Raw genomic sequence first — 48,975 nt, forward strand, 5'->3', positions numbered from 1 at the left:
TATTCACCTGCCCGTGTCTTGTGTGGTTAGCTAATGATAATGCCTTTGATTTAGAATCTGACATTAAGGAAGTTGAGCATGTTCTCAATGGTGTATTTAACAAGGAGTTGGTCAGTGCCTAAGCTAATCATTAAAGATACAGATGAAACAATAGAAGCAGCAGCAGGAACACCCGTTTCAGAGTTATTTGAATTTGATGGGCTTAGAAGCGTTCCATTTAATTGCATGCGTGGGATTTGTGGTTCTTGTGCCGTAAAGCCGGTCACAGATATAGATTACCTCGGCGATGTGCATGAGAATGAGAAAGGCACACTGGAGGTTCTGGCTTTATGTCCAACTGAATACAGATTGCTGTGTCAGTGTACTTTAGTCTGTGATTCCGAGGTTGAGTTAGCTTAGGGTGATTATGAATATTTCAACATTATATAATATCAATGTGAATCTGTTTGAAACGTTAAATCTGGATTATAGATCGTATAAACATGAACCTATACTTGATTATGAAACCGATCTGAAAGTCTCTAAAGAGTTAGGTTGGACGGCTGCGCCCAGTAAAAGCTTATTTCTGAAACGTAAAAGCGGCGGCTACTGCGTGTTTGTTACCCATAAAGAAAATCGCTTTGATCAAAAGAAGATTCGGGATGTTATTGGTGAACGAGTGTCTATCTGCAACAATGAAGAGATGGAAACGATTACGGGCTGTATTGCCGGTGCGTTATGCCCTTTTGTTTTAGACACATCGATCCCGATTATTTTAGATGTGTCTTTATTGGATCATAAAGAAGTGATGTTTACTCCGGCAGATCCCAGTTATACATTCATTGTTGAATCAGGTTCACTGGTCAGTGTCTTTGAAAGCTTGAACAATGAAATGTACTTTTACGCTAACTAAAATATGGGGGCTGTTAAGCCCCTTATTCATGTTTAATGTCTAACACTGGAAGAATATGGATGGATTCAATACCGCCTATATCTATGATGAACTTTTTAATTTCATACAGTAACGGAAGACGGGTGCTGTTGACCCTTATCAGGCAGTCGAACTCACCGTATATAGATTCGAATTGAAAATCATAACCGGCACTTTTGAGGTGTTTGAAAATCTGTTTACAGTCTACGCTTCCGGATTTGATCAACAGGTAAGAATGGATATCATCAGAAGGGGATAAGCGCTGATCAAAGCAAGTACTGATTGTGAAGCCTGTTATGACGTTCTCCTGTATGAGTGTTTGTATTCTTTTGTCTACGGCACTGCGTGAGAGATTGACCTGTTCTGCAACTTTTTGGATGCTCTCTCTTGAGTTATTTCTCAATAACTCGATGATTTTCATGTCCACTTTATCTAAATTCATCATGGTTACTAACTAGCCTGGCCTGGTGACTTTTTGATTCTAAAGTAACAGAAAGTGTTTTTAATTATATTCTGTTTTGATATTGGTATTTTTCTGCTTTGTTTGACAAGCAACCGCATACTTACCATACAACTCAGGTATTTTGTCAATATGAACATTAATGATTATGTGAATAACGTGATAAGAAATGAACTCAGCGGAGAAATAACTGAATCAGTAGGGTACTGTCGTGAGAGCGGTTATACCGGTTTATGGCAGTATCATATGCTAAGTATTGCCCTGTAAACAGCACAGTGATGCACCAGCATAGAGAAATCTTCTCTTGTGGGTCTGCCGGGCAGCACAGGTGAAACGCTGTGGGTTTCAGTCAGCAAGATCGGCAAGGAGTTCAAATTCGCGATAAAGCAGCTCGTCGTCACCGACGTTGAGTTCAATCAGGCGGCGCAGGTGAGAAATGCTGTCGATATCAATATTCACTATCTTCATCCGCAGACAGTCGCTGTCATGGGCGACCAGTTCAGTGACCATTCTCATGTGAATATCTGTGTCATGCAGGCTGACATCGACTTCAAACGGGGCGTTGTCATCCGGCTGCCAGTGTTCAGGCCGGCCGAGCAGAATACCATGCAGCGAGATATCGCGAACATCAGCAGGCCAGTGTGACTGAGCCTGACGCACCAGCGCCGGGGCCTGATAAACAATACGGATAAACTGGCGTCTTTCGTTCATAGTCTGTGATTACCTGTATGAGCCTATATTGTCGAGTTTAGGGTCTGCTGGCCTTTTTGGTTCTGTTTTTTCTATGTTGACGTGATCTCTGTTTGCAGTGCCGCGGCTCCGCTGAGGAGTCGAGTGGTGATTCATCCTGTGCTGAAACAGGCGACTTTAATGATTTGCTTATTAAGTAATCATGCAATAAAAAAGGCTGCCCAAATGGCAGCCTGCGTTCAGTGATTGCAAATCTGTCCGGAGACGGTTATTTGGCAATACGCTTGTATTTAATACGGTGCGGCTCTGCAGCCTGCGCACCCAGTGTTTTCTTCAGCCAGTCGGTATATTCGCTATAGTTACCTTCGAAGAAATTCACCTGGCCTTCATCGCGGTAGTCCAGAATGTGGGTCGCGATGCGGTCCAGGAACCAGCGGTCGTGCGAGATCACCATGGCACAGCCAGGAAATTCCAGCAGGGCTTCTTCCAGTGCACGCAGTGTTTCTACGTCCAGGTCGTTGGTGGGCTCATCGAGCAGCAGTACGTTGCCGCCGGCTTTCAGCAGTTTCGCCAGGTGGACACGGTTACGTTCACCACCAGACAGCTCGCCAATGCGTTTTTGCTGGTCGCTGCCCCTGAAGTTAAAGCGGGACACGTAAGCACGCGACTGAATCTCGAAGTTGTTGATGCGAATCACATCGTTGCCTTCAGAGATTTCCTGATACACAGTATTGTTATCATCCATGCTGTCGCGGAACTGCTCAACAGAGGCCAACTTAACTGTGTCGCCCAGCTCGATAGTCCCTGCGTCCTGCTGCTCAGAGCCGCTCAGCATCTTGAACAGGGTCGACTTACCGGCACCGTTCGCACCTATGATGCCCACGATGGCACCTTTAGGCATGCTGAAAGACAGGTTGTCGATCAGAACACGGTCACCAAAAGATTTGGTCAGGCCGTTGACTTCGATTACCTTGTCGCCCAAACGATCACCCGGCGGGATGAAGAGTTCGTTGGTTTCGTTACGCTTCTGATGATCTGAGGTATTCAGCTCTTCAAAACGGGCCATACGTGCTTTGGATTTGGCCTGACGACCTTTAGGGTTCTGGCGTACCCACTCCAGCTCTTTCTCAATGGTTTTCTGGCGCGCTTTCTCCTGAGAGGCTTCCTGCTTCAGACGGGCGTCTTTCTGCTCCAGCCAGGACGTATAGTTGCCCTGCCATGGAATACCTTCACCACGGTCCAGTTCCAGAATCCAGCCGGCGGCGTTATCCAGGAAGTAACGGTCGTGCGTGATCGCCACCACTGTGCCTGTGTAATCAACTAAGAAACGCTCCAGCCAGCCAACAGACTCGGCATCCAGGTGGTTCGTGGGTTCGTCGAGCAGCAGCATGTCCGGCTGTTCCAGCAGCAGGCGGCAGATAGCCACACGACGGCGTTCACCACCCGACAGCAGTTTGATCTGAGCATCCCACTCCGGCAAGCGCAGCGCATCGGCAGCACGCTCCAGCGTATTGTCCAGATTGTGGCCGTCTTTGGCCTGAATCAGCGCTTCCAGCTCACCCTGCTCTTTGGCAAGGGCATCGAAATCCGCATCCGGTTCGGCGTAAGCGGCATATACCGCATCCAGGCGGGTCAGGGCGTTTTTCACGTCGGAAACGGCCTCTTCGACCACTTCACGCACTGTCTTGCTTTCGTCCAGTACCGGCTCCTGCGGCAGATAGCCGACATTCAGGCCGGGTTGCGGGCGGGCTTCCCCTTCGATATCGGTATCGATACCTGCCATGATACGCAGCAGAGTGGATTTACCGGAACCGTTCAGGCCCAGTACACCGATTTTGGCGCCAGGGAAGAAACTTAATGAAATATCTTTCAGAATCTGTCGCTTAGGTGGCACAACTTTGCTCACTCGCGACATGGTATAGACGTATTCAGCCATTTCCGTAGGTCATCTCTAATGATTGGAGAGAGGGGTATTTTAACCATTCTGGCCCTAAGTTTAACAGCAATGTCTCACAATGACGGTTAAGATGAATACATGCCCCTGTAAGCAGGTTTCGTTATTGACCTGAGCCTGACCCGGGGCTGACGTTGACGAGGGTATGGAACGCTAGGATAACAGTGTTAATTAAACGTGCTGAATTTTAATCTGAGTGAAGCTGGAGCTGGAAAGAGTATATATGCAGTCTGAAGCCGTTATGCACCGTTGTAGCCGTTGGATGCTGGGCCTGGGGGTATGGGTGCTGTTGGGAGGAAGCGTGGCACAGGCCGCCTCGCTTGAAGAGCAGAGAAAATGGTATGAAGCCGCTAAGGATGCGCTGGAACGCAAGGATCAGTCGGCTTATCAGAGTTATCGCACCAGGCTTGATGACTATCCGCTGACCCCTTATCTCGACTACCGCCAGTTTCAGGACAATCTGGATAAGCGCTCCCCTGCCGAAGTGAGTGCATTCATCAAAAAGTTTCAGGATCTGCCTTTCACCATCAAGCTGGGTTATGCCTATCAGGATGTGCTGGCAGAGGCCAACCGCTGGCAGGATCTGGTGACCTTTCAGACTGAGCCGCCATACAGAGAAAGTTATCAGTGTCAGTATTATCTGGCGCTCAGCAAAGTGGGCCGCAAGGACGAAGCCTGGCAGGGCGCGCAGTCACTCTGGCTGACCGGCCAGTCTCTTGACGATGATTGCGATCCCATGCTGGATGCCTGGGAAAAAGCCGGAAAACGTACCAATCAGCTGATTCTGGATCGCATGCTGCTGGTGTTTGAAGCCGGCAATCAGGGGTTGCTTAAATATCTCGACAAACAACTGACGGGTAACGCCAGAAAAGACGGCGATACGCTGCTCGCGCTGTTTGCCAAACCGCAAGGTGTGGCGGACTTCGCGAAAAAAAGCAAAGTGACCGACTATAACCGGCAATTGACAGTAGCAGCCTATAAGCGCCTGGCGCGCGTGGATACCAAAGAAGCCCTGAGCCAGCTAGAGCGGGTTGCGAACGGGCAAAAGCTCAATACAGGGCAGAAACAATCGCTGGCGGATTATACGGCGTCACGGCTGATGGATGCCGAAGAGGCCGATCTTGTCCGCTGGCGTGATGCCATGCTGCGCAAAAGCAGTGATGATGATTTGATTGGACGGCGCATCCGACTTGCCCTTCGTGAAGGCAACTGGACCGAAGCGCAGGCGTGGATCCCGCAATTGTCGACCGAAGAACAGAATACGCTGCGGTGGAAATTCTGGCAGGCGCATCTGCTGGCCAAAACCGATCCTGTGGTTGCCAAGCCGAAATATCAGGCATTGCTCGGCGAGCGGAACTTTTACAGTGCCGCAGCTGCTACGGTTCTGGGGGAAGGTATTGATTTCCCTGTGGAATCCCTGAGTCAGGCAGAGCAGGATGTGACCCCTTATCTGCCAGCGTTAAAGCGGATTGAAGAAATGATCGCGCAGGATAAGGTGTTTGATGCCAACCTGGAGTGGTGGTATCTGATGAAAGATCTCGATCCGAAAGCAATCTGGCCGCTGGCGGGCTACGCAGGTAAGCAAAACTGGCACCATCTGACGGTGCAGGCCACCATATATGGCCGGATGTGGGAACACCTGTCGTTACGTTTCCCGCTGGCTTTTGCCGAGACGTTTAAGTCATTCGGTCAGCAGCGTGATCTATCTGTGACCACTATGATGGCGCTGGCACGACAGGAAAGTGCGCTGAATCCGCAGGCAATGTCGCCGGTAGGCGCTCGCGGGCTGATGCAACTGATGCCCGCCACAGCCAGAGAAACTGCGGGTAAGCTGAACTACAAATATGCGGGCAGCAGTAGTCTCTTTGAGCCAGAGGTCAATATCCGGCTGGGCAGTGGTTACCTGAAAATGATGCTGGAGCGTTACGACAACAACCGTATCTTTGCTTTCTCGGCGTATAACGCCGGCCCGGGCAGAGTCACCAGCTGGAGAAAAATCAGTGATGGTAAACTGGATGCCTTTGCCTTTATGGAAACCATTCCTTTCGGTGAGACGCGCGGTTATGTCCAGAATGTGCTGATGTTTGAAGTCTACTACGACAAGCTGACCAATCAGCAGGTCCAGTTACTGACCACTGAGGAACTGAACACTAAGTATTGAGACAAACTGCTGCTATAGGTTTGGTGGAAGGCTGTGGTTCAGGGTAGAATCCAGACAGAATTAAAACGCCTGTGTGGGTTACTAATTGTCAATGCAGGCAATTTTTGAGGAAAACCATGTCAACCAAAGCCGATACGCCGGACTTTTCTGACTGGCAGCAAATAGTCTCTCTGTTTCGTCAGGCCTCTGCTGAAGGCAAAGATGAGTTACTCCTTCGTCTGCTGTTAACCCCGGATGAGCGTGAATCACTGATCGCCAGGGTGAATATCTTCCATGAACTGCTGAATGGTGAGCGTAGCCAGCGTAAAATCAGTGAGTTGTTGGGCGTTGGCGTCGCGACTATCACACGCGGCTCCAATGAACTGAAACACCACGATGCGGAGATCCGCGACTGGTTGTCAGAATTTCTGTTGAAACAGCAGCCGAAAGGCTGAAGTGCCTTGTCACCTCCCTCCTGATCTCCCCCTGAAAAGGGGGAGGGATCGTACTGAGCTTACTGAAGCACTGAATATTCTCTTCCCTTGGCAAGGGGAGGGTTAGGGTGGGGTTCGTGAAATGAGCACATATTTGGCGTTTGTGCCCAGTCCCCGGCTAGCCTCCCGCTTGAAAAGCAGAAGGATCGTACAGACCCGGGTTCATGAAAGGGATCAGGGCCAGTATCAGAGCCTGCTGATAAACACTGCTGCGGCTGAGCTTGTGCTCTGTGAGCATAGCAATGGCGCCACCTTGTTGCTTCACATTCTGCTGCTGAAACATATCATCCATTACATCCCCCAACTCTTCTCCGTCATGCAGACGGGCCAGCGCTTTTGGCGGCAGAGGCAGAGAGGCTGAACGGGATTCACCCCGCTGACTACCGTTATCTATCACCATCCAGGCAAACGTGGCACAGCCATCAAGCCCGGCTTCCAGACTGACGTAATAATCCGCGCCAGGCTGCAGTTCCCGGGCATACACTACCCGGTTTCGGGCGCCGGTCAGGGTTTCTTCGGCACACATAGGTTGTGCTCTTACACCGCTGTCCACGGCAACACCGCTAATCTGCAGGGCTTGCGCCGGAAAGGCTTGGTGGAAGGCGTTTTCTACCGCTCTAATTTTGGCCGGGTTTGTCGAGGCGACAATAATACGAATCTGGCGCTCTGGTGCTGGATTGGTGGTGTGCATGATGGGCTCCTTCATTTCACGTCGTTATTGTACGCATTGGAAGGGCGCTGTCACCCCTGACGGGCATCTGCAAGAGCATGAGCAAATCAGGGGGAGGGGGCAGGATAACCAGCGGTGCAATCAGATGCGGTCGAATGACCAGTCGGATTGGATAATGTAGCCGTGAATCTTGAACTCGTCGTGGTTGACAAACAGGTTCGGAAAATCCGGCTGGGATGTGGAAAACACCACGCCATCTGCCAGTTGTGTCATGTGGTAGAAATCGGGCTCGCTGCCCCGCACCGACGCAAATACCGGCTGTTTAGGACGATAAGGTGCTTTGCGTGTGGCCAGTGCATAGCTGCCCAGCGGCGCACACTGAGCGATGTTTTCATTATCTACCAGCAGGCCAAGGCAATCGTCGCGATCCAAATGATGCGGTATCGCCCGCTTGCTCAGTACGTCGACTTTGCCGCCATCGCGATAAGACAGATAGTCTTTGCGATGAATAATAGGAATGTAAGTCGATGTCGTGCTGTGCCCCGTTTCGTGACTGATGGCCGTTGTTGCCTGAGTACCTGAATCAATCTGTCCGGTCAGCAAATAGCTGATGGAGGTGTTCAGGGTTTCAGCAATTCTTTCCAGCTCACGTACTTCAATGCCGTATTTGCCTGACAGCTTACGGCTCATGGTGCCTTGTTGTAAGCCAAGAGTTTCACCCAGCTGTTTCTGGCTAATCCCCTGAATCTTGGCCAGGCGCTTAATCCGCTCTAAATATTCCATAAGAATGGCTTCCCGCTCGCAGTAAAAAAAGAATGCGAAAGGCATTCGCAAAAGTCATAAATTATTTTACTGATATCCTTGTCTAAAGGTTTTACTCAAGCTGAAAAGTGCGATGGATTTCGTTAAAGGAATATACATTTGCACTCGGTTGGGTAAAAAAAGGGACAATTTTTTTTCCAGTAAAATAAGCCAGTAAGAAAAAACCACGCCAACTGCTGACAAAAGTAACATATCAGTTCCGACCAAGAAATAAGGAAACAGCAGGGTAATGGCGGTTTTATGCATATTTTATGATATGCAACCCAAGGTTAAACAGGATTTCTTAAAAACCTGCCGAATGACAGAAAGGCGTACAGATTCAGTTTATAAGTGAAATCGATTTCATTCTCAGTGTGAATATGTGTCAATCATCAATAAATACACTGCATATTATGCTAATTTGGAATATTAAATGAGTCCCATCCGCCCAGCGACAAACAATCAGCAAGCTGTCTGTAAAGAGTAAGGGCTGCCGGAAAGGTTTTTCCTTAACCGCTGAGCCGCATTGTTGTTAATCTTTATGTGCCGTTTCACCAGTATCGGGCAGGAAACGGTGCACAAATTGCACCATTATGGATCGAATGGCACTGTATTGGTGCGCAGAATCCTGGCACACAGGAAGTGCAGCAAAGCACACAATTTTTTGTTATTGATTTTCAGTTACTTAGTTTTATTGACGAATTTAGCAATTAACGAATTGAATTGGAACAGTTATTGCTTGCCCCTTATTCATGATTGATTCGCCCTAACTTGGGGCTTGTGGTTGATTTTTGCACATTTTTTGTGCGTGACTTAGGGAAGAGTTCAATGACTGAATCTATGACACAGGTGACGGGAGCCGTGCAGGCTCTCACACAAAGTGCGGACACTTTGTTCCTGCTGCTGGGCGCCATCATGGTGTTTCTGATGCATGCCGGTTTTGCATTTCTGGAAGTGGGCACAGTACGGCAGAAAAACCAGGTGAATGCGCTGGTGAAGATATTGGCTGATTTTGCTGTATCGACCATCGCTTACTTCTTTATCGGCTACTGGCTGGCCTATGGCGCCACCTTTTTTGCTGATGCTGAAACGTTGTCGGCCGGTAATGGCTTCGCCTTAGTCAAATTCTTCTTCCTGCTGACCTTTGCGGCGGCGATCCCGGCGATAGTCTCCGGCGGTATTGCGGAGCGGGCCCGTTTCAACCCTGTGCTGATTTCTACCTTCTTTATCGTGGGCCTGGTGTACCCCTTGTTTGAAGGTATGATCTGGAACGGTAACTTTGGCCTGCAGGCGTGGTTTGAAGGCCGGTTTGGCGCCGCTTTCCATGATTTTGCCGGCTCTGTTGTGGTTCATGCGGTCGGTGGCTGGATTGCGCTGGTGGCGGTGATGCTGCTGGGGATGCGTAAAGGGCGTATCCGGGCAGGCAAACACACTAACTTCGCGCCTTCTAACATTCCGTTTCTGGCGCTGGGGGCGTGGATCTTAAGTGTCGGCTGGTTTGGTTTTAACGTGATGTCGGCACAGTCGATTAACGGTGTCAGTGGGTTGGTTGCCGTTAACTCTCTGATGGCGATGGTGGGCGGAATTCTGGCCGCCGTCGTGCTGGGTAAAAATGACCCAGGTTTCATTCATAACGGCCCGTTGGCCGGTCTGGTGGCTGTGTGCGCCGGTTCGGATCTGATGCATCCTTTGGGGGCGCTGATTACCGGTATCGTCGCTGCTGCGATCTTTGTCTGGCTTTTTACTTACATGCAAAATCACACCAAAATTGATGATGTGCTCGGTGTCTGGCCACTGCATGGCGTGTGCGGAGCCTGGGGTGGCATTGCGGCCGGCATCTTTGGCCTGCAGTCGTTAGGCGGATTAGGTGGCGTTAGTTTCGTGGTGCAATTGCTGGGCACTGTGATAGGCATCGCGATAGCACTGGCAGGTTCGTTTATCGTTTACGGACTGGTGGATAAGCTGTCGGGCCTGCGCCTGAGCGAAGAAGATGAGTTCAACGGCGCCGATCTGGCTATCCACAAGATCAGTGCCACCAATTTAGAATAGACCCCACCCAGCCTATAAATGCTTGAATGCCGCCTGGTGCGGCATTTTTTATGCGAGGTATTCAATACCTGAGTGAACGGAAAACCTGTCACTGTCACTCTGGTGTTGATCACAGATAACGATTCGGATTTCTTACTCTTATGACGACGTAACCAACTGTTATTGCATAAGCTCAGTCTGTGTTCCTGTGCTGGATTTAAAGCATGCAGCAACGAATATGGCCAGGCCAGTGGCATCGACTCATCGCAACCGCCTTGAGCGGCCTCTTTGTCATCCTGCTTCAGGGGCTGCTTAGTGCCAGTGCGACAAGCGCAGAAGCACCAGCATTGAAAGCGCTGCACCAAAAAGAGCCTTATGTCAGCTGGGATCGCACTGCGTCAGAAGCACGGGTGCTGCTGCAGGCAACTACTGCAGATACCACTAAACTAGAGCGCATTCGCGCCACTCTGGCTGAACAGCGGGGTGAAGCTTATCAGTTATCACAAGATAAATCGGTGGATGTACGATGGCTGGAAGCGCAAATAAAATCCCTTGGTCCGGAACCGGAGGAAGGGGAAAGTGAACCTGAGGTCATTGCCAGCCGTCGTGCCGAGCTGGAAAATGAACTGGCCACAGTCAGTGCTCCGATTTTTCTTGCCGATGCAGCGTATGAACGGGCCAACCTCCTGGTAGGCGAAGTCGACAAGGTGATCCGCCAGAACCTGTCCGAAAAATTGCTGAATAAAAGCCCGACCCCGTTATGGCCAGGGCGGTGGGGAGACGCGCTGAGCGAACTGAAACAGTATGCCGGAGTGTTAGCACAGCAGTTCCACGCCGTCAGGCAAGATCCGCAACAAGCCCGTAATATGAGTGCATCCATAACCCCGTTTCTGGTGTTCATGGCGTTGGCTCTGCTGACCATGCTGGTGATACAGCCTTGGGTGATCAACCGGCTGGACAGGTTTAGCCATAACCTGACCAAGAAAAGCCAGATTCTGATCTGCAATGTGTTCTCAACATTACTGAGGCTGTTCTTTCCTTTGCTCACCGCGCTCTTATTAGTTGTGGCAATCGGCCAGCTGAAGTTGCCTTTGCCGGCTGTGAAAGCGACGATCAGCGCACTGGCGGGTGCGGCTGTGTATATTGTTGTCAGCCATTGGCTGGGGTTTCTGATATTCCGGCCCAAGGCAGCAGAACAGCGAATTATCCATCTTGATGACGCTTCAGCCCGGCGTGGCATGCGGATCTGCCAACTGCTCGGGGTGTTTCTCGGTCTGATTATCCTCTTGACGGCAGTCAAAACGGATCATGCCTTTTCAGCGGCCAGTTCGGCATTTTTGACCTTGCCTGTTATCGTGTTCGGCAGCTGGTTAATGTGGCAACTGGCGAAAGTTTTAAGCAAGGCCGCCAGGAAAGCCGATGAGACCGATGAGCAAAGCGAGCAGGTCAATCATGTCAGTCGTGGTGTGCTTAACGCGCTGGTGTGGTTGATGAAGGCCTCCAGTATTCTCAGTGTCGTTTTTGTCTGCGTGGGCTACGACAGTCTGGCGCGGCAGGCCATTATACCTATGGTGATGTCCATTGCGCTGATTGCCTTTGCCATGGTTATTTACTACGGCCTGCTGAATGTCATTAACCGGATCATGGGAGGTGACAATGAGCAAGACACAGAAGCGAGTGTCAGCGAGGGGTTGTTACCCATAGTGCTGATTGTCATTATGTTCATGCTGTTTGCTCCAATGCTGGCACTAACATGGGGCGCCCGGCTTACCGATATCGCAGAAATCTGGCGGCTGTTGTCCGATGGCGTTGAGCTGGGGGATGTCCGTATTTCTCTGGACGTTATTATTACGTTTCTGGTGGTGGTGTTTGTCGGTGTGCTGCTCACGCGATGGATTCAGCACGTCATGCGTCATTCTGTGCTGCCGAAAACCAAGACCGACCCCGGTGCACAAACCGCAATTGTGACAGGACTGGGTTATGTGGGTTATACCCTGGCTATCATTATTGCCGTGTCAGCGGCGGGTCTGAATTTATCCAGCCTGGCAGTGGTGGCTGGCGCATTGTCGGTCGGTATTGGTTTTGGCCTACAGACCATAGTGTCGAATTTTGTCTCCGGTATTATTCTGCTGATCGAGCGGCCGATCAAAGAGGGAGACTGGATTGAGGTTTCCGGTCATTCGGGTTTTGTTCGTAAGATAGCCGTTCGATCAACGCGAATCGAAACCTTTGATCTGCAGGATGTGGTGGTGCCCAACTCGGATCTGATCGCCGGTATCGTAAAAAATATGACCCTGCGATCCGACCATGGCCGATTGATAGTCCCGATTGGTGTAGCCTATGGCAGCGATCTCAATATCGTCAAACAAGTGTTGATGGAGGCGGCCAAAAAGCATGGCATGATCCTCAGCTATCCCGAACCTACCGTTGTCTTCACCGAGATGGCCGATAGCGCTTTGCTGTTCGAGCTTCGTTGCTTTGTCCGCGATATCAAACAGTACATGATTATCAAATCCGAACTTCTGTTCGATATTTATCAAACGCTTAACGAGCAGGGAGTCAGTATCCCATTCCCACAACGTGATGTGAGTATTAAAGGGCTGGAAAAGTTACTGAAAGCGTGGGAGGAGAGAAAAGCGGAATCGGGTGACTGAGCGATGAGTCTCGCGCGTTGCACCGAAAATCTGAATGCATTTGCCTAACAAAGGATTGTATGACGATACTGCAATCATAATAATGACAGCCATTGTTCTCTGCTATGGCTTTGCTTTTTATGATGACTCCGTCCGCTTTCTTTCAGCCGCTGCGCTCAGTCACTTTGCCCGGATGTGGCACTGAAGTGTTACTGGCCGGGTTTGATCTGCACCATTACTCGCCGTCCCTGTTCAACCAGTTTGGCGTCAAGATGCCTGACGCAATAAGCCGGGCAGTGCCTAAGCGACAGGCGGAATTTCTGGCCGGCCGTTATCTGGCGCAGCAACTGCTGAAAGAGCGGGGAATGGCACCGGTCGAGATAGCGGTTGGCGACAACCGTGCACCTGTCTGGCCACAGGGGCTGACTGGCAGCATCAGCCACCATGACCAGCTGGCAGCCTGTGTGATTTGTCCTCAACATCATGAGCAGGCCGGTGTTGGTTTAGATATTGAGTTACCCGTTAACGCGGATATTGTGCCTGGCATGCAGGGGATGGTCGTCAATGAGCAGGAACTGGTCAGGCTGGAAACAGATGAACAAAATGCAATCTGGTTGATGACCCTGATGTTTTCCGCCAAAGAGAGCATTTTTAAAGCCCTATATCCGCAAGTTCAGCGCTATTTCGACTTTCTGGATGTCTCATTTCTGGGCATGGATGATCAGTGGCTGTACTTTGAGTTGAACACAGAGCTGGCTGCGTCTTTGCCCTCCGGCCGACAGGGAAAGGTGCATTACTCCAGGATGTCAGAGTCTGTGTTCACGTTTACCCGTTCCGAGTATTTTACTGATAATAATTATCATTATTGAGTTTGTTCCGGCCGGCAGTTACAATCGCTTTTTTTGTGAATGGGTCGTGCCGTCATGGACAGCAACACGCTGAATGCTAAGTCAGTGTTAAGGCTTGCTCTGCTTATCAATATGCTCTCGGTCGGAACCCTGATGATGGTGATGCCGCTGGGGCCAGATTTAGTCCGGGATATTGGTTTACAAGGTGAGCATATTGGATACATCAGCGGTGGTGCGACATTCGGCTCCGCGATAATTGGATTTTTTCTTGCCCCTGTTTTGGATCGCTTCGATAGGCGGGCTGCACTGACGTTGTTTCTTTTGCTTCGCTCTGTCCTGATTGCGTTGTGCGGTCTGGCAGCTACGCCGGAACAACTATTGCTGATGTTTATTGCCGCTGGCTGTTTCTCGGGCCCGCTCAGTGGATTAATCATGGCATCCGTCCTTGATGTAACCAAAGTGGCTGAACGGGGCAGGGCGATGGCCTTTGTTGCCAGCGGGTTTTCGCTGGCGGCGATCATTATTGTCCCGGCTTCTTTGTTGCTGGCGCAGTGGCTGAACTGGCAGATGACTTTCTTCTTCTTTGGTGGCATGGGACTGATACTGGCGGTAGCGGTACGGATCTGTATGCCGTCGCTGGTGCCACAGCAACAAATGGCCGGAAGTCCGGCAGCACTATCGGCAGGGCTGGCCGGGATGGTTGGGTCAACACCGTTTCTGCTGGCGATGGCGATGATGGGGATCAGCCTGTTCGGGCATTTCCTGTTAGTACCGAATCTGTCGGCTTATTTCCAGTTCAACCTCGGTTTCCCGCGTAACGAAATCAGTTACCTGTACTTGCTGGGCGGGATCATGAGCATACTGGCGATGCGATACAGTGGCAGGATGATGGATAAGGGATCAGGTCAAACGGCCTTGTTTGGTCTCAGTGCTATTGTGGCGGCTGTGGTGTACTACGGCTTTATCAGTGACAGCGCAGACAAATGGGTCTATCTGATATTTATGCTGCTGATGGCATCCAGTTCGGCGCGCAGCGCAGTGCTGGCAGCATTCACTTCAAGGGTTCCCCCTCCGCAGTACCGTGCAGCCTTCATGACCTATCAGTCGACGATGTCTAACCTGGCAGCCGGTGTCGCCAGTATCGTGGGCTCTATCTATCTGGTTTCAGGGCCGGAGCATCAGTTACTGGGACTGGATATGCTGGCATCTGTCACTATAGCCAGCGCTATTGCCGTACCACTGCTTGCTTGCTGGTTTATCCCTTCGCTCAAACAGGCTCAGGTTTCACAACGCGCTCCGGGTTAATCCCGGAGCTTTCCGCTAGTTATTCTTTTTTCTGCATTTTTTTGTACTCTACCTGTTTTTTACCGTGCTCTTTATAAGCAACTGTTTTTCTATTTCTCCTGTTGCATTCAAATGCGAATGAAAAAAATTATCAATTCTATTGAACTCTTGTTGACGATGATAATAACAATAATTATCATTTGCGCCATTGTTATTGATGGAGTGTTGAAATGTTTCAGCAACAAGGAGATAGTGTGATCAAGTTAACTCGTTTGAACCGGGCTTTGTGTGTAGTAGGTATGGTCTCTTCATTTACGGCGATGGCAGAAGTGGCCAACAAAGAAGTGATGGTGGTGACAGCGAGCCAGACGGAGCACCCGGAACTGACAGCTCCTGCTTCAGTGTCTTATATCACGCGTGAAGAACTGGATAACCTGGTGGTCAATGATGTCGCCGAAGCGATCAAAAAGCTGCCGGGTATCAACATCAATCCAGGCACCTCATACGGCCGGAATGAAATCAAAATCCGCGGTCTGTCTTCAGACTACACCTTGCTGCTGATTAATGGTCGTCGCATTAACTCACGTGATGGCCTGCTCAGCGCCTACGGCAACGACTTTGACCTGTCCAGTATCCCAATGTCCGCGGTTGAGCGTATCGAAGTGATCCGTGGCCCGATGTCATCCCTTTACGGGGCCGATGCGCTGGGCGGCGTGGTTAACGTCATCCTGCGCAAACCAACGGAAGACACGCAGGGCTCTGTCGGTTACCAGTTTGACGGTATCACCGAAGGCTCCGGCGGCGACACCAATAAGATCAATGCGTATGTCAGTGGTGCGCTGATCCCTGAAACCCTGCTGGGTAATCTGATCGTTGAAAAAAGCGATCGTGATGCCTGGCGCACGGATAAGTCTGTTAACCCGGATACCGATGTACTGGAAGAGCGCGACGAGCTGAACCTGTACTCGAACCTGAAGTGGCTGGTGAATGAGCAGCAGGATATCGATCTGGATTTGATCTACAGCAAAGATGATCGTGATGCGGACTGGAACAATTGGGGAACTGCGGTCAACAACGTGCAGGAGATGGAGCGCTATAACATCGCGCTGACTCACTATGGTTACTGGGCCAACTTTGATTCCCGCCTGCGTTACAACCTGGATATGTCTGAGCTAAGAGACGATTCCGAGCTCAACGGCGCGGTCGGTAATATTGATCAAACCAATAATACCGTGGATGCGCAGCTGTCCGGCTATCTGGGTGAGCACCTGCTGACCGGTGGCGCGGAATACCGTGATACCAAGCTGAAGAATAACCTGACCCTGAACACTGATTCGGTGAACTACAGTCAGGCGGCAGTTTACCTGCAGGACGAGTTCTCGCTGGGTAATCTGGCCCTGACCCTGAGCGGCCGTTATGACGATCACGAAGTGTACGGCGGTGAGTTCAGCCCGCGTGCGTATGCGGTTTATAAAATCAGCGACAGCTGGGTCGTGAAAGGGGGCGTCGGAAAAGCCTTCAAAGCACCGAGCCTGAACCAGTACAGTGATTCTTACTCAGTACTGGCCTGCCGTGGTGCTTGTAGCGTAGTCGGTAACCCGGATCTGAAAGCCGAAACCTCGCTGAGCTATGAGCTGGGTACCAGCTATGAAGCCGCTCGCTGGGGCGCCGGTCTGACATTGTTCCAGAACGACATTGACGACATGATTCAGGCCGAAAACTGGGACCGCGTCAGCACCGAGCTGAGCTACTTCAATGTGGCAGAAGCTGAAGTGAAAGGCGTGGAAACCATGGCCTGGGTGGACATTACAGACACTGTGAGCCTGTCGGCGAACTACATGTATACCAGTGCTGAAGACAAAGACACCAAGAAAGATCTGATTCTGTCGCCAAACCATACTGCCAATGTCCAGCTTGACTGGCAGGCACTGGAAAACCTGTACGCGTACACTTCGTATCAGTACACAGGTTCTCAGTATGTGCGTTCAGGTCAGAAACTGTCGGCATACGGCACCATGGATCTGGGTGCCCGTTACGAAGCCATTGAGAATCTGAACCTGAAACTGGGTGTCACCAACCTGACCAACGAAGAGCGTGACGAAGCCGCGACTCAGCTTGATTACATCCTGAAAGCCCGCAGCGTGTATGCCGGCGTGTCATACGACTTCTGATAACAACATCAGTCAGGACCACCTGACACCCAAAGAGCCAATGAACATTGGCTCTTTTTTCCCTGCAAAAGCAATGTGATGTCACTTTCTAACAATTAAAGCCCTAACGAATTAACACTCAATCAGCCAGTTTACGATGCGTCATAAGCTGCACACATTCTTGCGTAAAAAGGGAGTTGTGACATGCAACATACTCAAAGTGAGAATCCAATACTGAATCCGGTATTCTCACCGAATAGTGATCTTTTCTTCTCGTCTGTTTACCGAACAGTCAGAGGTAAAGGGATTAGCCAAATTATCACCACACCAGCCATTCACGGTGAGCACAGCCAGAGTGAATTCCAGCAGGTTATTCAACAGAAATTCGCCGAAGAAAAAGCCAAAGGTATTGAAAACCCCATTTTAATCGGCTCGATTCCGTTTGATGTTTCTGAGCCATCCTGCCTGTATATCCCCGAATCTGTCGAAGTGACCGAGCATCAGCCGGACACCTTTGGCGAGCACAGCGGAATGTCAGCCAGCAAACCCTTACAGGTGCTGGCAAAGCGCAGTGAACCGGAAGAATCTGTGTTCAAGCAGGCTGTCGCGCAGGCGGTGGAAAAATTTCAGCGCACCCAGCTGGAAAAAGCCGTGTTGTCACGGGTGCTTAATATTGAGCTGAGCGATGACGTATCAGCCGATGATATTCTGGCCCGTCTGATCAAACAAAACCCGACCGGCTTCCATTTCGCCATTCCGCAACAGGATCAGTCGGTCTTGCTGGGCGCCAGTCCTGAGCTGCTGATCCGTCAGGAAGGGCTGCATATTCTGTCCAATCCGCTGGCGGGCTCGGCGAAGCGTCAGGCCAGTGCGGACGCCGATCAGCAAGTCAGTGAAGCATTGCTGCAGTCGGTCAAAGACAGGTATGAACACCGTCTGGTGATCGATGAAATTGCCCAGCAACTCAAGCCTTACTGCCGTGAGCTGGATGTGCCTGCCGGTCCGTCATTGATCAACACCCCGACCATGTGGCATCTGTCGACCCGGATTGAAGGCCAGCTTAACACGCCGGATAACGCAACTGCGCATTCAGATGACTTGCCTTATAACGTGCTGCAGCTGGCGTGCCTGCTGCACCCAACCCCTGCGGTCTGCGGCTTTCCGTTCAACCTGTCGCGCGATGCGATCAAAGAGCTGGAAGGCTACGAGCGCGGCATGTTTACCGGCATGGTCGGCTGGTGCGATTCCCAGGGCAATGGCGAATGGGCGGTCACTATCCGCTGCGGTAAAGTGCGCGAAAAATCCGTTCGCTTGTTTGCCGGGGCCGGTATCGTCGACGCATCCTGCCCGCAGGCCGAATGGGCGGAAACCGAAGCCAAACTGGGCACTATGCTCAACGCCTTCGGGCTGGGCGAGCAGGGGGTAGCATGAGCATTGCCTTTACGCCCTGGCCGCCAGCGCTTGCCGAGCAGTACCGCCGGAAAGGCTATTGGACCGATGTGCCCATGACCGACATCCTGACGCGCCACCTGGATGAGCGTGCCGAACACCGGGCGCTGATGTGCGGTGAACGCAGCTGGACTTACCGCCAGCTTGAACAGGATGCCGAGCGGCTGGCGGCATCACTGCTGCGGCTGGGGGTGAAACCCGGTGAGACCGCACTGGTGCATCTGCCCAATGTGGCGGAGTTCTATATTGTTTTCTTTGCCCTGATGAAACTGGGCGTGGTGCCGGTGAATGCCTTGTTCAGCCATAACCGGCATGAGCTGACAGCCTATGCGGAACAGATCCGGCCGACGCTGGCGATCGTCTCGTCCCGCCACAGTTTATTTGCGGATGGTGAGTTTGCCCAGGCGCTGAGCCAGCAGGTGCCTACCCTGAAGCACTGGCTGGTCGATGGCGATGCCGGTTTCGGCGACTCGTTAGCCGCGGCTATAGCAGCAGGCACACAGTCGCAGAGCCGCGCTCTTAATGCTCAGGCCGATGGGACCCTGAGCTGGCCGGTGCTGTCGGCCTCTGAGGTGGCTTTTTTCCAGCTGTCCGGCGGCAGTACCGGCACCCCGAAACTGATCCCCCGTACCCATAACGACTATTACTACAGTGTGCGTGCCAGTGCAGACATCTGTCAGCTGGATAGCGACACCGTCTTCCTGTGTGCGCTACCGGCGCCGCATAACTTTACCCTGAGCTCACCGGGCGCGCTGGGCGTGTTTTACGCCGGTGGTGCTGTGGTGCTGGCAGCAGAGCCCAGCCCGATGACCTGTTTCCCGCTGATCCAACGCCATCAGGTCACCATGACCTCTCTGGTGCCACCGGCTGTCACGCTGTGGTTGCAGGCGGCCGCGGATGATCGCTCGGCGCTGGACAGCCTGCAATGGCTGCAGGTCGGCGGCGCCCGGCTCGGGGAAAGCCTTGCCCGTCGTATTGAGCCCGAACTGGGCTGCCGTTTGCAGCAGGTGTTCGGCATGGCCGAAGGCCTGGTCAACTACACCCGCTTTGATGACAGCGAGTGGCATGTGCTGAATACCCAGGGACGCCCGATCAGCGACGATGACGAAGTGCGCATCGTGGATGAAGACGGCCAGGATGTGCCACGCGGCACCCCCGGCGCCCTGCTGACCCGCGGTCCTTATACTTTCCGTGGCTATTACAACAGCCCGGAACACAATCGCGTCGCGTTTGATCAGGACGGTTTCTACCGCTCCGGCGATGTGGTGGTGATGACCGAAGACGGCTACCTGATGGTGGTCGGCCGCGACAAAGATCAGATCAACCGCGGCGGCGAAAAAGTGGCGGCGGAAGAGATCGAAAATCAGCTGCTGGCCCTGCCGGAAATCACTCAGGCGGCGCTGGTTGCCATGCCCGATGACGTGATGGGCGAGAAAAGCTGCGCCTTTATTGTCACCACGAATCCCAAGCTGAAAACCCTCAGTATCCGAAAGCACCTGCGGACGTGCGGCATAGCCGACTACAAGCTGCCGGACCGGATCGAGAAACTCGACGCTTTACCCATGACGCACGTCGGCAAAATTGACAAAAAAGCCCTGCGTCAGCTTATTGCCAACCAGGTACAAGCCCAGTCACAGCCTCAGCCAGAAAAGGACGTTTTATCATGACTATTCCAGCATTACCGACTTATACCATGCCTGCTGCCGAGGCCTTTCCTGCTAACAAAGTGTCGTGGGCCTTTGAACCGCAAAAAGCGGCATTTCTGATCCACGACATGCAGGAATATTTTGTCAGCTTCTATGAGCGTGACAGCGCCCTGATGCAAACCCTGCTCAGCAATCTGGTGGCCCTGAAAGCCTTCTGTAAAGCCAACGGTATTCCGGTGATCTACACCGCCCAGCCTAAAGAGCAGAACATGGCAGACCGTGCCTTGCTGAACGACATGTGGGGGCCGGGTCTGAACAAATCCCCTGAGCTGCAACAAGTGGTTGCGGCGCTGGCGCCGGAAGCGGGCGATACCGTGCTCGACAAATGGCGTTATTCGGCGTTTCAGCGCTCGCCGCTGGAGCACATGCTCAAAGAGCTGGGCCGTGATCAGCTGCTGATCGGCGGTATTTACGGCCACATTGGCTGCCTGATGACGGCGGTGGACGCTTTTATGCGCGACATCAAGCCTTTCATGATTGGTGATGCAATTGCCGATTTCTCGCTCGAAGAGCATGACATGGCGCTCAAGTATGTTGCCGGTCGTGCTGGCATGGTGGTATCGACCGCTGCGCTGATTGGCACAGCTCAACAGGCCAACCCGCCGCACAGTGAATGGCCGGAAGTGCTGACCCGCAGCGGCCTGCTGGCACGCATTGCCAGACTAGTGGAAGAAGAGGAAGACGAGTTTGATCCGGAAGAGAACCTGATCGACTACGGCCTGGATTCGGTGCAGATCATGTCATTGATCACTGAATGGCGTAAGCACGGGGTGGTAATGAATTTTGTCCAGCTGGCAGAAACCCCGACCTTTAATCACTGGTGGGGCTTACTGGAACAAGCACTGGACAATGTGAACAAGGAGGTGCAGGGATGACAGCACTCAATACCGCTCAGCACGGGCTGTGGCTGGGGCACACCCTCAACGAAGACAAGGCGTTGTTTAATACCGCTGAATGTATTGTGTTTGACGGCAAAGTGGATGCCGGAAAACTGGAGATGGCTGTACGCCAGGCGGTGGCGGAAAGCGAGTGCCTGTCCTGTTACTACCGCAGCGAGAACGAGCAGCCTTACCGGGTTGCGGCCGCTGAGCCTATGGCATTTGCGGTGGTGGATCTCGAACCGTGCGGCGGACAGGACGCCGAGCTCGCAGCAGTGCGCCGCTGGGCCGAGCAGGATATGACGCTGGCGTTCGATCTTGAGCAGCAGTTGCCCGGCCGCTTTGCCCTGCTGCGCGGCGGGCAGCAGGATTATCTCTATAACTGCGTCCACCATATCGCGCTGGATGGTTTTGGCACCACCCTGGTCTTCCAGCGGATCGCTGAGATTTATTCCCTGCTGGTACAGGGTGTACAGGTTACGCCATCGCCGTTCGGATCGTTTCAGGCGGTGCTGGATGAAGATCAGCAACGGCGTGACTCCGGCGCCTATGGTAAAGCCCGCCAGTTCTGGCTCGATACCCTGGCCGGTAATACCGCGCCTTCATCCTACAGCCGCGATGTGGCGCCGATTGCGGCCCGCTTTCGCCGTCAGAGCAGCACCTTCAGCGACAGCCTCTGGCAGCAGTGCCAGAGCCTGGCTGATCAGCACCAGCTGACCTGGGTTGATGTTTTCCTCGCCGCGCTTTGTGCGCATCTGCGTCACTACAGCGACACCGAGCAGGTGGTGCTGGGGATGATGGTGATGAACCGTCTGGGCTCTAAATCGCTGACCGTACCCAGCATGCAGATGAACATAGTGCCGCTGGTGGTCGAGGTCTGCGGTGGCGACGATCTTCTGAGTGTGGCGCGCAAAGTGGCGGCGCGCAAAAAGAAAATGCGCCGTTTCCAGCACTATCGCTATGAAGATCTGCGCCGTGACCTGAACCGGGTCGGCGGCAGTCAGCGTCTGTATGGCGCGCTGATCAATATCATGCCGTTCGATCATCCGTTGCAGTACGGTAACCTGGCAGCCGATACCCTGAATCTCAGTGCCGGACCGGTGGAAGATCTGACTATCGAGCTGCACAGTAAATCGGAAGGGCTGCCGGTGGTGGACTTTGATGCCAACCCGGCGGTGTACGAGCAAGATGAGCTGGCGAACCTGCAACAGGAGCTGCTGAGCCTGCTGGCGAACTGGTTAGCGGCTCCGGGCCAGAGCACAAACACTCTGCTGGGTGGCTTGCATGCCAAGGCGCGACTGGATGCCATGATTCAAGGTGAAAAACACGGGCAGACTGAGGTGACTTCAGTGCTGGCCGCGATCCGTCGCCATGCCGCTCAGCACCCGGATACTATCGCGCTTGAGCAGGACGGTATGTCGCTGACCTATCAGAGTCTGATGGAGAGAGCCGATGCCGCCGCCAGCGCCTTACTGACACAGGGTGTTCAGCCGGGCGAAAAAGTCGGGGTGGCGTTGAGCCGCTCTCTGCCGTGTATCACCACTGTACTGGGGGTGATGCTGAGCGGCGCGGTCTACGTGCCGCTGGATCCTGAACAGCCGATTGAGCGGCAGAACAGCATTATCAGTCAGGCCGGCATTCGCACCCTGATTACGGAAGCCCAGCACCAGCACCGTCTGTCGGTACTGCCGGTCTCGATTCAGCTGGCCGGTCATCTGCATGCCGCGCCTGTGGCTTTGCCTGAAACGGCAGACACAGATCTGGCCTACATCATGTTTACCTCCGGCTCGACCGGACAGCCAAAAGGCGTGGCCATCAGCCATCATGCGATGAATCACTTCGTGGCCGCCGCCGCCACCCGATATGACATCAACGCGAGCGATCGCGTGTTGCAGTTTGCGCCGTTTAACTTCGATGCCAGCATTGAAGAAATCTTCGTGACCCTGAGTCAGGGCGCCACGCTGGTACTGCGAACCGACGCCATGCTCGAATCCATGGCCACCTTCTCTGATTCAATCACCGCCGCCGGGATCAGCCTGCTGGATCTGCCGACCGCGTTCTGGAATGAATGGGTGGTCAGCTTGCAGGCGGGCACAGCTACCCTGCCGAACACGCTCAAAGGCGTGATTATCGGCGGTGAAGCTGTGTACCCCGAGCCGCTGGCCCAGTGGCAGAAAGTGGTTGAGCAGGCCGGTATCGCGAACGGCGTGCGTCTGTTTAACACCTATGGCCCGACGGAAACCACGGTAGTGGCTACCTGCAGCGAGCTGCAGAATTTTCACGGCCAGCACAGCCAGTTACCTATTGGCCTGCCGCTGTCCGGGGTTGAAGTTCTGGTGCTGGATGCGCAGTCCCGTCCGGCGACCACAGGTGAGCTGGTTATTCTGGGCGACACCCTGGCGGACGGCTATCTGGGACAGACCCATCCGGCCTTTACCAGCCTGCAGGTGGGTGATGAACAGCGCCGGGCTTATCGCACCGGCGATCGGGTCACTATAACAGATGGTCAGCTGATTTATCTGGGGCGTATTGATAACGAGTTCAAAATCAGTGGTTACCGCATTCAGCCGGGCGAAGTGGAATCCCATCTGCTGGCTCTGGACGGGATCGACGAAGCCTGCGTACAGGGCATGGTGTTCGACAACGGTATCCGCCGTCTGGTGGCTTTTGTGGCCGGTGAACAGCACGACAGCCTTGAAGCCCTGAGCATCAAAAAAGCCCTGCAGGAAAACCTGCCTCCGGCCATGATCCCGACCGATTTCCGCTTTTTTGCCAGCCTGCCGAAAACCGGCAGCAACAAGGTCGATCGCAAAGCTCTGGTGGCTGGCTATCAGAATGACAGCGCCGAGCAGGTGCTGGCGAGCGAAACCGAAAGCCGGGTCGGCACTGTCTGGCAGCAGATCCTCGGGGTCAGCGCGATTCAGTCGCAGGATAATTTCTTTGAGCTGGGCGGACAGTCCTTGCAGACCATTCAGATTGTGAACCGTCTGGGCGCGGAGTTTGACGTCAGCATCAAGGTGTCCGATGTGTTTGACCGCCCGGTACTGAGTGATTTCTGCCGCTATCTCGATGAGATGCAGCAACAAAGCGAAGACGAAGTGGAGATGGTGTGGTGATGGCAGCGCAGCAGCAAACAGCAATGACCTTCAGCGGTCAGTTCGAGAACAAAGTGGTCTGGGTGACCGGTGCCGCTCGTGGCATCGGGCACGCGGTCGCCATGAGCTTCCACCAGCTGGGTGCTCAGGTCATCGGCCTGGATATAGATTTCAGCGCTGCACGTGAAGCGGGCACTGAACACCCGTTTGCCACCTATGAGGTGGATATCAGCAACCCGGATGCAGTCAGAGAAGTGGCGCAGAGGATTCTGGCGGCCTTCCCTGTGATTGATGTGCTGGCGAATGTCGCCGGGATTTTGCGGATGGGACAGACCGAGGAGCTGTCAGTGGATGACTGGCACACCTGCCTTAACGTCAACGCTTCCGGTGTGTTTTACCTGCTGCAGCAGGTGATCCCTGTGTTTAAGCAGCAGCGTCACGGCGCTGTGGTGACTGTCAGCTCTAATGCCGCGCACGTTCCGCGTCAGCACATGACCGCTTATTGTGCCTCCAAGGCGGCGCTGAGCAGCCTGGCCAATTGCGCTGCTCTGGAGCTGGCACCTTATGGCGTGCGCTGCAACCTGGTGTCACCGGGCTCGACCGATACCCCGATGCAGCGCTCACTGTGGCACAGCGAGGATGCCGAGCAACGCACCATTGCCGGTTTCCCCGAGCAGTTCAAGCTGGGGATCCCGCTCGGCAAAATTGCTCAGCCACAGGAAATCGCTCAGGTTGTGGTGTTCCTGGCCTCCGATCTGGCCAGCCATGTCACCATGCAGGATATCGTGGTGGACGGCGGGGCCATTCTTAACGCCTGAGCAGGCGCCTAACAGTGAAACAGGAAAACACAATGACAGACATGATTTCATTTTTGGCGGATCTTGAGCGCAAAGGCGTCCGGCTGGCACTGAACGAGAAAGGGCAGCTGATCTCTCAGTGCAGCAAGCAGGCACTGACGCCGCAAATCGGACAGCAGATCCGCGACAACAAAGACGCCATCATCCGTTGCCTGAGCGCCCGTCAGGCCTATGAGCAACCCATTCCGGTACAACAGGCGGCCTCCGGGCCGCTTTCTTTCTCGCAAAGCGGCCTGTGGTTTATTGAGCAATATGAAGACAACTCGCATTTGTACAACATGCCGGTGCATTTTCGTCTGACCGGCAAGCTGGATGTCGGCGCGCTGGAATACGCCTTCTCGGCACTGGCGCAAAAACATGCCAGTCTGCGAACCCGCTTTCTGCGCAACAGCCAGGGCAAAGGCGAGCAGCATATTGCGCCGCAGACCGGGCTGACGGTTGTGCACCATGACTTGTCCCATCTGGACAAAGCCGCGCGCGAGCAGGCACTGCTGAAAATGGTCGAGGAAGACATCTACCGGCCGTTTGATCTGGAACAGGGCGGCCTGACCCGGGTCGAACTGGTCAGGCTGGGAGAGGAAGAGCATCTGCTGATGCTGACCCAGCACCACATTATTTCAGACGGCTGGTCGGTGAAAAACATGTTTGCCGATTTCAAGCAGGCGTTTCTGGCCTATCAGAATAACCAGCAGCAGCCGGTGAAACCGACAGCCGTCAACTATATCGATTACGCCCACTGGCTCAACTCCCCGGCGTTTCGCGACTATCACGAAGAATTTCGCCCGTTCTGGGTCGAGCGCCTGAAAGGCATCCCGGAAGTGCATGCGCTGCCGCTGGATAAACCGCGTCCGGCCAGTCACAACAATGACGGTGCGCTGGTGTTCTCTGCCATCTCCTTGCCGAAGTGGCAGCAGTTCCAGCGACTGTGCCAGCAGAACAGCAGCTCTTATTTTATCGGCCTGCATGCGGTGTTCTCGCTGCTGATGGCCCGTCTGGGCGGCGATAAGGATGTGGTGATTGGTACGCCGCTGGCCTACCGTGAGCGCGCCGATATCGAAGATGTGGTGGGCTTTTTCGTCAATACCATAGTGCTGCGCACTCAGCTTGATGAGCACCAGAGCTTTGCCGATTACCTGCGTTACTGCCGGGAGCAGGATCTGGCGGCGTTTGATCATCAGCTGTTCCGCTTTGAATCGCTTAGTGAAGCGATCGGGGCCGACCGGACCACAGCCCTGAACCCTATCTTCCAGATCATGCTGGTCTATCAGGCCAAGGTAGATTTTAACGATCTGATCCCCGGCTGTGGTGCGGTGGAAGAACCCTCGCCGGTACTGCCGGCAAAAACCGATTTGTCACTGAAAGTCACCGAGCTGGTGGACGGCGTCCGGCTGGAATGGCTCTACAGCAAAGGGGTGTTTGAACACCAGACAGTGGCCCGCTTTGCAGACATGTTCCTGACGTTGCTGGACGGCATTCTGGCCGCGCCTCTCGCCAATGTGATGCAGTTGCCTGTGGTGGATGAAGCGCATCAGGCCAGCATCGCTCAGGCACTGGCAGGTTTGCCGACCCGCGTCGATGCCCCGCTGCTGATCCACCAGCAGGTGAGCCGTCATGCGGCAGAGTGTCCGGCTCAGCCGGCCGTGACCGGATTCGACCGGACACTGAGCTATCAGGAGCTGGAGCAGGCAGCGAACCGGCTGGCGCATTATTTACTGGTTCAGCAGTCGCATAGCGAAGCGCTGCCCGCGGAGCACAAAATTGGCGTGGTCGCCAGCCGGACCACTCAGTATGCGGTGGCGGCACTGGCGGCCTGGAAAGCCGGTATGAGCTATGTCCCGCTCGATCCTGCTTATCCGAGCGCCCGGCTGCAACATCTGGTCGATGACGCGCAACTGACTCTGATCATTGCCCCTGACGCGCAGTTTGCTGAGTCCCATGGCGCGCTGACAGGGGGCAAAGTGATTAATGTCACAGAGACTTCCGTGGCTGAGCCGCTGTCACTGCTGCCCGAGACACCGCCTGCCGTGACGGTCGGTGCGGACGATCTGGCCTATGTAATTTATACCTCGGGCTCGACCGGTCTGCCAAAAGGGGTGGAAGTCGAGCACGGCGCGTTTGTTAATGTGCTGACCGATCATACTGCACGCCTGACGCTGAGCGCAGACAGCGTGATGTTTAATCCTATGTCACTGGCTTTTGATGCCGGGAACATGACGGCCATACTGCCATTATTTGCCGGGTCTCAGCTGGTGCTCGGCGAGCCGGATGACACCTTGCTCGATCAGGCCGAGGCACACGGCGCCACGCATATGATCAGCTCGACTGCGTTGTTTGCCGCCATGGCACCGCGACCGCTCAGCTCGCTCAACATAGTCGCGTTCGGCGGCGAAGCCTGTCCGGCCACTCTGGCGGCCAGCTGGCAGGGTAAATTGCGCCTGCTCAATATGTATGGCCCGACCGAGTTCACAGTGACAGCGCTGGTGAAAGAGCTGCAGCCGGGTGAGCCGGTGACTATCGGTCATCCGGTCAAAAATACTCAGGCACTGATCCTCGATGCGCAGGGCCAGCTGTGCCCAGTGGGTGTTGCGGGTGAACTGTGTCTGACCGGTCTGGGTCTGGCCCGGGGCTACCTGAACCAACCCGATCTGACGGCTAAAGTCTTTGTGACCGTTGAGATTGCCGGGCAGAGCGTGCGCTGCTATCGCACCGGTGATAAGGCGCGCTGGCTCAATAACGGCGAGGTGGAATACCTGGGGCGGATGGATCAGCAGGTCAAACTGCGCGGTTACCGGATTGAGCTGGCTGAAATTGAAAGCCAGATCGCCAAAGTGGCGCCGCAGCTGCATCAGGTGCGGGTGATCGTCGCCGGTGAAGGCGCGCAGCGCCAGCTGGTGGCCTATGCCACTGCAGAAACCTCATCTGCCGTGGCTCAGCAGCAGCCGGATCCGGGCCAGATTTTGTCGGCCGCGGCCCGCATTTTGCCTGAGTACATGGTGCCGGCAGAGCTGCTGGTGCTCGATGAATTGCCACTGACGGTTAACGGTAAGCTGGATATCAGCCGCCTGCCGGCCCGCCAGCGGGTGACGGGTGAAGGTGCTCAGCCGGAAACGGAGACGGAAGCCCAGGTGCTGGCTATCTGGCGCGAGGTGCTCAATACCGAGCTGGGCGTGGAAGATGATTTCTTCCGCCTCGGTGGTGACTCAATTCTGAGTATCCAGCTTAACACCCGTCTGCGTGATGCCGGTTTTGCCTGTACCGTCAAAGATGTGTTTGAAGCCAAGACGGTACGTAAACTGTGCCGGACCCTGGCTGCGCATGCTGAGACGGAACGGGCGGTCGATGCTGAGCAGGGTCAGTTGTCCGGCACCTTTGATTTGCATCCGATTCAGCGCTGGTTCGATGCCCAGCCTTTCGCCCGTCCGGCGCACTGGAATCAGGCGGTGGTACTGGCGATTCCGGATCTGGATACGGCCCGTTTGACAGACATCATGACCCGCTTACTGGCGCATCATGACGCCTTGCGCCTGCGGGTGACGGAAGAGGATGGCGTGCGCCGTCAGCGTTATCAGGCCGCTGTTACTGTGCCTGAGCTGACAGAGCTGGATGCGGCCGCCATGACGCAAGATGAGCTTTATGATGCTCTGACCGCGCTGCAGTCGCAGTTTGATCTTGAGAACGGGCCTGTCATGGCCTGGGCGCGGATCCGTCATCTGCCGGGTGAGGAGGGCGCGACGTCTCAGACCGGTCTGTTTGTGGCATTGCACCACTGGGTGGTAGATGCGGTGTCCTGGCGGATCCTGGCTGACGATCTGCAGCGGCTGTCGCAAGGGCTGCCGCTGGCGGATAAAACCTCCAGTTACCGTCAGTGGGGAGAAGCGCTGAAAGACTATGCCGATAACCATCCGGCGCAGTTTGACTACTGGCACAGCGAGCTTGAGAGCGCCCGTAATGGTGCAGGCAGTGCGCTGCCTGCTACCCGCAATAAAGACAAAGACGGTAACGTCATTCCGAGTCAGGCCATGCTGCAGCTGGATCAGGCAGAGACCGACCGTCTGGTGGGACCGGCCAATACTGCGTTTAGCACTGAGGTGCGCGACCTGCTGCTGTCGGCCCTGAGCGTGACGCTCAATGCGCTGGGCTGGGGTGAGCAGTCAACCGTGATGCTCGAAGGCCATGGCCGGGAGGAGATTGGCGCGCAGCTGGATGTCAGCCGCACCGTGGGCTGGTTTACCAGTACCTATCCATGCACTGTCGCTGTGCAGCCTTCGCTGGCGGAGACCATCAAACAGGCCAAAGAAGCCCTGCGTCAGATCCCGGATAACGGGGTCGGTTTCAATGCCCTGCGCTGCTATCACCCTCAGGGTGAGCAGCTGACTTTCTCGCCGGTTGTCTTTAACTATCTCGGCCGTCAGACCCAGAAGCAGGGCCAGCAGGCTGAGTTGTGGCGTCCTTTGCCTGTGATTCCGGGGCAGACTGCCTCGCCGCTGAACCCGGGCGCGGAGCTGCTCAGTCTGCATGGCGGGATTTACGACGGTCAGCTGACGCTGCGCCAGGTCGGGGTGCTGGATCAGGCATTGAGCGAGCAGTTCATGACGGCGTTCAAAGCCAACCTGCTGGCGATGATCCATTACTGCGAGCAGCATGCCGAGTCCCACGGACGGCAGTCGACGCCATCGGATTATCCGCTGGTGAGCCTGACGCAGCCGGAGCTGGACAGGCTGAGCAAGCGGTTTGAGATTGAAGCGTTGCTGCCGGCTTCATCGCTGCAGCAAAGCATGTTTGCCCATCAGCAGCGTTGCCCGGACGATGAAGCCTATCTGCTGCAGACGCCGATCCGCTACCGTCAGCTGCTGGATCTGGCGCGTTACCAGCAGGCATGGCAAGCGGTTGTGGCCGCTTACCCGGCTTTGCGCACTGTGCTGAGCGGCCCTTATCGTGCCGGTAATCAGCTGATCCAGGTGGTACAGCGCCAGCTGGTACTGCCGTTTGAGGTGGTGGATCTGACCGGCGAGGACGATGCCGAGGCGCTGATCGCCGAATACTGCCAGTATGATCGTCAGCGCGGTATGGCGCTCGATGGCGATGCCTTACTGCGTGTGCGCTGCTTCCGCCTGGACGACGAGGATATCCGGGTGATCTTCAGCTGTCACCATGCTGTGATTGACGGCTGGAGCGGTCCGCGTTTGTTTGCGGCGCTGCATCAGGCCTATGAGGCGCTGGCGGATCACAATAGCGACGATCTGGCCGCCTTGCTGCCGGTCGATCAGGCCTATCTGGCTCATGCCGAATATGCCAAATCGAGTCAGCCTGAAACCGCTGCCTTCTGGGCAGGCAAAGCACTGGCAACAGCACAGGCCGATGATTTAAGCCTGCTGTTTGGCCCGGATTTCGCTTCTTCACCGCTGCAGCAACAGCCTGAAATCGTGAAAACGGTGCTGAGCGCGCAGGACCAGGCGACGCTGCAGCACTTTGCGCGTCAGGTGGGTGTAACCCACAGTACGGTGGCGCAGTTTGCCTGGCACCGTCTGGTTGCCCGCCTGACCGGCCAGCCATCGAAAACCACCACGATTGTCGGTAACGTGGTGCCGGGGCGTGATGCGTCGGTGGCCGGGATTGCCGCCAGTGTCGGGCTGTATATCAACACCTTGCCGCTGATCATCCACTGGCAGGATGGCGACTCGCTGGCCAGCCAGCTGACGCAGTTGCAGGGCGAGGCCATGGCGCTGAACCAGCATGCGACCCAGTCGCTGATGGCTCTGCAGGCCGGACGTAGCCGCTTGTTTGACAGCGTGTTTGTCTACGAGAACTACCCGCGCGCTGAGGGGAATGCCAATCGTCAGAGCGAGACAGCTGACGGGCGACTGCGTCCCGAGTTTGGCCCGGCGTTTGAAAAAGTGGAGATCCCGCTCAGTCTGATCGTCAATGAAGTGGGCGGTCAGCTGTCGCTGCGCTTTGAGTTTGATGGTGCGCAGGTCGATTCGTCTCGTGCCAGTGAGGTGCTGATGCTGTGGCAGGAGGAACTGCTGCAGGTGATCGCCGCCGATCCGCAGCAGGCATGGCCGCTGACCCCGTTCGAGGGAGCGACTCAGCCCCTGCCATATCAGGAGGCGAAAGTCCGGCCTGTGCAAGATCATCCTGCGCGGGGCGTGATTGCAACTGAAATGGCCGAGCTGGTCAGTGAGGCCTGGCAGCAGAGCACCCCGCTGCCAGTGATGCCGGATCATGACAACTGGCATCAGCCTTTTTGCGTGCTGGGGATAGATTCTCTGGCGGCCATTACGCTGGTACAGCGCCTGAATCATGCGCTGAATATGCATGATGTGTCGGCGGTGGGTGTTACGCAGCCTGTGACCTTAGCCTTCCTGTATCAGCATGCCATAGCAGATGCGATGTGCCGGGCACTGAGTGCTGCCAGTTCAGAGCCGCTGGATCAGCAGTCCGAACAGGAGGTGGCGGATGTCAGCAACTAATCATCGGGCCAAGTTTCGGGCTGAGCTTCGGGCTGAGCTCCGGGCAGAGACTGCGCCGGACTTAGCGCCTATGCTGGAGGCCGCCCTGATTGAGGCGGCCGAATCCGGCCGGGTGGCGATTGACTTTGGCGAGCAGTCGATAAGCTATCGTCAATTGCTGGCAGCAGTCAGCCGGGTTCAGCAGCAGCTGAATCAGGCAGGGCTGCAGCCGGGCAATCGGGTGGGGATTCATGTAGAGCGCTCGCCGGCACTGATCGCAACTTTGCTGGCCTGCCTGTTTTCCGGCGTGGCTTTTGTGCTGCTGGATCCGCTGTTTCCGGCCGGACGGCTGAGAGACATTGCTGAGGAAGCGCAGTTGGATGCGGTGCTGGAGACGGGCGGGGATGCTTCCGCGCCAATCGGCTTTTGCTGCCCGGTGCTGTCTGTGGAACCTGAAGGCGAATGGCCGTTGCTGGCGGGCAATGCGGCGCCAATGTGTTCGCCCTTGCTGCGTCCGCACACTACGGCCTACATGATGTTCACCTCAGGCTCGACCGGCAAGCCGAAAGGGGTAGTGATCAGCCATCAGGCGCTGTCGACTTTTCTTTGTGCGGCGCTAGCTAGGCTGAATCTGGATGCCGGTTGTCACTGGCTGCTGATCACCACAATCGCTTTTGATATCTCGATGCTGGAGATTTTTGCGCCCTTACTGGTGGGCGGGCGTTTGCGGCTCACCAGCAGCGAAGAGCATAAAGATCCCCATGCCGTTGCCGCCATCTTAGCGCGCTATCCCTCGGTCAATACCCTTCAGGCCACGCCGACCTTCTGGCGGATGCTGGTCAATACCGGCTGGCAGGGCCAGACCGGGCTGACCGCACTGACAGGCGGTGAAGCCTTGGATGGCGGGCTGGCGCAGCAGTTGCTGTCGCGCTGTGCGGAGCTGTGGAACTGCTATGGCCCGACGGAAGCGACGGTCTGGTCACTGATGTCACAGGTGCAGCCGGATCAGCCGATCACTATCGGCCGCAGTCTGGCCGGTTATGGGCACCTGGTGCTGGATGACAATGATCAGCCGGTGGCTGTGGGCCAGGAAGGGGAACTGTGTATTTATGGCGATGCGCTCAGTGACGGTTACTGGCAAAGGGCGGATCTGACCGCACGCCAGTTCATCACCCGCAGTGATGGCCTGCGTTATTACCGCACCGGGGATCACGTCCGGCGGCTGGCGGATGACAGCTATCAGTATTTTGGCCGCCTGGACGGTCAGGTCAAACTGCGAGGCTACCGGATCGAGCTGGGTGAGATTGAAGCGCGCCTGCGCGGGTTAGCCGCCGTCAGGGATGCCGCGGTCACACTGGAAGGAGAAGGTGAGCAGGCAACTCTGGTCGCGTATCTGGAACAGGGGGAGCGCAGTGGGAACAGCGGTTCGCCGGAGATGACCCGCCTGCAACTGCGCAAGGCTCTGTCTGCCCATCTGCCCGGTTATATGATCCCTGGACGTTTTGTCTGGCTGGCCCGCCTGCCGACAACTGCCAGCGGAAAAGTGGATCGCAAGCAGCTTGCTGTCGGTTAATCCGGCCTGTGGTCACAACGAAAAAAACCGCCAGATTGACGTCTGGCGGTTTTTTCATGGCTGCGCTTTTTTATAGAAGCGCTTTTTATTGGTTGCGCTGTTCATGACAGCGCTGGCTCTGTGAGAGTTTACTGCGTCAGCGGCCGGGCATCCGGGGTATTGACCAGTCTGGCGATGTCATCCATCACTTTCAGCGCGGCCAGCGGGCCGCCAACTGAGGTCCACAGCGAGCCGTCAACCGGAGCAAAGCGGCCGGATTCAATAGCGCTCAGCTGGTGGAATGCCGGGGTGTTCTCGGCCTGTTTCATCGCTTCAACCGCTTCGCCTGAGGTGCTCAGAGTGCCGATAACCATCCAGTCGCCGTCCAGCACAGCCAGGGCTTCCAGACTCAGCGACATAGAGTGGGTATGCCCCGGATCCTGCTGGTTGGCCGGGCGTTTCATGCCAACATCGGTGATTACCTGGCTGGCAAAAGAGTCACGGAACATGTAAGCCGGGCCTTTCGGGTTCCAGCGCACCACGCTGATGGTCTGGCCCAGCTTGTCACCAATCGCTTGTTTGGTTTTTTCCGCATGGGCCTGGTAACGCGCCATAAAGGCATCGGCATCGGCCTGACGGTTCAGGATATTGGCGGTGCGTTTAAACACACTTTTCCAGTTTTCGCCGTAGTTGAAGGTGACCACAGTCGGGGCGATTTCGCCCAGCAGTTCAATCACTTCCGGGCGGTTTGGCGCCGTCAGGATCAGATCCGGCTCCAGCTCAAGAATAGTTTCCAGATTCGGACGGGACAGATCACCGACGACCTGAATCTCGCCGTTAATGGCCGGGGTCAGATAACGGGGCAGGGTTTGCTGGCCGCGGCCATTGACTGTGCCGATCGGGGTCATGCCCAGCGCCAGCGCGGTATCCAGATCGATCTCGCTGAGGGTAATGACGCGTTTCGGGTGCGCCGGGACTGTGACTTTCTCACCCAGCGCATTTTCTATGGTGCGGGTATCGGCAGCACTGGCTTGGCTTGCCATGCAGAACAGGGCCAGGGCCGTAAAGAGGCTTAGTCGCAACATAATGCTCCTTATTATGTGTATCAATAAGTTGAATGAAGAGCTCGAAATTGTACTTGATAAAGATATTGAGAACTATTTTTATTTAATGCTGTTCTCTGAAAAGACGGATTGATATCATGCTCAGCTTCGTTGTTATACATGGAGTTGCAAGCGTGTCGAAACTTCACCTCGTCTGGTTGGCAGCAGGCGTGTTCAGTGTCTGTTTTTTTTCTGTGATGTCTATGTCGGTCGGTGCCGGGGAGTACGGTGCAGCAGAAGCGCTGGCCTACTATTTCTCTGCCATTGTTCCGTCTGAACACATGACCATGGTGATGGATACCCTGCGCTTGCCGCGCACTCTGTGCGCCCTGATGGTCGGTGTCAGCTTGTCACTGGCCGCTTCATTATTACAAAGTGCCACCCGTAACCCGCTGGCCGAGCCGGGCTTGCTGGGCGTCAATGCCGGCGCTGTGCTGGGGCTGGTCACCGGCCTGACCTATTTTGGCGTTGAATCCGCCCAGGGCTATCTGGTCTGGTCCGGACTGGGGGCGTTGGCCGGTAATATAGTAGTGCTGCTGGTCGGCCATGTGATGGGCAAGTCCAGCCCGCTCAAACTGATTCTGGTCGGGGTAGCGATGAACGCGACCTTCGGCGGTTTATCCAATTATATTTTGCTGTCGAACCAGGTGGTGCTGGATCAGTTCCGCTTCTGGAATCTGGGTTCGCTGGCCGCGGCCGATATGACGGCGATGGCGCTGATATCGCCCTTTCTGCTGGCTGCCATAGTGCTGACCTTTCTGCTGGCCCGCCAGCTCACCATGATGCAGCTCGGGGAGCAGCAGGCCCGCTCGCTTGGTATTAATACCCACTGGGTGCGCATCGGCGTGCTGCTGGCCTCGACCCTGTTCACCGCCTGTGCCATTTCTGTCGCCGGGCCGATCAGTTTTGTCGGTTTCCTGGCGGCCTATTGCGCCCGTATGGTCGAGCCGGTACGTCTGTCTCTGCAGGTCATTTTCTCGGCGCTGTTCGGCGTCTGTTTTATTCTGATCGCCGATATCCTGGCCCGCTGGATGATCCAGCCTTATGAAATGCCCAACGGGGTATTGCTGGCCATGATAGGGGCGCCTGTGCTGATTGGCGTGGTCCGGCGTGGCGGTTTCCGCTCGCTGCTGGCGGTGAAGTAGGAGCCTGAATGATGGACAAAAGTATGTCGCAGCACATCACTGCCAGTGAGCGACCAGCGGCCTCGTTTACCCCAGCTCCACCGGCACGGCATATCCCGTACGGCAAGTGGTTGTGGCAGTTCGGCAACAAGACCCTGCTGGTGGAGCGCCGGGCTGTGCTGTTAGGTGCGCTGCTGATGCTGGCGCTGGTAGCGATGAGCCTGCTGGCGGTCAGTATCGGCTCGGCCAAACTGACGCCCTGGTTGGCACTCAAAGCCTTGTTCGGTGAATCGACTCGGATGGTCGAGATCATGGTGTTTAAAATTCGTCTGCCCCGGGTGGTGGCCGTGTTGGTCGCAGGTGCGGCGATGGGGCTGTCGGGTTGTATGATCCAGACGCTGGTGCGCAACCGGCTGGCGACCCCGGATATGGTGGGGGTCAATGAAGGGGCCACGCTGGCGATCACCTTTTTTACCTTATACCTCACGCTGGGTTCCTGGCCCTGGTGGGCGGCGCCGCTGGGTGCCGTGGTGGCGGCTGTGATGCTGTATATGCTGTGCCGCAATCCCGGCGAGCAGGGCTATCTGTTTGTGGTGATCGGGATTGGGGTCTCAGAGCTGATGCGCGCGGTGGGCGAGTTTCTGATGTCGACCGAATCTATCGTGCATGTCAGCAGCGTGTATTTCTGGACCATGGGCAACTTTGTCGGTCAGGGCTACAGCGTCAGTCTGCCGGTGGCCGGATTGCTGCTGTTACTCAGTCCGGCGGTGATTTACTTCTCCCGCCAGCTGGATGTGCTGCGGCTGGGGCTGCCGACCGCCCAGAGCCTGGGCGTCAACGTCAGCCGGGTGCAGGTGGCGATTCTGATGCTGGCGATCCTGATCGCCGCGCTGGGAACCGCCATTGGCGGCCCAGTGGTGTTTATCGCCATGGCCGCTCCCATTATCGCGACTTTCCTGCTCAGGGGACGTATCGTGCCACTGTGGACCGCCGCCATGCTGGGGGCACTGTTACTCCTGCTGAGCGATACCCTGGTCCGGGTACTGGCCGATCCTCACGAAGTGGCCACCGGGATCATGACCCGCATTCTGGGTGGCATCATGCTATTTATATTTCTACTGCGAGATAAAGGACAGGCAGACTAATGACAGCATTATCGATGACAGGCGTAGGGTTTTCCTACGAGAGTAAGACCGTCCTTAAGGATGTCTCATTTGGTCTCGGCAAAGGTAAGCTGGTTGGCATAGTCGGCCCGAACGGCGGCGGTAAATCGACGCTGCTCAAGATGATGGCCAAGCAGCTGGCCCCGCAGCAGGGCGAGATCACCCTCAACGGTACATCGCTGGCGGATTACTCAATGAAAGCGCTGGCCAGAGCGCTGGCTTTTCTGCCGCAGCAGCCGATCAGCCCGGCCGGGATCACGGTGGAACAACTGGTGCAGTATGGTCGTCATCCCCATCAGGGCTGGTTCAGCCAGTGGAGCGACGAAGATGCCGCTCAGGTCGCCAAAGCCATTCAGTGGATGAAACTGGACGATTTGCTGCAGCAACCTGTGGCCAGTTTGTCCGGCGGTCAGCGTCAGCGCGCCTGGCTGGCGATGATCCTGGCGCAGGATACTGATGTGATTTTGCTCGATGAGCCGACCAGCGCGCTGGATATCGGCCATCAGATCGAAGTGATGGAAAGCATCAGTCAGATGGTGGCAATGGGTAAAACCGTGGTGCTGGTGATACACGACCTGGCGGCGGCCGCGCGTTACTGCGATGAGCTGGTGGCGATTGGTGAGCAGGGCGTGGTGGCGGCAGGGCCGGTCGCCGAGGTGATTACCAAGCCGATGATCGACAAGCTGTACAATACCCATGTCGATATTCTCAAAGCGCCGTTTGATGATGCGCCTGTGATTGTGCCGCGCCGTCAGGCAGACTGGCAGCAGATCGCGGGCTAGCAGCAGCCTGTTGTACAGTCAAAAAAGTTACGCAGTCCAAATAGTTGCGTAGTCCCAAGAGTTACGCAGTCTAAAAAGAAGCCAGCCTGAAACGGCTGGCTTTTTGTTGTCACCCCTAAACCACCGCCTGTAGCGGATGTGACCGTTCAGATTTACCCTTCATTGGCCGCTAACCGGGTCTGATGTCCCTGACGGCGCTCTTCGACAGCGCTGGCCAGCATCGACAACAGGGCTTCGGTATCGTCCCAGCCGAGACAGGCATCGGTGATGGACTGACCATAGGTCATGTCCTCTGAGATCTCCTGCCGCCCTTCCACCAGAAAGCTTTCCGCCATGATAGCGTTAATGGCATGGTTGCCGTTGCCAATCTGACGGCACAGCTCTTCGGCCACCAGCAGCTGGCGCCGGAACTGCTTCAGGCTGTTGCCATGGCTGCAGTCGACCATCACCCCTGTGGTGATCCCTTTGGCCTCCAACTGCTGCAGGGCATGGTGAATATCTTCTTCGCTGTAGTTCGGCGCTTTACCGCCGCGTAGGATCAGGTGGCAGTCCGGATTGCCTGCACTGTTAACGGCATAAAGCTGCCCGTCCTGACCTGTGGTGGTGTACAGGTGCGGGTGGCGGCTGGCAATGATGGCATCCATCGCCACACTGACATTACCGTCGGTGCCGTTTTTAAACCCGACCGGGCACGGCAGGCCGGAAGTCTGCTGACGGTGCGGCTGGGACTCAGTGGTTCTGGCACCTATGGCGCCCCAGCTCATCAGATCGGCCAGATAGGTAAAACTGGTGGTATCAAGAAATTCGGTGGCGGCCGGCAGACCCAGTGCGTTAATGCGGATCAGCAACTCTCTGGCCTGCTGCAGGCCTTTGCCGATTTGATCGCTGCCATCCAGATCCGGGTCAAACAGCATGCCTTTCCAGCCGACTGTGGTGCGCGGCTTTTCAAAATAGGTGCGCATCACCACCACCAGCTGATCCTGATAGCGCTCGGCGTAACGGGCCAGTTGCTCAGCATATTCTATGGCCGCGTCCGGATCATGAATCGAACACGGGCCGATGACGACCAGCAGCCGGTCGTCCTGGCCGTGTAAAATCTCTCTGATGGTGCTGCGCGAGTGTGCGATATGCTCGGTCAGTGCGGCCGGGCAGGGGATCGCTGTTGCCAGTGCCGCCGGTGTGGGTAGTGCCTGCCATGAATGGGCGCGGATCACTGAAGGGTCAATAGCCATTGTTGTTTCCTTTGTTGTCATCGGGAGATGACATCACTCTTGTGCTTCAAGTGCCCATACAGGCAAATGCCGGTTCGATCTGGATTATTATTAGTTATCAACAGCCTGGTGACGACTGGTGTGATAGCTCTCTTCATCTATACCAAAGCGCCAGTACGGGATGGCATAGACCTGAGTACGCTCGACATCCAGTTCGCGGCGAATAAAGCGGCGCAAGCCAACGACAATCTGCTCTTCACCGCCGAGCCAGAAATAGCTGTCGGCAGTCGTTTCTGCACTGAACGGCTGCTGGCAGAACTGGTCGATCAGCGGCTGCACCTGATCCGGCTGGCCGATAAACCACTGAACCTCAACCCCTGCAGGAGAGCGGAGATCCAGAATATCGGTTTCATCACTGACCTGGATCGCCACATAGCCGCGGCTGTCCGCCGGCATCTCTTCCAGCATCGCACTAATAGCCGGTAAGGCAGTCAGATCCCCGGCCAGATAATACTGCGAAGCCGGTTTGAGCATAGGATACGGGCCACCCGGCGGTGAAATACCCAGCTTATCGCCGGGGCGGGCATTGAGCGCAAACCGCGACGCCGGGCCCAGATCGCCGTGCAGGGCAAAGTCGATATCCATTTCACCGGTTTCCCGGCGCAGCTCACGGACCGAGAAGGTGCGCAGCAGCGGCTTGTCTTCGGGTGATGCCCATTTTGGCCCGGTTGCCGTCATGGTCGGCAGCACAGGTTCAGACTGTCCGTCCTGGCTCAGCATGATCTTAATGTGCGCACCATTACTGCACGGTGGGTAGTGCGACAGCGCTGGCGATGTGAAAGTGATACGACGATAACGCGGGCCCAAATCCCGGACAGATTTCACCGTAAGTAACACCGGCTGACGTTTTTCCCTGCTGTCGGGCACGGACATAATGTTCCCTTAATCAATAATGATATCTATTCTCGTTTGATTATACATAAACTCATCAGCGATAAAAGCAAAAGCTCACCTAAGCAACTGAAAGGGTATGGGGAATGAGCGGGGTAATTTGAGTATCACTGCCATTTCCAGTCACAAAAAAACTCTCCACCTACGAGGGAGCGGTCATCTGCATGCTTTGGTAACTTTCCTTTTGTCACTTAATGGAAGGAGTCAAAACATGTCTAATAGCAAATCAACCCCTATGACGCCAAGTGCTGCAGCACGTATTCAATCAGCAGCAGCAAAAGCAAATGGTGGGCAAGTGGCTAAGGGTAGTTTTGCTGCTCGGGCTCAAGCGGCTGCGGCCAAGAACGGTAAGTAAAAAGGAGAGGTGGGAGTGTATATTCCGCCTCATTTTTATGCCCAAATACAGTAGTAATAAGGATATTCAAAAGCTAATCGCGAAATTGGTGAAAGCGGATTGGCGATATCAGCGTCGCAAGAAGCATGGATCTCTCTATTCCCCTGGAGGGAAAAGGTTCACTGTACCTGGGCCACCAAGCGACAAACGCGCATTTCTAAATTTTAAAAAGGATATTCAAAGAGTTCTATGAGCAGTGATGTTTACACCACACCCTATTTCACACTTCAGCACTTGTTGAGAGAGATTGCGAAGTGCTTGGGGACTAAAAAGTTGGCTGGGAAAAAAATAGATGATGCTTGTAAGAAAGTGGAAATCAATCCGCACCAACTCGCCTCTCTCAAAAAAGAGCTTATTCATGCCCCTCTCAGTAAGTACGTGAATGTTTATTTCGCTGACCATATGCTTCGCGAGTACGAAAGAGTTGAGTCCATGTATATGGATCTAATTAAGGGGATGCCTCTTGATGGCGTTCAGGCATCGAAAGCGAGAGAAGTAATAGGTAAGTACTTCATGACGTTCGCGATTGCTGAGCTCTGCCGAGACATGTTGGAGGGGATGAGTCTTACGCCGAATTGTGTCGCTGAGAAGCGACAGCCTTTAATGCCTTTAGCCATAGCATCGATATGTGATGGTGCAGAGTGGCAGAAATTTTACAAGGGAGCGACGCCAGTTCAGAAAGAGAGAATAAGGGTATGGTCATTGGGTCTAGATATACCGGAACTCGATAGCATTGCGTCGATGGGAGAGCCCTGGCGAAAAGGTAATAGCTGGGGGATATATAAGGCAAGGCTGATAACGGCGAGGATCTGGGATTACTACTTCTCTCAAAATGACGGGGTTCATATAAACTTGTTGTCGAAGCTCTCTGCAGAAGGCTGCTGGAAAGAAATGGTTAGAAGCCTTGGCACACTGCTCACTGAAGGAACGGAGCGTTATTGTTCGACTACGAATTTCGCTTTGGGGCTTTTTGATTTGCTAAGGCTCCGGAAGCCAAAGCAAACAGATGACAAAGAGCATTGCCTGGAGCTACTCACGCAATTGGACGCAGAACAAAAACGACTCGATAAAGACAATGAGACGACGTATTACTATCACTGGATGAAAGCTCGTTACCACCTCCACGCGGGAGAATTGCCATTGGCGATATCGTGTTACAAGTTAGCCTTTGAACTTGTTCTATACAGGCAAGGTGAAAATACTAGCCATATCATTGTTGAAGCAATAACCGCTTCGTGCCGTTGTGCTAAACCAGACAAAAAATTCATCAATAGACTCAGACGAATGGCCGTCCTGTTCAAGTTGGATCTATTACCTCCCAAACACAGCAATGATGTGTTTAAAGCGAAAGTACAAGAGATCGAACATTGGGAAATCGCCGCATTTAGCCAATATTTCAATGCCATGTTTCCTAAAGAATCTTTCTTCCCTGGTTCTAATTACCCGGCCGACCCTCATGAGAATAATGGAATTTGGATGGTAGACGAAAGTGCTCATGTACTTGATCTTGTGAAGCCTAATAAACCCTTTTCGGTTGGCATGGAAGGCGGCTTGGTCAAAAAAATGCCGCAGTTGGTTTACTTCTCGATGTTGGATGAATTCGATGCTGTCGCGCGTTTGTTGGGTGCTGGTGCGGACGTCAACAAGCTTTCCAGCAGCAATGAATCTGCAATACTGTTAGCGATTCAGGCAATGCAAATTAACTTGACACAGCTCAATTCGATGGATGATGGTTTATTTAAACTCATAAGTGAAAAGACACACAGAAAGAGCATACTGGACTCTCTCTCTAGTAAGCGAAAGCTGTCACCGTTGGGGTGCGCAGTTCAGACTGGGAGAGTAGATATCGTGAAAAAGGTGTTAGAGATGGGGGCAACTATAGATAGAAGGCATGACACTATAGGTGAGACGCCTCTTTTCACTGCAATTGGAATGATTGCCCATCATACACGACCAAAACTACACGAGATGCATTGGGACATATTGAAGTTCTCAGATATGAATTTGCAATCTGTACGTGCGTATTCAGCAGGGTTAATGCCTTTTGAACTAGAGCACCTAAAGAAGGCAATGATGGAGCAACAGAATGACCCTGTTTTCCGATTAGGTTTTAATGCTACGAAAGGCTATGTAAGAGAGAATATTGTCCGGCATTCGACAGCAGACTGCTTTAGGGCAATAGCCAAGCTGCTGATTGAGTATGGTGCCGATGTGAATGCCAAGCACGATACCGCAATGCTTGGCTATACACCGTTTATGCTCGCAGTTGAGCTTGATGAAGCTGAGTTGGTTGAGGCAATGCTGAAATCCCAACATCATAAACCTAATTTGAGTGATACCTGTGTTGAGACTCAAAGGGGACGGAGGATAAATATCAGCCAGTTGATTATCAATTGGGGCTCGTACAAAGTGCATACTTTTCTAACTGAAAACGAGTAAGAGACAGCGTTACAGGCAACTTAGTAATGGCCATCTGAACGACCGGCCTTTTTCCTAGTAAGTCAGATGTGCCATCAACTCATCCATATTACCCACCACAATCTGCTGCCCTTGAGGTCTGATTTTTTGCATGTGTATGTCGATGTTATACGCATCCAAGAGGTACCTGACGAGTGAAGCGTTGGTGGGGATGCAAAGCGTGCCGTTGACCATGCCGTAATCTTTTTCGATAACGGCTTTTTGCTTTTCGTTAAAACGGAGATCGGGGATAAGCTCGATCGTCACATCCGTATTCCAAAGCGCATCATCTTCCTTTCCGTGCGAAGCATTGTCATTGATGTCTGGTACACCATGAATACGACTCAATACAAAATCACGATAACCATCAGCATGCTCACAATAGGCACGAACGTGCCAGCGAAGTGGTGTACAAACCAAGGTGTGGGGTGAGATGATCCTTTCTACTGTTTCACCATTTTTTAAAGATGTGTAGCAAATGTCGACACGTTTTTTCTCTCGAATGGCTTGTACCAAAGGGCGCAATACTTCTGGCGATATGTTGCGTGTCACAGGGCGAATCATCGCAGTGTGTTCAAACCCCATATCAAGCTCAGCAAATGTCACGGTCATGTCTTCACGGCGAGAGAGGATATGCAGGTACTCATCCGCATGACCCGAAGTAAGCTTCGGGCTGAAGCTATTGCTTGGCTTGTAGCCTTTTAGGTGCTTATCGTAAACAAGGTTACCGGGTGCGATGTCGGCCAAGTAGGAATTGATGTCTTTTGAAGCTTGTTGGCGTCCGATACCAAAACTTTGTATCAAGTGATTGGTGGTTAATCGACCCTCCCAAAGCGCCACAATTTCGATCACACGGTATCTCAAGAGTAAATCCCACCTAATCGGCCATTTTGTCATTCTTCGATTCCTGTCCAGTTACTCGACATGTATGTACGCTCAGTATTTACCTGATTCTAATGTGGAAATAGTATTTTTTAGACACTATACCGTCAAGTTGGTAGACAACTGACAGGGCAAGGATCATATCGGAGCGTGGGTCATGAGTGCATTACTTGAAACTTATCTAGAGATGGCAGGACCTGAAACCTGCCAGTCAAAAGACGGCTTTTTGGCCATCATTGATGCCCAGACTGGCCTCGGAAAGACGTATCAAGCCACTGAGCTTCAACTAGCACATCTGATTGCAGATTCGAAGATAACACTTATTTACTCCACGAACTTGAGGGTTAACGTCAAGGAAGCGTATGAGGCATTGCTTGATCGCATCGACAGTAAAGCGGCACTTAGTGAGGAGCGAAAAGCAGAGCTGAAACGCAACGTCATTTGGATTCCCGCTCAAGATACAGCCATTGCCGAATTATCAGAGGAGGATTGGGCGACGATATTCGAGGTGCTCGATGTACAGCAGCAAAGAGACGTCAAATCGATACTCGATAAGGTCACGCTGTTAAATCAGGCAAAGAATAGCACTCACACTTCGGTATTTGATGATGAGTTACGCGCTCAGCACGGCAAGATTTTCATTCAGCTCAAGGCATGTCTGAGAGGGATGGAATTAAAAGACGTAAAGTTAAATGATGTTCTAGACCGAATATTCCCAGCAAGAAGGATAGATCAGGAAAAAACACAGGTGCTTTTTCTGACAACATCCAAGTTGCTCTATCCTTGGCATGGCATTGAGAAAAGCTACAGAGTTAGCGATTTTCTGAATAACTCATTGTTGATTCTGGATGAGTTTGATCGCCAGCAAAGTGAATTTCTTACCCATTTAATCAATACCGTTTCTGACTACGATATTATCGCCCTAACACGCAAGTTCTATTCGAGTTTTGATAGTTTCAGGATTCATGGTTCGTCTGAGTTTGATGGAGTCGATAAATGCTTTGATCGTTTTCGAAGTGCATTGGAAGACTACAAAGACAAATGGCAAGTGCACTACCGCCCGTATATCACAGATGCAACGATTCAAACGGGAGGTGAAAATCAAAACCGAATATTCACACTTCTCTCTGACAGAATGTCTATTCATGCCATCAACTTTAAGCATGAAGAGTTAAAATCACAGATTAGCCATGCGTTAGGTAGCCATGAAATTGGCCCCGGCGGAACTGAAAGCGCAATACAATTTGTGAACAATGGCGCCCAACTGGTCAGAACATTCTGCAATGGCATGCTAAGTGCAATTCTTAAGCTGAAAAAGAACTTAGAGAATACAGAGGATCCTAAAACCTACACGACAGAAAATCTTGTAGGGAAAATTCTCAATAACTTGGGGCTGGTGGAACTAACGCCAAGTATCATGTCGTTAATCTCTGCTAGGCTAAGTTTCAAAGTTCAAAAGGAACACAAAGCCTATAGCTTTCACGATAGTGGGTATGAAATCGCCAATATTTCGAAGTTCAGTGACACAGACAATACCGCCAGAGCAACGACCTTTGATTTGGCTTTAACTTCAACAGGGTTGCTTGCTCACTGGGTGCTTGCTGGAGCCAGAGTGCTTGGTGTTAGTGCGACCGCCACAAGTCGTACTGCAATTCATAACTTTGATCTTGAGTACTTAAGTGATGTTCTTTCTGAACGGTTAGTTCTTCTCAATCCTGCACAGAAAGCGGCAATACAAGCGGAGTACTGCGATAAGCGCAGATACGCAGAAAACCAGATTCAGATAGACGTAAAAGGTATTTCTGAGCGTGTGGCCTGGGGTGGTGTAGCAGAACTCTATCAAGAATTCAGAGGTGTAAGGCTGCCCCCGGCATTGCTTGAAATTGAATTGTGCAAGCTTTTGAACGTGGATAATAGTCATTTAAAGTTTGCTGTAAAGCGAGCGAATAAGCTGATCGAATCAATCCGGCAGTTCTCTCAGCATCCAAGTAATCGATACCATTTTTGTATGCTCAACAAAAGCTACAAGAATCTTGAATTTATGGATTTTATGGTGAGTGTTGGCCAAAAGTACGGTGTCACAATTTTTGAAAATATCAATGCGGCCTCATTCAGGAATGATCAATTCCAAGTAATATTAAACCTATTGGAGAGCACTACGAAAAAGATTGTGGTGATAACAAATTATCAGGCGACCGGAGCGGGGTTATCACCCTCTTACACAATTGGTGAAAATCCTACGTTGACTTACGTGGGTCCTGAAGGTGTTGAGCCATTCCAGAACAAAACGGATATTGATTCTATCTACTTAGAGCAACCTATGAGTTTGATTGGTAGTCGAGTTGGCGAAGATCTGGTTGTGAAGGAGCGAGATCTTGCTATTAAAAAGAATATCCACGATGTATTAATGCTTCACGAAAAAGGCATTGTCGTCGCCAACGAGGTTAAATCGAAACTTAAGTCTCTCATTTCACCTAAAGTTAATGGTTATGCGGTGAGTTCAATGATCAGTACCTACAAAGGGAGCGAAGACTACCGATATGCCGTTTACCGTTTCATCGAGCAAGCGATTGGCAGAATGTGTCGTACTGAGTGGAAGCAAAGTGAAATCACTATCATGTATGACGCGGTCGCTGATTTCGTTGAAACACTGGCCAAAGACAGCCGAAACCTTTCCTTTCTGTCGCATGAGTATCAAGCATTGATAATGGATATCAAACAGCGCTACAAAGTACTGGACAATGAAAAACAATGCATGTCCTATCACCCAAGGGCTTCACGAAATTATGCGCATATCCAAAGGCTCGTCACTAGTGTGTATGAGCACCAAAACGAAAATGCAATTGGTCAGTACGAGAGATTACGGACCTGGATGCTAAAAAAACCAGCGATATCACTATCGCCAACAGGCGAGGAAGTTCGCTACTACATCGATGTGCAGGAGCCTTTAGGCCAGTATCAGTATCAAATCGACTATTCCGATGAGAAAGGAATTACCGAAATTTTCATTAACCCGGCGGATGTATCCAGTTTGCGAGAAGTATCCGAGCAGTCGGCGCGTCTGCCTTTGCTTATGCAGAACGATTTAGTTGCAGCCTATTTCGAAGCGAGCGGGTTTGCGACCACATTTGGTTGTGCTCAGTTTGTGTTAGCGCCGGCCATGTTTGATCTCTACATGGGAGCGCTTGGCGAAGAAGCGGTCAGAGCGATTCTGATGGAGTTTGGTTACGAGATCCAAAGAATGCCAGAGGGATGTATGGAATGGTTTGATGGATATATTGAACTTGGAAACAGAATTCTTTTAGTTGACGTTAAACACTGGGATTTAGAACTGGGCTGTTTAGTTCACGACAATACCTTGGATAAATGCCAGTCCAAGTTGGAAAAAATTAGGGTGAATCCTCCCGCCGAGTTTGCAAACAAGCTCGTGCAAGCGTTGTACATCAATACCATCTGGAGCGGAGCAGAAGGGATAAATTCACGAAAATATGTGAGTGATAAGGAGCAGTTAGTCGCGTATGCTAATCCAGAACTAGCCGACGTTATTGAGATCCCTGGCATCATCGACAGTGTTTCGAGTACAAACAATGTCCCTCCAATGACCCAGTTACTCGAACTATTGAACCAATTTGCGGAGTGAAGCAAATGAGCCGAAGCTTAACCACCCTTATTGATCTAACTTTTGATTTTGAAGCATTAAGCCAAAAGTACGTTATTTACAAAGCGTCATTGGATAAAAGCATGGGGAAAGTCGATTACGCAAAGCAATTGAGTTTAGTAGAACGAGCGTCTACGCCCAAAGCGCTTATCCGACATTCTGGCTACCATTGGATTTTGCGCGACAAGCAAGGCAACCCCAAACCTGAATCAGCAGAAATCGCCTTCGAACGAGTAGAGTTTGAAGATTGTGACCAGTTGTTATTGGGGCGACTTTTTGTTCGCGCGCTAGGCAAAGTAGCACCAAGTATGTTTTTTTCAGGGCTTGGGGAGACGTTTCTTTTTGTCGAGGCTGATAAGTTCTTTGAGCATAGCGTTTATAAATGCTTAAAGTTTGATCTTAAGGAAAGCGTGCGCTTTAACTCCTTATTTATCGCCATGGATGGGACGACATTTTCTCCAATAGAAACGGTATATAAGCCACCTGGTTACATTGAGAAACAAGCTAAATTTGAGTTCGATATGGAAAGTGGGCTATTGCGACGTAACCCCAAGGGCAATCTTATCGTGCATAGCCCTGGTAAGAAAAAGTTCACAACAAATGCGATCGATATTTCCGGTCAAGAACCAATTTCGCTTCAAAAGACGAAAACTGGTGCCATTTATCAATTCGTTGATCTAATGAATAAGCACTTTTTAGGGGGCTTAACGCTGCAATTGAAGCCTATCGAGGCAAGCTGGCGTGAACACTACAAAAAGCGCGATGTTGAAAAGGTGTATCAGCGTATCTATCAAGTTATCAATGATGCTGGTGGCCTACAAGTAGCGAATGCGTCGTTAAAACACGATGGCTTTGATAAACTGAAATTACAGCAATGGCCAGTGCTGGTTGAATTTACTGAAGTGCTAGATATCGATGCCAGAAAACCATTACTTGTGGTTGTAGACAGTGCCGAAGACTATGAAAAGGCAGGATTATCAGATCCCAAATCGAGCTTTTATTCGTTAGACAGAGTGACGCAAAGCGTGTACAACTCGACGATTACCTCTGTACGCCCAAAATCGAAGGGGAATGAGCTGAGTCCTATTATCGACGCCATTGTAAAAGAAATCGCGATTAAACAAGAGTGCTTGCAGCACCAGTTTTTAATTCAAGAGTTGGACGGGAACTATTGGTTTGTCGAGAGAGAAGATCCCAAGTATCGTGGCCAGGAGCCGATTTTTCATATCTTGAAATGCAACAACGGGACTTTTCATTATGAGCAGCAAGATGAGTTTTACTTTGATGAACTCGGTATTGAACTGCCTGAAAAGCAGCGCTATTTTGAAACACTAAATTATGTGATCGACATGGCACAGCAGCCACCTCAAATCTGTACCATTGTTCATGAGGAAATCGCGGCCATTCCTGATGCGGCCAAACTCTTTGAGGTGCTTGACCACCTAAAGAACAGCAATCAACACGGTATAAGCCGAGAGTTCATCGATCAGTTCCTATCGGGCTCAGCTTATCTCGCCGATCCAATCGCTGACAAACTGATGTTCATGTTGGAAACACACCCTTTACAGCAAGAGTTTTTCAAAGAAGACCTTAAAAGCGCACAAATTGGGTATCGCTCGACAGCAGAGCAAGCACTCATTGATGGTTACTTTGAAGAAACCGGTGTGATGCTCAATTACTCGTTGAAAGGTGAGCACAACGAATACCTTGAAGCTTTAACTGGGCATTTTTATGATGCTGAACACTCCGCTTATTTTGTTGGAAGTGAAAAGGGTGGCTTTAAGTTTAGCCGAGGGCAGTTCAATCACCTGAGATACCTCGAAGGTCCTGAATACCTGAAGCAAGTCTGTTTGGAATTGACCAAAAGCTACTTTGTTCGTAACAAGCTTGCCACGGTAAAGCCGTTTCCGTTTAAGTACTTATCTGAATGTAAAGATAGGGCGAGGTATGACAACGATTAGGTAACCATGATGCCTTAGCTAAAGACCGCACTGAGCCGTTTGTGTAGTGGTCAACTAATTCCGGACAGTAAATTCTTGACCGCAGAGAAGGGCGAAATAAATCATGGCTAGCGTTATTTGTATTAGTTCTGACTAGATCTGACACTTCAATTTGAAATGAAGAGAGTTACCCACTTTGATTAAAGGTGCTGAATCCGTAATCAAAGACAATAAGAGGTAACTCTCATGCTTCATACTAGCA

The 48,975-nt window shown here is 53.0% G+C and carries 33 protein-coding genes (1 of these 33 cut by a window edge); 24 read left to right on the plus strand and 9 right to left on the minus strand.

The genetic code is table 11. The annotated features are described in order from the left end of the window. The 3 genes in view from IFO68_RS09295 to IFO68_RS09305 are tightly spaced (at most 7 nt apart) and all read left to right on the plus strand, a layout consistent with a single transcriptional unit that may run on beyond the window. On the plus strand, positions 1–122 hold the final stretch of the coding sequence (locus IFO68_RS09295) for an ATP-grasp domain-containing protein (RefSeq protein WP_192015638.1). It extends 1,117 nt beyond the left edge of the window; the window shows 122 of its 1,239 coding nt (coding positions 1,118–1,239); its start codon lies off the left edge, out of view; the stop codon is at positions 120–122. Next, positions 115–399, plus strand: a complete 285-nt coding sequence (locus tag IFO68_RS09300) for a 2Fe-2S iron-sulfur cluster-binding protein (RefSeq protein ID WP_192015639.1) — start codon at positions 115–117, stop codon at positions 397–399. Before IFO68_RS09295 ends, IFO68_RS09300 begins: the two co-directional genes overlap by 8 nt. Positions 400–406: 7 nt before the next feature. Then, positions 407–892, plus strand: coding sequence for a YbaK/EbsC family protein (locus IFO68_RS09305; RefSeq protein ID WP_192015640.1), 486 nt, complete (start codon positions 407–409; stop codon positions 890–892). Between the two features lie 22 nt (positions 893–914). On the opposite strand, the gene IFO68_RS09310 is transcribed toward IFO68_RS09305, so the two are convergent. The 3 genes from IFO68_RS09310 to ettA form a co-directional block, all read right to left on the minus strand. Beyond that, the gene (locus IFO68_RS09310) at positions 915–1,355 is read right to left on the minus strand and encodes an Lrp/AsnC family transcriptional regulator (protein ID WP_192015641.1); all 441 of its coding nucleotides are present in this window, start codon (positions 1,353–1,355) and stop codon (positions 915–917) included. A gap of 360 nt (positions 1,356–1,715) precedes the next feature. Then, positions 1,716–2,081, minus strand: a complete 366-nt coding sequence (locus IFO68_RS09315) for a PilZ domain-containing protein (protein WP_192015642.1) — start codon at positions 2,079–2,081, stop codon at positions 1,716–1,718. 247 nt (positions 2,082–2,328) lie between these two features. Beyond that, a complete protein-coding gene (gene ettA / locus IFO68_RS09320) occupies positions 2,329–3,996 on the minus strand; it encodes an energy-dependent translational throttle protein EttA (RefSeq protein ID WP_192015643.1) in 1,668 nt (555 codons plus the stop codon). Positions 3,997–4,237: 241 nt separating this feature from the next. Here ettA and sltY point away from each other — a divergent pair, with 241 nt between their 5' ends. Beyond that, positions 4,238–6,175: a murein transglycosylase gene (gene sltY / locus IFO68_RS09325; RefSeq protein WP_225445142.1), complete on the plus strand. Its 1,938-nt coding sequence runs from the start codon at positions 4,238–4,240 to the stop codon at positions 6,173–6,175. 116 nt (positions 6,176–6,291) lie between these two features. Next, positions 6,292–6,609: a trp operon repressor gene (gene trpR / locus IFO68_RS09330; RefSeq protein ID WP_192015644.1), complete on the plus strand. Its 318-nt coding sequence runs from the start codon at positions 6,292–6,294 to the stop codon at positions 6,607–6,609. A gap of 157 nt (positions 6,610–6,766) precedes the next feature. Here trpR and yjjX read toward each other — a convergent pair whose 3' ends face one another. Further along, on the minus strand, positions 6,767–7,339 hold the full coding sequence (yjjX, locus tag IFO68_RS09335) for an inosine/xanthosine triphosphatase (RefSeq protein WP_192015645.1): 573 nt from the start codon (positions 7,337–7,339) through the stop codon (positions 6,767–6,769). 120 nt (positions 7,340–7,459) lie between these two features. Then, positions 7,460–8,101, minus strand: a complete 642-nt coding sequence (locus tag IFO68_RS09340) for a helix-turn-helix domain-containing protein (protein WP_192015646.1) — start codon at positions 8,099–8,101, stop codon at positions 7,460–7,462. Positions 8,102–8,947: 846 nt separating this feature from the next. Here IFO68_RS09340 and IFO68_RS09345 point away from each other — a divergent pair. The 12 genes from IFO68_RS09345 (at position 8,948) to IFO68_RS09400 (ending at position 33,069) form a co-directional block, all read left to right on the plus strand. Then, entirely contained in the window at positions 8,948–10,168 is a 1,221-nt protein-coding gene (locus tag IFO68_RS09345; protein ID WP_192015647.1) for an ammonium transporter, read from the plus strand. A 203-nt stretch (positions 10,169–10,371) separates the two neighbouring features. Further along, positions 10,372–12,801, plus strand: coding sequence for a DUF3772 domain-containing protein (locus tag IFO68_RS09350; protein WP_192015648.1), 2,430 nt, complete (start codon positions 10,372–10,374; stop codon positions 12,799–12,801). Between the two features lie 119 nt (positions 12,802–12,920). Continuing rightward, positions 12,921–13,649: a 4'-phosphopantetheinyl transferase family protein gene (locus tag IFO68_RS09355; protein WP_192015649.1), complete on the plus strand. Its 729-nt coding sequence runs from the start codon at positions 12,921–12,923 to the stop codon at positions 13,647–13,649. A 54-nt stretch (positions 13,650–13,703) separates the two neighbouring features. Beyond that, on the plus strand, positions 13,704–14,933 hold the full coding sequence (locus IFO68_RS09360) for an MFS transporter (RefSeq protein WP_192015650.1): 1,230 nt from the start codon (positions 13,704–13,706) through the stop codon (positions 14,931–14,933). Between the two features lie 233 nt (positions 14,934–15,166). Beyond that, positions 15,167–17,083 (plus strand): TonB-dependent receptor domain-containing protein, encoded by a 1,917-nt coding sequence (locus IFO68_RS09365; protein WP_303455754.1) that lies wholly within the window; start codon positions 15,167–15,169, stop codon positions 17,081–17,083. A 183-nt stretch (positions 17,084–17,266) separates the two neighbouring features. Beyond that, positions 17,267–18,493: an isochorismate synthase gene (locus IFO68_RS09370; protein WP_192015652.1), complete on the plus strand. Its 1,227-nt coding sequence runs from the start codon at positions 17,267–17,269 to the stop codon at positions 18,491–18,493. Then, on the plus strand, positions 18,490–20,178 hold the full coding sequence (locus IFO68_RS09375; RefSeq protein WP_192015653.1) for a (2,3-dihydroxybenzoyl)adenylate synthase: 1,689 nt from the start codon (positions 18,490–18,492) through the stop codon (positions 20,176–20,178). The genes IFO68_RS09370 and IFO68_RS09375 overlap by 4 nt, the downstream gene beginning before the upstream one ends. Continuing rightward, positions 20,175–21,092 (plus strand): isochorismatase, encoded by a 918-nt coding sequence (locus IFO68_RS09380; protein ID WP_192015654.1) that lies wholly within the window; start codon positions 20,175–20,177, stop codon positions 21,090–21,092. The genes IFO68_RS09375 and IFO68_RS09380 overlap by 4 nt, the downstream gene beginning before the upstream one ends. After that, positions 21,089–24,211, plus strand: coding sequence for a non-ribosomal peptide synthetase (locus tag IFO68_RS09385; RefSeq protein ID WP_192015655.1), 3,123 nt, complete (start codon positions 21,089–21,091; stop codon positions 24,209–24,211). The genes IFO68_RS09380 and IFO68_RS09385 overlap by 4 nt, the downstream gene beginning before the upstream one ends. Then, entirely contained in the window at positions 24,211–25,008 is a 798-nt protein-coding gene (gene dhbA / locus IFO68_RS09390) for a 2,3-dihydro-2,3-dihydroxybenzoate dehydrogenase (RefSeq protein WP_272872723.1), read from the plus strand. The genes IFO68_RS09385 and dhbA overlap by 1 nt, the downstream gene beginning before the upstream one ends. Positions 25,009–25,040: 32 nt before the next feature. Next, a complete protein-coding gene (locus IFO68_RS09395) occupies positions 25,041–31,517 on the plus strand; it encodes a non-ribosomal peptide synthetase (protein ID WP_192015656.1) in 6,477 nt (2,158 codons plus the stop codon). After that, the gene (locus IFO68_RS09400) at positions 31,504–33,069 is read left to right on the plus strand and encodes an amino acid adenylation domain-containing protein (RefSeq protein ID WP_192015657.1); all 1,566 of its coding nucleotides are present in this window, start codon (positions 31,504–31,506) and stop codon (positions 33,067–33,069) included. The genes IFO68_RS09395 and IFO68_RS09400 overlap by 14 nt, the downstream gene beginning before the upstream one ends. 128 nt (positions 33,070–33,197) lie before the next feature. On the opposite strand, the gene IFO68_RS09405 is transcribed toward IFO68_RS09400, so the two are convergent. Then, complete coding sequence (locus tag IFO68_RS09405) at positions 33,198–34,133, minus strand: ABC transporter substrate-binding protein (RefSeq protein ID WP_192015658.1); 936 nt, start codon at positions 34,131–34,133, stop codon at positions 33,198–33,200. A gap of 152 nt (positions 34,134–34,285) precedes the next feature. On the opposite strand from IFO68_RS09405, the gene IFO68_RS09410 reads away from it, so the two are divergent. The 3 genes from IFO68_RS09410 to IFO68_RS09420 are packed head-to-tail and all read left to right on the plus strand — an operon-like array spanning position 34,286 to position 37,220. Then, positions 34,286–35,296, plus strand: a complete 1,011-nt coding sequence (locus tag IFO68_RS09410) for a FecCD family ABC transporter permease (RefSeq protein WP_336510268.1) — start codon at positions 34,286–34,288, stop codon at positions 35,294–35,296. 8 nt (positions 35,297–35,304) lie between these two features. Then, a complete protein-coding gene (locus IFO68_RS09415; RefSeq protein ID WP_272872725.1) occupies positions 35,305–36,420 on the plus strand; it encodes a FecCD family ABC transporter permease in 1,116 nt (371 codons plus the stop codon). Beyond that, positions 36,420–37,220, plus strand: a complete 801-nt coding sequence (locus IFO68_RS09420; protein WP_192015659.1) for an ABC transporter ATP-binding protein — start codon at positions 36,420–36,422, stop codon at positions 37,218–37,220. The genes IFO68_RS09415 and IFO68_RS09420 overlap by 1 nt, the downstream gene beginning before the upstream one ends. Positions 37,221–37,372: 152 nt before the next feature. On the opposite strand, the gene IFO68_RS09425 is transcribed toward IFO68_RS09420, so the two are convergent. Both IFO68_RS09425 and IFO68_RS09430 read right to left on the minus strand, forming a co-directional pair. Beyond that, positions 37,373–38,452 carry a 3-deoxy-7-phosphoheptulonate synthase gene (locus IFO68_RS09425; protein ID WP_192015660.1) on the minus strand — a complete coding sequence of 360 codons (1,080 nt, stop codon included), beginning with the start codon at positions 38,450–38,452 and terminating at the stop codon, positions 37,373–37,375. 90 nt (positions 38,453–38,542) lie between these two features. Next, positions 38,543–39,364 (minus strand): siderophore-interacting protein, encoded by an 822-nt coding sequence (locus tag IFO68_RS09430; protein WP_192015661.1) that lies wholly within the window; start codon positions 39,362–39,364, stop codon positions 38,543–38,545. A 229-nt stretch (positions 39,365–39,593) separates the two neighbouring features. Here IFO68_RS09430 and IFO68_RS09435 point away from each other — a divergent pair, with 229 nt between their 5' ends. Next, a complete protein-coding gene (locus tag IFO68_RS09435) occupies positions 39,594–39,737 on the plus strand; it encodes a hypothetical protein (RefSeq protein WP_192015662.1) in 144 nt (47 codons plus the stop codon). Positions 39,738–39,965: 228 nt separating this feature from the next. Beyond that, positions 39,966–42,215, plus strand: a complete 2,250-nt coding sequence (locus IFO68_RS09440) for an ankyrin repeat domain-containing protein (protein ID WP_192015663.1) — start codon at positions 39,966–39,968, stop codon at positions 42,213–42,215. A gap of 54 nt (positions 42,216–42,269) precedes the next feature. On the opposite strand, the gene IFO68_RS09445 is transcribed toward IFO68_RS09440, so the two are convergent. Continuing rightward, positions 42,270–43,130 (minus strand): helix-turn-helix transcriptional regulator, encoded by an 861-nt coding sequence (locus IFO68_RS09445; RefSeq protein ID WP_192015664.1) that lies wholly within the window; start codon positions 43,128–43,130, stop codon positions 42,270–42,272. Between the two features lie 142 nt (positions 43,131–43,272). Between IFO68_RS09445 and IFO68_RS09450 the strand changes: the two genes are divergently transcribed. Both IFO68_RS09450 and IFO68_RS09455 read left to right on the plus strand, forming a co-directional pair. Next, positions 43,273–46,755: a hypothetical protein gene (locus tag IFO68_RS09450; protein WP_192015665.1), complete on the plus strand. Its 3,483-nt coding sequence runs from the start codon at positions 43,273–43,275 to the stop codon at positions 46,753–46,755. 5 nt (positions 46,756–46,760) lie between these two features. Then, positions 46,761–48,734: a hypothetical protein gene (locus IFO68_RS09455; protein WP_192015666.1), complete on the plus strand. Its 1,974-nt coding sequence runs from the start codon at positions 46,761–46,763 to the stop codon at positions 48,732–48,734. Positions 48,735–48,975: the final 241 nt, after the last annotated feature.

This window comes from Photobacterium arenosum (genome assembly GCF_014841115.1).
In the GTDB taxonomy this organism is placed as follows: domain Bacteria; phylum Pseudomonadota; class Gammaproteobacteria; order Enterobacterales; family Vibrionaceae; genus Photobacterium; species Photobacterium arenosum.

What these genes read in the sequence shown, in the direction of transcription:
- IFO68_RS09310 (WP_192015641.1), bottom strand. Translation starts at nt 1,355, where the DNA reads ATGATGAATTTAGATAAAGTGGACATGAAAATCATCGAGTTATTGAGA.
- IFO68_RS09395 (WP_192015656.1), top strand. Translation starts at nt 25,041, where the DNA reads ATGACAGACATGATTTCATTTTTGGCGGATCTTGAGCGCAAAGGCGTC.
- dhbA (WP_272872723.1), top strand. Translation starts at nt 24,211, where the DNA reads ATGGCAGCGCAGCAGCAAACAGCAATGACCTTCAGCGGTCAGTTCGAG.
- IFO68_RS09385 (WP_192015655.1), top strand. Translation starts at nt 21,089, where the DNA reads ATGACAGCACTCAATACCGCTCAGCACGGGCTGTGGCTGGGGCACACC.
- IFO68_RS09315 (WP_192015642.1), bottom strand. Translation starts at nt 2,081, where the DNA reads ATGAACGAAAGACGCCAGTTTATCCGTATTGTTTATCAGGCCCCGGCG.
- IFO68_RS09440 (WP_192015663.1), top strand. Translation starts at nt 39,966, where the DNA reads ATGAGCAGTGATGTTTACACCACACCCTATTTCACACTTCAGCACTTG.
- IFO68_RS09455 (WP_192015666.1), top strand. Translation starts at nt 46,761, where the DNA reads ATGAGCCGAAGCTTAACCACCCTTATTGATCTAACTTTTGATTTTGAA.
- IFO68_RS09445 (WP_192015664.1), bottom strand. Translation starts at nt 43,130, where the DNA reads ATGACAAAATGGCCGATTAGGTGGGATTTACTCTTGAGATACCGTGTG.
- IFO68_RS09355 (WP_192015649.1), top strand. Translation starts at nt 12,921, where the DNA reads ATGATGACTCCGTCCGCTTTCTTTCAGCCGCTGCGCTCAGTCACTTTG.
- IFO68_RS09405 (WP_192015658.1), bottom strand. Translation starts at nt 34,133, where the DNA reads ATGTTGCGACTAAGCCTCTTTACGGCCCTGGCCCTGTTCTGCATGGCA.
- ettA (WP_192015643.1), bottom strand. Translation starts at nt 3,996, where the DNA reads ATGGCTGAATACGTCTATACCATGTCGCGAGTGAGCAAAGTTGTGCCA.
- IFO68_RS09340 (WP_192015646.1), bottom strand. Translation starts at nt 8,101, where the DNA reads ATGGAATATTTAGAGCGGATTAAGCGCCTGGCCAAGATTCAGGGGATT.
- IFO68_RS09360 (WP_192015650.1), top strand. Translation starts at nt 13,704, where the DNA reads ATGGACAGCAACACGCTGAATGCTAAGTCAGTGTTAAGGCTTGCTCTG.
- IFO68_RS09430 (WP_192015661.1), bottom strand. Translation starts at nt 39,364, where the DNA reads ATGTCCGTGCCCGACAGCAGGGAAAAACGTCAGCCGGTGTTACTTACG.
- IFO68_RS09425 (WP_192015660.1), bottom strand. Translation starts at nt 38,452, where the DNA reads ATGGCTATTGACCCTTCAGTGATCCGCGCCCATTCATGGCAGGCACTA.
- IFO68_RS09450 (WP_192015665.1), top strand. Translation starts at nt 43,273, where the DNA reads ATGAGTGCATTACTTGAAACTTATCTAGAGATGGCAGGACCTGAAACC.
- IFO68_RS09420 (WP_192015659.1), top strand. Translation starts at nt 36,420, where the DNA reads ATGACAGCATTATCGATGACAGGCGTAGGGTTTTCCTACGAGAGTAAG.
- sltY (WP_225445142.1), top strand. Translation starts at nt 4,238, where the DNA reads ATGCAGTCTGAAGCCGTTATGCACCGTTGTAGCCGTTGGATGCTGGGC.
- IFO68_RS09380 (WP_192015654.1), top strand. Translation starts at nt 20,175, where the DNA reads ATGACTATTCCAGCATTACCGACTTATACCATGCCTGCTGCCGAGGCC.
- IFO68_RS09435 (WP_192015662.1), top strand. Translation starts at nt 39,594, where the DNA reads ATGTCTAATAGCAAATCAACCCCTATGACGCCAAGTGCTGCAGCACGT.
- trpR (WP_192015644.1), top strand. Translation starts at nt 6,292, where the DNA reads ATGTCAACCAAAGCCGATACGCCGGACTTTTCTGACTGGCAGCAAATA.
- IFO68_RS09370 (WP_192015652.1), top strand. Translation starts at nt 17,267, where the DNA reads ATGCAACATACTCAAAGTGAGAATCCAATACTGAATCCGGTATTCTCA.
- IFO68_RS09415 (WP_272872725.1), top strand. Translation starts at nt 35,305, where the DNA reads ATGATGGACAAAAGTATGTCGCAGCACATCACTGCCAGTGAGCGACCA.
- IFO68_RS09345 (WP_192015647.1), top strand. Translation starts at nt 8,948, where the DNA reads ATGACTGAATCTATGACACAGGTGACGGGAGCCGTGCAGGCTCTCACA.
- IFO68_RS09375 (WP_192015653.1), top strand. Translation starts at nt 18,490, where the DNA reads ATGAGCATTGCCTTTACGCCCTGGCCGCCAGCGCTTGCCGAGCAGTAC.
- yjjX (WP_192015645.1), bottom strand. Translation starts at nt 7,339, where the DNA reads ATGCACACCACCAATCCAGCACCAGAGCGCCAGATTCGTATTATTGTC.
- IFO68_RS09305 (WP_192015640.1), top strand. Translation starts at nt 407, where the DNA reads ATGAATATTTCAACATTATATAATATCAATGTGAATCTGTTTGAAACG.
- IFO68_RS09400 (WP_192015657.1), top strand. Translation starts at nt 31,504, where the DNA reads ATGTCAGCAACTAATCATCGGGCCAAGTTTCGGGCTGAGCTTCGGGCT.
- IFO68_RS09350 (WP_192015648.1), top strand. Translation starts at nt 10,372, where the DNA reads ATGCAGCAACGAATATGGCCAGGCCAGTGGCATCGACTCATCGCAACC.